Origin of the sequence: Paraburkholderia madseniana, from assembly GCF_009690905.1 — a bacterium.
Lineage (GTDB): Bacteria > Pseudomonadota > Gammaproteobacteria > Burkholderiales > Burkholderiaceae > Paraburkholderia > Paraburkholderia madseniana.
On record NZ_VOSW01000055.1, the window covers coordinates 1 to 55,604 of the forward strand.

Sequence of the window (55,604 nt, forward strand, 5' to 3'; positions counted from 1 at the left end):
CACGCATACCGGTGCCTGCTGCTCGAAACGCTTCATCACCTCGTCAAACATCCCTTCGTACCCGTCGTCCTTGAACAGGTCGCCAGGTTACCAGGTTTGCCGCGCAAAGACCTTGAAAGGGCTGGCCCTAAGAACACAGACAAGAAGCGCCGCGCAGGCAACCAAACAAGCGCCGCGAAGGCAAACCTAAACCGTCAATTCCGGCTAGCAATAGCGCGCCGATCATTAGCAGCTCCAGCTGCCGACGACGAACCAGAATCCGCCGTCTGCGAAGACCCACTCCCCCATACAACGGAGTTGTCGACGGCATACAACCGGCAAGGCGCCGAACTCTGCTTCTGGCAATTAGCAATAGCAACAGACATCGGATTATCACCACCTTCCGCCCACGACCAAGCCCCCGAATCCGACACAGCAAACGCCCGGCTAGGATACTGATGCAAGAAGTTGCGATAACCATTACGTCCGGCTTCATCAACAAACGGAACAGAGTCGACTGCATCAACAGCAGCAAAACCGCTCGCCTTCGGCGCCGAAGGATCTTCGACCCGATACTGCACACCCGTAGGCATCCCAACGCGGGCAAGAAACGCCTCGACAGCAGGCCACCAGATCTGCACACCATCGCGGTCGCCCACGAGCCGATGCGCGTCATTCTTGTAGTTGCCGAAATCCACCATCTTCGCGCTCGCGCCGTGCGCGGCAAACGCGGTATACATGCCGGCCACCAGCGCTGCGGTCCACACCGAATCGTTATCGCCGTACAACCACAGCGACGGCACCTTCGTTTTCTCGCCATACGTGCCAAATGCGCGCGTCAGGTTACCCTGCCAGTCGGCGCACGCGTCCTGCCGCAACCCGCCCGAAAAATTGATCAAGGCCCGCACGCCAGTCGCAGCTTCGGTGCCGTATGCCATCGTCGCGAGACCGCCGTGCGAGGTGCCGGCCACTACGATGTGCGTGGCATCCACGTACGGCTGCTTCGACATGAATTGGATCGTCGCGGCCACGTCGCCGGCCTGGCCGACGCCATTGCGTTCGACGTCGCAACCGTCCTGCTGATACGTGCCGTCCGAATGGCCGAAGCCCTGGCGGTTCGGCGCCACCACCACGTAGCCGCGGCGCACGAATTCGCGCGCGAACGGACGCGGGTCGCTGCGCTCCTGCGTGCGTGGGTCGCCGGGAATCTTGCCGTGGTTGAAAACGATCATCGGAAACGGGCCTGAGCCGTCCGGTTTGTAGATCGTGGTTTCGAGCGTGACGGTGCCAGCAGCGTTGACCGGCACGCGGATGATCTGTTCGTTGAGGCCCGCGGTGGGCAGATAGACGTCGTCGTCGAGTGCGATGCGCGGCACGTGCGCGCGAGTGAGAGGCCCCGCCTGGGTGTCGGCGAGCGGCTCGGCATGCGCGAGTGCGACGGCGCACATTGCCGTTGCAAACGTCACCGCACACTTCGTCAGAACCTTGCTGAACACCATTAACGCACCTGCCTCAAAAACCTGCCCTTAACACCGTGACGTTTTGTCTGTCGAATGCTGTCGTTGACAATTGCCTTTCATCGGCGTTTTCGACAAACAAAAACACACTCGCGTACGTAGTGCGGCAAGCGCACGCACGCTGATCGAGATCGCACGGGATGAACCCAAACGGCCGACGCGACCCCACGCGCCGATGATGAGCGCCACACATGCTGCCCGGAACCGCCGCCGAACCCTTGCTGGTGGGCTATCGGCAGGCGCCAGCGCATTTTGCGGAAGCGGTATGGACCTGTTCTCGCAACGTGGCGTCACAAACCTACGGCCTCATCCTGGCACGACAATTTTGTTTTGTGCAATAAAGGAGAACCCGCGACGGAATAATTGCCGGGTGCGGATCAGGGCGTATTCGCCCGTCAGGAGGCCGAAAAGCGCCTGCCTCGCAGCGCTTGGTTGCACGAAGTAATTTGTCGAAATACGCGCGCTGTGGTGTCGAGCCAACACGAAAAAAAGCCCTCGTTTGAGGGCCATATGTGATGACGGTGTTATTGCGCGCCGCTAAGCGGTGTAAGGCTTTCGAAGGCACGGCTTATTCGTTTACATCACCGTCGACATAGCGCCAGCGTCCGTCCTCACCGCGTACGAAGCGGCTTAGTTCGTGCAACCGGTGGGCGCGGCCACCTACCTTGTATCGTGCGACGAATTCGACGGTCGCATGATCGGCGCTGGTTTCAGCGAAGGACTTGATCTGCAGTCCGAGCCAACGCGGTGCGTCGGGGGCGGCAGGGTCGGCGTCGAGATCCGCGGGGCAGGTGTGCGGCGCCCAGGTCGCGCGCAAATAATCCGTTGCGCCCACAACATACGCGCTGTAACGCGAGCGCATCAGTTCGAGCGCGCGCGGCGCTGTTTCACCGCCATCGATATAGCGGCCACAGCATTGCGCGAAGCGCGGTGGTTTGGCGCCGCTGCGCTGATCGGGCGCGGCGCCGCCGCAGGGGCAGTCGGACGGTCGTTGCATTGACAACAATGGCTTATTCATCAGACTTTCAGGCAAGACCACGGGCGATCAAAATTTTCTGGATGTCGCTGGTGCCTTCGTAGATCTGGCACACGCGCACATCGCGGTAGATGCGTTCGACGGGGAAGTCGCTCAGATAGCCGTAGCCGCCATGAATCTGCAATGCTGCCGAGCAGATGCGCTCGGCGGCTTCGGATGCAAACAGCTTGGCCATCGCGGCTTCGGTCAGGCAAGGCTGCCCGGCGTCTTTCAGCGAAGCCGCGTGCCAGATCAACTGGCGCGCGGCTTCGAGCTGGGTCGCCATATCGGCGAGGCGGAATTGCACGGCCTGGTGCGAAAACAGCGGCTGGCCGAAGCTCTCGCGCTCCTTCGCATACCCCAACGCCGCCTCGAACGCGGCGCGCGCCATGCCGACGCTTTGCGCCGCGATACCGATGCGCCCGCCTTCGAGCCCCGATAGCGCAATCCGATATCCTTCGCCTTCCGCGCCGATCAGGTTGGTGGCCGGCACGCGGCAATCTTCGAAAATAATCTGCGCGGTGTCCGACGAATGCTGACCGAGCTTTTCTTCGACTCGCGCGACGACGTACCCCTTCGTATCGGTGGGCACGATGAACGCGCTGATGCCGCGCTTGCCCGCCGCCTTGTCGGTCACGGCCATCACGATTGCGACGTTGCCGTTCTTGCCGCTCGTGATGAACTGTTTGACGCCGTTCAGCACGTAGCCGTCGCCATCGCGTGTCGCGGTGGTGCGCAGCGCGGAGGCGTCCGAACCCGCTTGCGGTTCGGTCAGGCAAAACGCGCCGAGCATCTCGCCGCGCGCGAGCGGCGTGAGCCAGTCGCGTTTCTGCGCGTCGTTGCCATAGGTCAGCAGAATGCTGCACACCGGACAGTTGTTGACCGAGATCGCGGTCGAGGTGCCGCCGTCGCCCGCAGCGATTTCTTCGAGGATTAGCGCGAGCGCCAGCGCGTCCATGCCGGCGCCGCCGTATGCTTCGGGCACCAGCACGCCATACGCGCCGAGCTCGGCGAGCTGGCGATGCACGTCCTTCGGAAAGGTGCGATCGCGGTCCCATTGCGCCGCATACGGCGTAACGGCTTCGCGGACGAACGTGCGCACCGCGTCGCGGACCATCAGATGATCCTGATCAAGCACCATGGCTCGGTCTCCTCATTAGTCTCCCCACCTGTCTCTTCGCCAATATCTTCACCATTCGAGCGCCGTGCCGTCGTATTGGTAGAAGCGACCGTTGAATGCTTCATGTGCTGCCGCGGCCTGCGCAAGCACTTCACGCATGCCCGTGACGCTGCGCGCCGGATCGATCGCCGCTTGCGCGCCACCCATATCGGTGCGCACCCAGCCAGGATGCAGCGAAATACAGGTTGCGCGCGTGGCGTCCAGTGAAGCGATCTTCAGCGCGTCGTTCAGCGCAGCCTTACTCGCCCGATACAGCCAGCCGGTCGTGCCGCTTGCGTCGCCGATGCTACCCATCTTGCTCGAGATCACCGCGAACACGCCGCCCGCTTCTTCGACGAGCGGCAGCAGGATCGGCATCAACTGCATCGGACCGCGCACGTTGGTATGCATGACCTGGTCGAAGTCTTCCGACGTAATCGTCTCGATGTCCTCGGTGCGTGGCCCGTACACGCCGGACACCAGCACCGCCGCGTCGAGCCGTTCGCGGTCGAGCTTCCAGCCGAGCGCGGCGATTTCTTCGGGTGCGGTGACGTCGAGTGAAAAGGTCTCCGCGCCGAGCGCCTTCAGCGCGTCGAGCGCGGCGCCGTCGCGCGCGGTGGCGAGCACGCGCCAGCCGCTCTTCATGTACTGCCGCACGAACTCCTGGCCGATGCCACGCGACGCACCGACGATCAACACTGTCTTCATCGAATCACCTCAAGCTTGCAAACGCCTGGTAACAGCGCGTCAAACCAGTTCAATGCCCATCGCGGTCGCTTCGCCGCCGCCGATACACAGCGTCGCGACACCGCGCTTCAGACCGCGATTTTTCAACGCCCCGATCAGCGTGACGAGAATCCGCGCGCCCGAAGCGCCGATCGGATGGCCGAGCGCGCAGGCGCCGCCGTTCACGTTGACCTTGTCGTGCGGCAGGTGATGTTCCTTCATCGCAGCCATCGTGACCACCGCGAACGCCTCGTTGACCTCGTAGAGATCCACTTCGTCGGCGCGCCAGCCGTTCTTCTCGAACAGCTTGCGAATCGCACCGACCGGTGCTGTGGTGAACTTCGCCGGTTCCTGAGCGAAGGTGGAGTGGCCGACCACACGAGCAAGCGGTTCGACGCCGAGACGCTTCGCGGTCGATTCACGCATCATCACGAGCGCCGCGGCGCCGTCGGAAATCGACGACGAGTTCGCCGCCGTCACCGTGCCGGTTTTGCTGAACGCGGGCTTGAGCGTCGGAATCTTGTCGAGGTTCGCCTTGAACGGCTGCTCGTCGTGATCGATGGTCACATCGCCCTTGCGGCTTTCCACCTTCACCGGCGCGATTTCCCATGTGAACGAGCCGTCTTCATTCGCGCGCTTCGCACGATTCAGGGACTCGACGGCGAACGCATCCTGCGCTTCACGCGTGAAGTCGAACGAGGCCGCGCATTCCTCGGCGAAGGTGCCCATCAGACGGCCCTTTTCGTAGGCGTCTTCGAGGCCGTCGTAGAACATGTGGTCGATCACCTGGCCGTGGCCCATGCGCATGCCGTTACGTGCCTTGGGCAACAGATACGGCGCGTTCGTCATGCTTTCCATGCCGCCCGCGACGATCACGTCGACCGAGCCCGCGGCCAGCATGTCGTGCGCGAACATCGCCGCGCGCATGCCGGAGCCGCACATCTTGTTGACGGTGGTGCTGCCTGTGCTCAACGGCAAGCCGGCGCCGAGCGCGGCCTGGCGCGCGGGCGCCTGGCCGAGGCCGGCAGGCAGCACGCAACCCATTACCACTTCGTCGATCTGCTCAGGCTTCAACCCGGCGCGTTGCACGGCGGCTTCGATTGCAACCGAGCCCAACTGCGGCGCGGTTAGCGTTGCGAAATCGCCCTGAAATGCCGCCATCGGCGTACGGGCCACACCTACGATTACGATCGGATCAGACTTTGTCTCGCTCATGTTTGTCTCACTCGTGTTTAAGCTGTTTGATCACACCTTCGACGATGGCCGGCACGTCGCCGAGCTGGGCCGCTTCGGCGGCCGCCGCATCGTTGTCCTCCTGGTACGCACCGCCGGCCGATACGGCCGCGATGCAGCGCTTGTAGGTTGCATCGAGCGCCGCGGGGTCGTTAATTGTCATGCCGAGGTCGCGCACCTTGCCGTCATGCACGCCATATACCCAGCCGTGCACCGTGAGTTCCTGGCCACGCGCCCACGCGTCGTTGATGATGGTGGTCCGGCATACGTTCATGACCTGTTCGATCGCATTCAGTTCGACCAGCCGCCGATGGCGCGCTTCGCCCAGCGGCCATTCTTCGATCAGCGCAGCATGCTTGGTGCGCACGTCCTGCACGTGATGCAGCCAGTTATCCGCGAGACCCACGCGCCGGCCGTGCAGCGCCGCGCCGACGCCCGAGCAGCCATAGTGACCCACCACCATGATGTGCTTGACCTTCAGCAGATCGACGGCGAACTGGATCACCGACAGGCAGTTCAGATCCGTATGCACCACCACGTTGGCGATATTTCTGTGCACGAACACTTCACCCGGCGGCAGGCCGATGATCTGGTTGGCCGGCACGCGTGAATCGGAACAGCCGATCCACAGATATTCGGGTGTCTGCTGGTGCGCGAGGCGCGAGAAGTACTCCGGGTCTTCGGACAGCTTGCGGGCCACCCACGCGTCGTTGTTATCGAACAGGTGGGCAAGCGGATTGGCAGCGGGAGAAGCGTTTGTGTTCATGTTGAGTCTGGGCGGTTGCTCGACCGATTGACCGGTCGATGTCGTTGCATAAGGTTCGGACGATGCATTCAACGATGCGGGCAGCGCATAGTGCTTACGCCACGCGCACGGTGCGTTCATCTGCCTGGTTCTCCGGTAGTCCGGACGCCGTATCGGCGAATCGTTCCGGATAGCGGATGCAGAAGCGCACGCTGCTGTCGTACGGGAAAAAGTCGGGCAGTTCGCCTTTCAATAGATGATCCTTGTGCCGTTGCCACAGCGCTGGATCGAAGAAGTCCGCGTGATGCTGCATGAAGGACCGGCGCACGCGTGGATCGCCGAGCAGAAACGTGCCGTATGTCTCCGGGAAAATGTCGTGCGGGCCGACCGAGTACCACGGCTCGCCCGACATTTCGTCTTCCTCGTAACGTGGCGCCGGCACCGCGCGCACGTTGCATTCCGTCAGGTATTCGATTTCATCGTAGTCGTAGAACACGACGCGGCCGTGACGCGTCACGCCGAAGTTCTTGTACAGCATGTCGCCAGGGAAGATGTTCGCCTGCATCAATTCCTTGATCGCGTTGCCGTATTCCTTGATGCCGTGCTCGACGTCCTCGTCGCTGCCGTTTTGCAGGAACAGATTGAGCGGCACCATCCGGCGTTCGATATACATGTGACGAATCACCAGGTTGTCGCCGTCGTATTCGATCAAGGACGGCACTTCCTTTTCGAGTTCGCGCAGCAGCCCTTCATCGAGCCGGGAAATGGGCAGCGCGACGCTCGAATATTCGAGCGTGTCGGCCATGCGGCCCAAACGGTCATGACGCTTAACGAGCTGATACTTTCGCTGGATCTGCTCTCGCGTGGTTTCCTTCGGCGGCGGAAAGTGGTCTTTGATCAGCTTGAATACGTATGGAAACGACGGCAGCGTGAACACCAGCATCACGAGCCCCTTGATGCCGGGCGCGATGATGAACGGATCGCTGGAATGCTTCAGATGGTGCAGCAGATCGCGATAGAACAGATTCTTGCCCTGCTTCTGCAAACCCACCGACGTATAGATTTCCGCCTTCGGTTTGCCCTGCATGATCGTGCCGAGAAATTCGACGTAAGCGGACGGCACTTCCATGTCCACGAGGAAGTACGAATGCGAGAAGCTGAAGATGATCAGCAACTGGTCGCGTTTGAGCAGCACCGTATCGAGTGCGAGTACGCCGGGCTTCACATGGCGCAGCGGCACTGCGAATGGCAGCAACAGATCGCCGTTGATGATCCGTCCAACGATATACGCCGACTTGTTCCGATAGAACAGCGACGAAAGCACGTGAATCTGGAAGTTGGGCGCTTCGTCGAACACGCCGAACGCGTCGTGTATCGCCTGCATGACGCATCCGACGTCGCGCGTCAGGTCTTCGAATGGCGGCTCGAGCTGGAAGTTCGTGACGATGCGCTCGAGCGTCGCGGCAAGACCGTCCTTGCCGGGGTAATACGCACGATAGGTCGGCTTCGCCGCCGGTTCGTCGTTCTCGATGTATTCGGTCGAGATCGCCGGGCGCACGAAAATGAAGTCGTTGTTGAAATACGAACGGTGCAGGATCTTGCAGCACACCGAATTGAAGAACGTCTCCGCGCACTCGGGCTGGCGGTGCGTGGTCAGGAGGCCGATGTAGTGGAGCTTGATCTGCTGCCACACTTCGTCGTCGATATTCTCGGCGTCGTATTCGTCTTCGAGCAGTTCGACGCATTCCTCGACGCGATCGTCATACGAGGTGATGCGCTCGCGCGCCAGCGTTTGCAGGCCATGCCAGTCGGCGGTTTCGAAGAGCGTTTTGGCATGGATCGCGGCGTCACGGAAGATGCGGTAGTGCCGATCGAATCCTTCGAGCATCGTCTGGGCGACGTCAAAGCCGATCTGTGACGACAGCAGTTTGGGAAAGTGATTCATGTCGGCCGTGCATTCGTCCCATGTCATGAAGACACCCGTGATTGTATCGTCCGGGTGCACCCGCGGCGCGTCGCGCCGTTCTCCGCTCAGGCGGACCTGGTCTCGCGTGAACCGCCTTCCAGCAGCGCGCGCGCCTGGGTTTCGTACTGCGCGAGGTCTTCGAGTGTGGCGTTCAGATCTTCCAGTTGACGTTCGAGCACGTCGCGATGGCGCGCCACCGTGGCAAGGAAGGCCTGCAATTGCGGCACGGTGTCGGTCGGCGACTCGTAGACGTCGAGCAGATCGCGGATCTCCGACAGCGTGAAGCCGAGCCGTTTGCCGCGCAGCGTGAGCTTCAGACGGGTTCGGTCGCGGCCCGAATAGACGCGCCGCAAGCCGCTCGATCCCTCACGGCTGGGCGAGAGTAAACCCTGGTCTTCGTAGAAGCGGATCGCCCGCGGCGTGACGTCGAATTCCCGCGCGAGCTCGGTGATCGTGTATTGCGTGTTCATCGGGGCATCCCGTAGCCGGGCAGAAAATCGGATTGAACGATAGAATCGACGTTTACGTTATCGTCAACTTGATCGAAACGCAACTACGGCGCAATACGGCACCGGCATGTCCCGGCCGGGCCGCAACCACGCCGTCCGGCATCGCATACCTCGCCATGCCGGATGGCCGACGGAGGAAGACAACCACAATGAATGCACTCGAACATCAACTCGACTACCCGTTCAAGGACACCTTGCCCGAAGCGGGCCAGACGATGGAAGTCGCGCCCGGCGTGTTCTGGCTGCGCATGCCGCTGCCGTTCGCACTCGACCACATCAATTTGTGGCTGCTACGCGATGAGATCGACGGTCAAGAAGGCTGGACGGTAGTCGACTGCGGTATTACGTCGGACACGATCAAGGAGAACTGGGAGAAAGTGTTCGACTCGGTGCTCGACGGCCTGCCGGTGCTGCGCGTGATCGTCACGCATTGCCATCCGGACCACATTGGCCTCGCGCACTGGATCTGCAGCGGCGGCGACAAGAAGCGCTGGAATGTGCGTTTGTGGATGACGCTCGGCGAATACATGCAAGCCCGTGTAATGGCGGCGGGTGACGGTTCGAATGCGGGCGGCGAGGGCGCAGCGCGCCACTTCGCACGTCACGGCTTGAACGACGAGACGTCGCTCGAGAAACTGCGCAATCGCACGAGCTACTACTCGAGCCTCGTGCCAGCGATTCCTGGGCAGTACCGCCGCCTGCGCGAAGCCGATGGCGTGAAGATCGGTGGCAAAACGTGGCGCGTGGTAACGGGCTTCGGCCATTCGCCGGAACACTGCGCGTTGCATTGCGAAGAGACGGGCACGCTGATCTCCGGCGACATGGTGCTGCCACGTATTTCGACCAACGTCTCGGTGTTCGACATGGAGCCCGAAAGCACGCCGCTCGCGCTGTATCTGGAATCGCTCGGCCGCTACGAGACGATGCCTGAAGACACGCTCGTGCTGCCGTCGCATGGCAAGCCGTTTCGCGGTGTGCGTACGCGTATCAAGCAACTGCGCGAGCATCATGACGCGCGTCTGGCTGAAGTGCGCGAGGCCTGTGCGGAGAAGCCGCAGAGCGCTGCGGATATCGTGCCGCTGATGTTCAAGCGCCAACTCGACATCCATCAGATGACGTTCGCGATGGGCGAGGCGTTGGCGCACTTGCATCTGCTGTGGCTGGCCGGCGAGTTGAAGCGCACGCAGGATGCGGATGGGGTGATCCGGTTTTCGGCGTGATCGCGTCGACAGGTTGATAAGTCGATAAAAAAAGCCCGGTTGCGAAAAGCAACCGGGCTTTTTTTTAAGTGGCGAGGCAGAGTCTTACTGCACCGCTACCGTCCCAAAGTTCTGCCGTCCGAACGGACTCACGTGATAGCCGCTCACGTTCGTACGCGTGATGGCCGCTGCGGTCGGATAACCCAGCGGAATCCACAGTGCCTGATCGTGGATGATCTGCTGCGCCTGTTCATACGCTTTCGCGCGTTTGGCCTGATCGGGCGTGGTCTTGCCGTCCGCAATCAGCTTGTCCAGATCCTGATCGCAGAAGCGCGCGAAATTGATCCCCGACTTCACCGCATTGCAACTGAAGAGCGGTGACAGATAGTTGTCCGGATCGCCGTTATCGCCGGCCCAGCCCATGAACAGCGTGTCATGCTGGCCTTGTTTGGCCTGTTTGATCAGCTCGCCCCATTCGATCACCTTCACATCCGCCTTCACGCCGATCTTGGCGAAGTCGGCTTGCAGCAGTTCGGCGCCGGCCTTCGGGTTCGGGTTCAGCACGCTGCCGTTCGGACGCACCCAGATCGTCGTTTCGAAACCGTTCGGATAGCCCGCGTCCGCGAGTAGTTTCTTCGCCTTCACCGGATCGTACGGCCACGCTTTCACGCCCTTGTCATAGCTCCACGTGTTCGGCGGATACGGATTGACGGCCGGCGTCGCGGTGTTGTCGAAGATCGCTTTCAGATAGGTGGTGCGGTCGAACGCCATGTTCAGGGCCGCGCGCACCTTCTGATTGTCGAGCGGCTTCTTCTGCGTGTTCAGGGCGACGAAGGCTGTCATGAAGGCCGGCGTCTGCACGATGGCGAGCGACTTATCCTCCTTCGCTTCGGCGAGATCCTGCGGCTTCGGCGACAGCGCGATCTGGCATTCGCCGGCCTTCACCTTTTGCGCGCGCACCGTGGCGTCCGGCGTGATCGCGTAGATCAGACGGTCGATCTTCGGTTTCGCGCCCCAGTACGTCGGGTTCACGTCGTAGCGGATCACGGCGTCCTTCGTGTAGCTCTTCAATTCGAACGGACCGGTGCCGATCGGTTTCGCATTCAGGTCGACCTGTTTGCCGGCCTTGAGTAGCTGGTCGGCGTATTCAGCCGAATAGATCGAAGCGAAACCCATCGTCAGGATCGAAACGAAGGTTGCGTCCGGTGCGTTCAGTTCGAACTTGACGGTGTTGTCGTCGACCTTGCTGATCGACTTGATGAGCTTCGGCAAGCCCATCGATTGCGCGTGCGGGAAACCGCTCGCGCCCGCCACCTTGTGCCATGGATTGCTGTCGTTGAGCATGCGGTCGAACGTGAAAACGACGTCGTCGGCATTCAGCGCGCGGGTGGGCTTGAAGTAGTCGGTGGTCTGGAACTGCACGTTCGGGCGCAGATGGAACGTGTAGGTGAGGCCGTCGGCGCTCACGTCCCACTTGTCGGCCAGCGCGGGCACGACTTTCTTCGCGGCCTCGTCGTACGAGACCAGCGAATTGAAGATCACGTCGGCCGACGCATTGGTCGTGACGAGCGAATTGAACTGCACGACATCGAAGCCGTCGGGGCTCGACTCGGTACAGACGGTCAGCGGTTTGGCGAGCACGAGCGCGGGTGCCGTGAACAGTACGGCGGCTGCGAGCAGTTTGAAGCGCATAGGATCTCCCATAACAAGCGCAGTCAGGCAGTGCGTCTGGTTGTGTGGTTATGTTCCGTTGACGGGTGGCGACCGGTCTGGCCGTCGTCTTTATTGTGATACGTTTCCGGCGCTGGCGCATGGTTTGGCTGCTGCGCTACATGCACGTCCTCGCCTTCGCGAAAGCTTATCGAAGGGTGGTTGCGGCGACAACAATTTAATCCGCATATCCATATGGGTTGAGCGTGTTGTCGCTCATGACGCAGCCGCGCGCTGCAACAGATAGCCAATGCCTTCGATGGCGCGCACGCCGTACCACGACACCATCTCCCCATCGATCAGCTCAATGTGCTTGCCGGCCAGACGCGGGTCACGCTTCAGCGCGTCGCAATGTGCTTGTGTGAAGCGATAGGGCTCGCTGGAGAGCAGTATGCGATCGACGTCGGCAAGCCACGGCGCGTGGTCAAAGTCGAGCGCGGGATAACGCGCTGCGCCTGCCGCGCCGCCTTCCGCGTCAGGCAGCGTCTGCCAGTTCACGAGCCTCAGCATCGCGGCGATATAGGTATCGCGTGCCACCGTCATCCATGGCTCGCGCCAGATCAGATACAACACGTTTTGCCTGGGAAACACCTGTGCGGCGGCCTCATGCAGACGTATTTCGAGCGCCTCGTTCAGGCGTTGCGCTTCTTGCTCGCGGTCGAAGATCGCGCCCAGCAACGCGTACAGCGAGAGATTGTCCTGCGGTGTCTGCGGATGGGTCACGACGATATGCGGCACGAACGTGCGCAATTGCTCGACGGTATCGCGCTCGTTTTCGTCGATATTGACGATCAGATGGGTGGGCCGCAATGCACGAATTGCGTCGACATTCACGGCCTTGGTGCCGCCGACCTTGCGCACCTGCCGCACCTTGTCGCGGGGATGCACGCAAAAACCGGTGCGCCCGACAATCTGCCTGTCGAGCCCCAGAGCGAACAGCAATTCGGTGATGCTCGGCACCAGCGAGACGATGCGGGTAGCGGCACCCCGCGTACCGACGCCCCCCATTTCGTGCGCGACGCCGGCTGCATCGACCGCACGAGGCTGCATGACTTACTCGGTGGCGGCGCGCGGTTTGCGCGGCGCGCGTTCGAAGGCGCGGTCGTAGAGCCAGCGCGGCAGCACGTGCAGCAGCATCGCCACGATGCGCATCTGCCATGGGAACACGGCAAACGCGGTTTGACGCTCGACCGCCCCGGCGACCTTCACCGCGAAGCGGTCGGCGTCCATCAGGAACGGCATGGTGTACGGATTGTGCTCGGTCATCGGCGTGCGGATATACCCGGGGGCGATCGTGACCACGCCGACGCCGAGCGGGCGCATTTCGACGCGCAACGCTTCCAGATACTTGAGCGCAGCCGACTTCGACGCGCTGTACGCGCCTGACCCCGGCAAGCCCCGCACACTGGCGACGCTGGCGATCCCGACCAGCGTGCCTTTCTTCGCCGCGACCATCGCGGCGGCGAACGGCTCGAAGGTGGCGACCATGCCGAAATAGTTGATATCCATCACTTCGCGGAACGTGCGCAGATCGCCGTGCCCGGTGACCGCTCCGCGGCTGATGCCGGCATTGGCGATCACGACGTCAGGCAATCCGTGCTGCGCGATGAACTGCGCGGCCGCTTCGGCGAGCGCCTCGGCGTCGCGGACGTCGACGGAATAGGTGGAGATGGAATTCTGCGGATGGGACTGCTGGAAGGCGGCGAGCGCGTCGCCGCGGCGGGCAACCAGGCCGAGAATCGCGCCGCGCCGCGCATATTCGGTGGCAAGCGCGAGGCCGATGCCACTCGAGGCGCCGGTAATGAAAACCTTCAGGGGGGAAATCATTCCGGCGCCTCGGCTTTACATCTTCTTGGCGCGGATCTGCTGCACCAGGTAGTCGAGTACCTGGGTCGTACCCGGCAGGCTGTTGGTCGCAGCCGGACCGGTTTCATACTTGCCCTGCACGGCCAGCGTCGGCACGCCGTCGATCTTGTAGTCTTCCATCAACTTCTTGTCTTTTTGCAGCGCGCTTTGCGTCGAGAACGAGTTGTACGCGTCCATGTACTTCTTCGGATCGACGCCGTTCTTCGCGAGGAACTTGGCTTGGTCTTCCGGCGTCAGCAGGTAGTTCTTGTTGACGTGGATTTCATTGAAGACCTTCGGCGTGAGTTGCGTGGCGAGGCCGAGTGCGTCGAGCGCGTGGTACATCTTCGAGTGCGGAATGAAGTCGTCGCGGAAGGCGACCGGCACGCGCTTGAACACCACGTCCGGACCTTGCTTCTTCACCCACGCTTCGAGGAACGGGTTGAATTCGTTGCAGTGCGGGCAGCCGTACCAGAAGAATTCGGTGACTTCGATCTTGCCGGCCGGCACGTCCGTAGGTTGCGGCGTGGACAGCACGGTGTAGTCCTTGCCGGAAACCGGTGCGGTCGGCGATGCATGCGCCGTGGCGGCAACCAGGCCCAGCGAGAGGAACAGAATGCTCAGCAGTTTTTTCATGTTGTGTTGACCCAAGTAGGCGGTAAAGCGGTGGCGCCACGCAAATGCCCGTCACCGTTTTCAATGTCGGCGTTAGACGCTCTGGTCGTCCGTTGTGTTTGCCGGTTGTGCTTGTGACCCGCACCGCACGCCAATAGTTCGGCGGCGGCGCGTTCCGGCAAATCACCGTTTGTTTATTGTTTGCTTATTGCTTCGTAAAGCGGATCACGGCTGTATCCACGCCCGCGTCGGACAGACGCTGACGGCTCGAATTCATGTCCTCGAACTTCGAAAACGGGCCGATACGCACACGGTAGTACGTCACGCCGCCCGCATCGCGCTGCGTGACCTTCGATTCGAAGCCCTGGAAGGCGAGACGCGCACGCTGCTGCTCGGCATCGGCCGAGGTCTTGTAGGCGCCCACTTGCAGGAAATAGCCCGTGTTCGCGTCACCCGCTGTCGGCGCCGCGCCCGAACCCGGCTTGGCGTTGGCAGCCGTGGTGGGCGACGTACCCTTCGGCGCGGAGCCTGCCGCGGTGGCGGCCGGTGCGCTTGCGCCTTGCGGCTTTTTCACCGGTCCGCTGGCCGTGCCGTTGCCGTTATCCTGCGCGGGCTTTGGTGCGACTGCCGTGCCGTTCGCATTACCGTTCGACGGCGGTACTTCGACGATCTGCGGTTCTTCCAGCATGCCCGACTGCGTTTGCGCGTTGGTCTGGCCCGGCGCGGTGTTTGGCGGCGCCGGCTGCGCGGCTTGCGGCACCGGCTGACCCGGCGTCTTGCCTTGCAGCGGACGGTTCGGGTCGTATTGCTGCGCCTGGCTCGCGCCGGTGTCGGGCGCCGCGGGCGGCGCGACCTTCGAGACGAACGGCGTAGGCGCACGGGTGATATACAGCGCCACCACTACCGCGATCGCGAGACCGACGATCAGGCCCAGCACGATGCCGAGAAAAGTCCCCCCGGTTTGTTTCGATTGCGATTGCTTTGTTGTGCGGCGTGGTTTTGCCATCGTATGAATCACCTGCAAAAAGAATCCTGGAACGGCCGTCGATTATAACGACGGCCGCATGCATGTTGCGCCGGAGGACTTACATCTTGACGGGAGCGGAGACGCCGATCGTCGCGAGACCGTTGGCCAGCACCTGACGTGTGGCCGCAAGCAGCGCGACGCGTGCGTTGCGCTCGGCAGCGTCGTCGACCAGCACGCGTTCGGCTCTGTCATTGTAGAACGAGTGGAATTCCCCGGCGAGGTCGCGCAGATAGAACGCGACCGCGTGCGGCGCGAGTTCGCCGGCGGCGTGCTCCAGCATGTCCGGGAACTCGGCGAGCTTGTTCAGCAGGGCCATGGCGCGTTCGCTGGTGAGCGGCGACACGTCCACCGTGGCCAGCGTGCTTTCGTCCGTGCTGTAGCGCGCCTTGCATTCCGCGATGACCGAGCAGATCCGCGCATGCGCATACTGCACGTAGTGCACCGGATTTTCGTCGTTTTGTTTCAAGGCCAGGTCGATGTCGAACACGAATTCCGTATCCGCCTTGCGCGAAATCAGGAAGAAGCGCACGGCGTCGCGGCCGCGGCGAATCGTCTCTTCGTCGATCAGGTCGACGGCGGCTTCCGAGCCCGGCGTCGCGCCGCCCGACCATTCGATCAGGTCGCGCACGGTCACATAGCTGCCGGCGCGTTTCGAGATTTTCACCTCTTCGCCGTTGCGCATCACCGTGACCATCTTGTGCAGGATGTAGTCGGGATAGCCCTTCGGAATGCCGATGCCGAGACCTTGCAGGCCGGCGCGCACGCGCGCGATCGTGCCGTGGTGGTCCGAGCCCTGAATGTTGATGACCTTGGTGAAGCCGCGTTCCCACTTGGCGACGTGGTAGGCGACGTCCGGCACGAAGTACGTGTAGGTGCCGTCGGTCTTGCGCATCACGCGGTCTTTGTCGTCACCGTCGTCGGTGGTGCGCAGCCACAGCGCGCCTTCCTGTTCGTAGGTTTTGCCGGCGGCGATCAGCGCCGCGACGGTCTTCTCGACCCGGCCTTCCTTGTACAGCGACGACTCGAGGTAGTACTCGTCGAACTTGACGCCGAAGGCCTGCAAGTCCATGTCCTGCTCGCGGCGCAGGTAGGCGACCGCGAAGCGGCGGATCGCTTCGAGGTCGTCGACGTCGGCCGCGCCCGTGACGGGTTCGCCGTCGCTCGCGGCAACCGTGACGCCGTTCAGATAGTCTTTGGCGATGTCGGCGATGTACTCGCCGTTGTACGCCGAGGCCGGCCAGCCTTGGTCGCCTGGGGCGAGGCCGCGGGCGCGGGCCTGGGTCGACAGGGCGAGCGTCTGGATCTGCACGCCGGCGTCGTTGTAATAGAACTCGCGGTGCACGTCCCAGCCTTGCGAGGCCAGCACGCTCGAGAGCGCGTCGCCGAGCGCGGCCTGGCGGCCGTGGCCGACGTGCAGCGGGCCGGTCGGGTTGGCCGAGACGAATTCGATCAGCACATGCTTGCCGGCTTCGCGCTGCGAACGGCCAAAGGCGTCCTTTTCGGCGAACACGGCGGCGATGACCGCCTGCTTGGCGGCGGCCGCGAGGCGCAGGTTGATGAAGCCGGGGCCGGCTACTTCGGCGGCTTCCACGAGACCCTTGGCTTGCGGTTGCGCGAGCAGCGCGTCGACGATCTGTTGCGCCAACTGGCGCGGGTTGGCGCGCAGCGGTTTGGCGAGTTGCATCGCCACATTGCAGGCGACGTCGCCGTGCGCGGCGACCTTGGGACGCTCCAGCGTGATCGTGGGCGACACGAAGGCGGCTTCGCTCGCGCCTTGGGTTGCGTCAGCAACCTGCTTCACCGTGTCGGCGAGCAGTGTTTCGAGGGTATGTTTATGTGCAGGCAGCATGCTTGTTGCGAGTCCAGTGAGGCAATCCGGTGATGCGGAAGAAGCGGCGGCCGCGCGCGAGGCGCAGCCGATTCGTCAGAAGCGTGGAAAGCGGCAATGCACCGGCCGGGACGCGCCGGGCACTTCGGGGCGTCATCAGGCACGTGGCGTGCAACGCGTCTAGCGCGGTGCGCGGCGCGAGACCAGGACGCTTGCTGCAGCGGCCCGGTGCGGCAGCAGGCGGGGTTGCGGCCAACCGGCCCAGCCACGCCACCTTCACTATGCCGCGCGCGGCGCATTGCGGCGCGCTTTTCCGTCCAGACGGATTTTAGCAGGTGCTAATATGTTCAATGAGATGCCCACCAAGGGCCGTGGCCGCCGTGCCTGATCGGCGTGTCAACGTAACGCGCGCCGACGGCCGGCTTACAAGCCGTTCGCGCGTCAATCCAACATAACGAAAAAGGGAACAGTCATGCTGATTACTTTCAAATGTCGCGCCGCGCCGGACGTGATGATGCTAGAAAATCTCGCTCAATACCTGGTCGGCATCGTCGGCAAGCGCCTGGGTGAGCGTGGTGTCATCACCCACGACGAACTGAGCGTCGCGATCACGAAACTTGAATCGGCGATCAGCGTCGACAAACAGGAACGTGCCGAGCACGACGGCCATTTTCACGAAGGCGAAGACGGCCACGAGCATCATGAGATCCCGCCGGGACTCGCCCAGCGCGCGTATCCGTTTCTCGACATGCTGCGCGCCGCGCAGAAGGAAAACGCGGATATCGTCTGGGGTCTCTGATCCCGCGGCGGTCCGCCGGTGGAGGCGTTCGCCGCGTCTCGCGGTGCTGGTCGTGACGTGTCAATGAAAAGAGCCCGCATTCGCGGGCTCTTTGTCTTTCACGGGTCTTGACGGCCCGTCTGCCGAACCTGCTTACTGGCTGGCGGCGTCCGCCGGAGCGGCCATCGGTGCCGACGCACCCTTCTTGGCTTTCTGCTTCTTGGGCTTCTTGACGTGCTTCTCAGTGGGCGGCGAATACGAACTGACCGCGCTGGAGCCGGCCGGAGCGGCGGGCTGGGCCAGCGCCACCGAGGCGCTTGCGGCGAGCGAAACAGCAGTCAATAACAGCGTCAGCTTCTTCATACGATTTTCTCCGTTGACGATTGCAATTTGATAAGCCGACGCGTTTTGGCCGCGTCTGGCGGGGTGATGCCGTTTCAGTCTACAAAGCCGAAAATTGCACTGCCGCAAATATTCAGCCTAGCGCGCCCGATATAGTAGGTTTCCCGCCCCGCATGGCTTACAGCAAAGGCGCCAAGGCTCGCTCAGCGTCTGTTTTCGACAACGACATGCGTTTTGCGTAGTCTTCCAACTGGTCCTGGCCGATCTTGCCGACCGAGAAATAGGTGCTGTCCGGGTGCGCCAGGTAGAAGCCGGAAACGCTGGCCGCCGGCAGCATGGCCAGAGACTCGGTCACGCTCATGCCGATTTCAGTGGCTTGCAGCACGTCGAACATGTCGCGTTTCACGAGGTGGTCCGGGCAGGCCGGATAGCCCGGCGCCGGGCGGATACCGTGGTACTTTTCAGCGATCAGGTCTTCGTTGGAGAGGGTTTCGGCGTTCGCGTAGCCCCACAGGTCGCGCCGCACGCGGGCATGCAGTCCTTCAGCGAAGGCTTCAGCGAAGCGGTCGGCGAGCGCCTTCAGCATGATCGCGCTGTAGTCGTCGAGATCCTTTTCGAACTGCTTTTCCTTCACGTCGACGCCCAGACCCGCCGTGACCGCAAACATGCCGATGTAGTCGGCCACGCCCGAATCCTTCGGCGCGATGAAGTCGGCGAGCGACCGGTTCGGCCGCATCACGCCATCCACCACCGGCCGCACGCTTTGCTGGCGCAGGTTGCGCCACGTGAGCGCCACTTCGGAGCGCGATTCGTCCGTATAGATCTCGATGTCGTCGTCGTTCACCGTGTTGGCCGGCAGCAGCGCGATCACGCCGTTGGCCTGCAGCCAGCGGCCCTGGATCAGGCGCGCGAGCATCGACTTGCCGTCCGAGAACACGCGGCGGGCCGATTCACCGACGATCTCGTCATTCAGGATCGCCGGGTACGGGCCGGCCAGGTCCCAGGTCTGGAAGAACGGACCCCAGTCGATGTAGTTCGCCAGCTCGTTCAGATCGTAGTTCTTGAACACGCGGCGGCCGATGAACTTCGGCTTGACCGGCTGGTAGCTGGCCCAATCGACCTTGGTCTTGTTCGCGCGGGCTTCGGCGAGCGTGACCATGGGCAGGGCTTTCTTGTTGGCGTGCTGATCGCGGATGCGGTCGTAGTCGGCTTTGAGGTCGTCGACGTACTTCGCTGCGCCTTCATCGGACAGCAGGCTCGACGCCACGGAGACCGAGCGCGACGCGTCCGGCACATAAACCACCGGGCCTTCGTAATGCGGTGCGATCTTGACTGCGGTGTGCACGCGCGAGGTGGTTGCGCCGCCGATCAGGAGCGGGATCTTCTTCACGCGGAAGTAGTCGTCGCGCTGCATTTCCGAAGCGACATAGGCCATCTCTTCGAGGCTAGGCGTAATCAGACCGGACAAGCCGATGATGTCCGCGCCTTCGACTTTCGCTTTGGCGAGAATGTCGTTGCACGACACCATCACGCCCATGTTGACCACTTCGAAGTTATTGCACTGAAGCACCACCGAGACGATGTTCTTGCCGATGTCGTGCACGTCGCCCTTGACGGTGGCGATGACGATCTTGCCCTTCGCGCGCACGTCGGCGCCGGCTTCGGCCATCAGCTTCTTTTCTTCTTCGATGTACGGGATCAGATGCGCGACCGCCTGCTTCATCACGCGCGCCGACTTCACGACCTGCGGCAGGAACATCTTGCCCTGGCCGAACAGGTCGCCGACGATGTTCATGCCGTCCATCAGCGGGCCTTCGATCACGTTGATCGGCCGGCCGCCGGCTGCGGCGATCTTTGCGCGGACTTCCTCGGTATCTTCGACGATGAAGTTGGTGATGCCGTGCACCAGCGCATGCGACAGACGCTTCTCGACGGGCTGATTACGCCATTCGAGGTTCTCTTCTTTCTTCGCGGCGCCGGTCTTGAACTTGTCGGCGATTTCCAGCAGACGATCGGTGCCGTCTTCACGGCGGTTCAGCACGACGTCTTCAACACGCTCGCGCAACTCCGGGTCGAGGTCGGCATACACGCCGAGCTGACCCGCGTTGACGATGCCCATGTCCATCCCCGCCTGAATCGCGTGATAGAGGAACACGGTGTGGATCGCCTCGCGCACCGGATCGTTGCCGCGGAACGAGAATGACACGTTCGACACGCCGCCGCTGATCTTCGCGTACGGCAGGTTTTTCTTGATCCAGCGCGTCGCGTTGATGAAGTCGACCGCGTAGTTGTTGTGCTCTTCGATGCCGGTTGCAATCGCGAAGATGTTCGGATCGAAGATGATGTCTTCCGGCGGGAAGCCGACTTCGTTCACGAGAAAATCGTATGAGCGCTTGCAGATCTGCGTCTTGCGTTCGAAGGTATCGGCCTGGCCTTGCTCGTCGAAGGCCATCACGACCGCGGCCGCGCCGTAACGGCGAATCAGGTTCGCATGATGGCGGAACGCTTCTTCGCCTTCCTTCAGCGAGATCGAATTGACGATTGCCTTGCCTTGCACGCACTTCAGGCCCGCTTCGATCACGTCCCACTTCGACGAGTCGATCATGATCGGCACGCGCGCGATGTCCGGTTCCGACGCGATCAGATTCATGAAGCGGACCATCGCCGCTTTCGAATCGAGCATCGCCTCGTCCATGTTGACGTCGATGATCTGCGCGCCGTTTTCGACCTGCTGCCGCGCGACCGCGATCGCGTCGTCGAACTGGTCGTTCAGGATCATTCGCGCGAACGCCTTCGAGCCGGTCACGTTGGTGCGTTCACCGACGTTGATGAAGAGCGTCCCGGACGTGACGTTGAACGGCTCGAGGCCGGAAAGGCGCATGGTGTGATCGGTCATGGCGTAGGTGCGGTTCGGTTGCGTGCGTTTTACGTGCGATTACGTACGATTACGTGCGTCGGGTTCGATAGCGGAAGAGTGGCGGATCAGGATCGAGCCGCCGCACTCAGGCTGCGTCGCGGTATTGCGTCGGCCATTGGCGCGGCTTCACTTCAGCCAGCGCTTTGGCAATCGCCGCAATATGCTCCGGCGTCGTGCCGCAGCAGCCGCCGGCGATGTTCACGAGGCCGGCCTGCGCGAACTCCTTCAGCAATCCCGACGTATCCGCCGGCAATTCGTCAAAGCCCGTGTCGCTCATCGGATTCGGCAAACCGGCGTTCGGATAGCACGACACATAGGTGTCGCACAGTTTCGCCAGTTCGGCGATGTACGGGCGCATCAGCGCCGCGCCCAGCGCGCAGTTCAAACCAAAGGTGAGCGGCTTGGCGTGACGCAGCGAGTTCCAGAAGGCCTCGACGGTTTGTCCCGAGAGAATCCGGCCCGATGCATCAGTGACGGTGCCCGAAATCATGATCGGCAGGCGCTCGCCGGTGTCTTCGAACAGCTCGTCCAGCGCGAACAGTGCAGCCTTGGCATTGAGCGTGTCGAAGATCGTTTCGACGAGGAACAGGTCGCAGCCGCCGTCGAGCAATGCCTTCGCCTGCTGATAGTACGCCGCGCGCAGTTCGTCGAACGTCACGTTGCGTGCGCCCGGATCGTTCACGTCAGGGGAAATGCTTGCTGTTTTCGGCGTCGGTCCGATCGCGCCGGCGACGAAGCGCGGCTTGTCGGGCGTCGAGTATTTGTCGCAGGCGGCGCGCGCCAGCTTCGCCGATTCGAGATTCATCTCGATGGCGAGGTCTTCCATTCCGTAGTCGGCCTGCGCAACCGTGGTCGCACCGAACGTGTTGGTTTCGATGATATCCGCACCCGCCGCGAGGTATTGCTCGTGAATTTCGCCGATGATCTGCGGCTGCGTGATCGACAGCAACTCGTTGTTGCCCTTGATGTCGCGACCGTAGTCCTTGAAGCGCTCGCCACGATAGCGGGCTTCGTCGAGCTTGTAGCGCTGGATCATCGTGCCCATTGCGCCATCAAGAATCAGGATACGTGACTTGAGCAGCGCGGGCAGCGCCGTGCCGCGTGTGTAGGCGGCGTCGGGACGGACTGGCGTGGCGGATTGAGCAGGCTGGTTCATGGCGGACGAGGGCTTGCGCCGGCTTTTTCGGGAAACCTGTCATTGTAGCCGCTGTGGGGCGGTCCCGCCGGACGCGCGCCCGACAGGCGGATGCGCGTGCCGCCCCAACGGTGGCCGGGGCTGTGGCCGCAGCGGAAACAAACAGCGGAAATGACAGTGGAAACTGCAGTGGAAACAAAACGGCCCAGTCAGGTGAAAGCCTGCTGGGCCGTGTTACTTCTGCTGACCGCCTTATAAAGGCCGCCGGCTAAGCCGGTCGGCGCGGTCGATATATGTCGCCAAACCGTTACGTTAAACCCTTCAGTTAGTGAAGAATCACGGGTTGATGCATCAGGCTGTCGAATTGCCCGAGGAATTCGTCTACCTCATCCAGCGACGGTTCCTCTTCGATCAGCTTTTGCACATGCTCGCGGAAACGCGCTGCCATTGCACCGTCAATGTAGATTTCGCGCTGCATGTTCTTGTCGACGATCTCGTAGCCGCCTGATTTCATGGCCAGCGGGCCTTCCTGCGGCGGAAACTCGACGACACAATAGTTGGGGCTGTTATAGATCATTTGCATGGCGACACTCCTTATTTCCGTTGGCTCCTGGCCATTCCTGCGCCATAGGTGGAGCTTGTGGTGTGGAATTCAAGGGGTGGGTCCGGATTGACGCTTGTAAAGTTCCGAACCTACCGGTTAGACCGGCTTTCCAAGAAACGTTTCAAGCAGTGCAGCAAAACGGTGAGATTGCTCGATGGGCGCGAGATGAGCGGCCTCGAGTAGTTCGAACTGGGCGCCTTGGATGGCGTCTGCTATTGCCTGCGTAGCAGCAGGTGGCGTGCCCGTGTCGTGGCGGCCTCCCACGGCCAACGTCGGGCAACGAATTGTTCCCAGCTTACCGCGTAGATCGAAATCGCGCAGGGCTTCGCACGCCATGGCGTAGCCTTCTGGCAACGTATGGCTCAGCACGTCGCGAATCTGCTCGACTGCTTCGGGATGCGCTGCCTGGAAATCGGGCGTCAGCCAGCGGCTCAATGTCGCGGGTACCAGTGATGCCATGCCGTCCGTGCGCACCGCCGCCGCGCGTTGATCCCATATCGCGCGGCCTTCGGGCGGCGTACCGCTCGTGGTGTCGGCGACGGTCAGCGTGTCGACGCGCGACGGGTGGTTCAGCGCGAATTGCTGCGCGATCATGCCGCCCATCGACATGCCGACAAGATGCGTGGTGGGTGCGCCGAGCGCATCGAGCAGCGCGGCGAGATCGCGGGACAGATCGGCGATGCTGAACGGTTCGCTCGATACCGCGGTCTTGCCGTGGCCGCGCAGGTCGTAGCGCAACACGGTGTACTTGTCGCGGAAATAGCCGGCGAGTTGGTCCCAGACAGACAGATCGCCGCCGAGCTGATGAATGAACGTCAGCCACGGGCCGCCGCCCTCATTGCTCAGGACATAGCGCGTCTCGATACCGTTGATTTTCACTTGCATGCGGGCTCCTTGAAGGGGGACGCAGTGGAAAGAGCCGTTTGCGCGCTTCTCCCGCCTTCACTATACCTACGTGGCGGCCGCGCGAACGGTTGCAGTTCATCGTGCGAGTGAGTCGCGTCGCGGAAGTTTCAGCGATCTGTTCGAGACCCTGCTCGGGTTCAGGGTTTTTCGGGCGCGTTACCGGGCCCGGTCGAATCGACCGAGGGGCTGGTTTCGGGCGTTATCACGGGTGCGTTGGCGGGTGATTGGTTTGCCGAATTGTCAGGCGAAGTATTGCCGGTGCTATCGGTGCCGCTAGTGCCGACAGTGCCACTCGTGCCTTCAACGCTGTTGACCGGACTGCCGACGCCGTCCGCATTGAGCTTGCCGCGCCACACCAGTTCGAATTGCGTGCCATTTGGCTCGGTCTGCATGATTCGCGCGGGCAGCCAGCCAAGCGACGGCGCGAGCCAAACGTCGATGCGGCGCAGATCGCCGTCATGGCGAGGCAAGCGTTTGAAGTGGCGCGTCTCGAGGTAGCCCTGTGCGGTGCGGATGGTTTCGTCGCCGATCGTCTCGACTGGCCAGTTCTCGCCGCTGTTGTTATCGATCACGAAGAATTGCCGCGTCACGCCCGGCTTATAGGCGGCCGGGTCGCCGCGCACGAGGCTGGCGAGTTGCATCACCATGCTGAAACGGTCTTGCGCGCCGTCGGGCAGCGGCAGCGTGGCCGGCGTACGCGTGAAGGCGATCTTTTTGTCGGTGCGATTGAAGATCGCCACGTCTTCCGGACGACGGCCGCGCTTTTCGATGTACTGATCCGGCGCGAGGCCGAATGCGTCGATGCGGCCATGGCTCGAATACACGAACGTGCCGACGAACGGCAAGGGCACGGAGACGACCATTTCGTAGCTCTGTGCGTTGCTGGTCCAGTGGATGGTGCCGGGCTGGTTGCGCACGCCGTTGTAGAACGTGTCGTACTGCAGTTCGCCGGACGGCGGAACGGAGAATTTCACGCCCGCGGCAGCTTGAGGCGCGCTCGCAGCGGCGGGGGCGCTGGCCGTGCCGGCGGCGGTTGCGCCCGCATTGGCGGTGGCATCGGGGTGACTCGCTGCAGCCGATGCGCTCGCCGCTGCATCCGATGCGGCCGTGGCCGCGGGTGCCTGTTTTGCCGGTTGCGTCGCCGTCAACACGTGTTCACGCGGCTTGCTCGCGACGGCCTTGTGCGCCGGAGCCGGCGTTGCCGCTTGCTGCGCGTCGGTAGCGGGTTTGCGTTCGATACGCTCGGGTGTCAGCAGTGCAACCTGCACGGGGACATGTTCGTTGTCTGATGGATTCAGCGTCGCGCGGTTGCGCTCGACCCATTGCGCCGCAATCCAGTGCAGGACGGCCACTGCCAGCAGAACCGCAAGCCATCGCCCCACCCGCAAACCGGCGCGCGGCCCGACGGGCGGCGTGCGATCAGAGCGGCGTGTGGCAGAAGGTGAGGACATGGGCGAATCGTCAGCGTGGCGCCGCACTATACCCGAGCTCATACGACAGCTTTTGCGCACATTCGCGCAGCGCCGTATCGATCTCGCCGCCCCAGCGGATATCGAACGCGCCTTCGTGACCGAGCGCGATCAGGCCCAGCGCAAGATCGCCGGTCGAGTCGAAGACCGGCATGCAGAACGCGTGGATGGTGGGCAGCAACATGCCTTCCACACGTGCTGCTTCGTGCTGCCGCACCTCCGCCAGCACCCGCTCGACCTCATCCCGCGTGCGCGGCCCGCCAATGTGCGACGAGCGGCGCGAATCGGCCAGTTCGCGCTCCAGCATCGCGGCGGTCTTGCTCGACGGCAGATAGGCGGCAAACAGCAGGCCGGTGGCGGAACTGAGCAGCGGCATCACGTCGCCGAGCTTGAGCGACGCCTTGGCCGGATGACTCGATTCCATCCAGTGGACCATCGTCGGCCCCTGATTGCCCCACACCGCGATGCCTACCGTCAGATCGAGCCGGTCGCGCAGTTCGGCGAGCGCAATGCGCGCGAGCTTCACGCCGTCGACGCGGGCAAGCCGCGCGAGCCCCAATTGCAACGCGAAGCCGCCCAGCTCGTAGCGGCCCGACAACGGATCCTGCGTCACCACGCCGAGGCGCAGGAAGCTCACCAGATAGCGGTGCGCTTTCGCCGGGCTCATGCCGGCGCGCTGTGCCAGATCGCGCAGCATCATCGCGCGCGGTTCGTGGGTCAGCACCTCGAGCAATCTGAAGCCGACCTCGATCGACTGGATGCCGGAGCGCAGCTTTTCCTCGCCGGTCTCGACGCTTTCGTCGTCGGGTTCGGGCGCGTCGAGTGGTTCCGGCGGTTCAGCGGAGTCGGTGTCGGTATGGATCGCGCCGGAGCGGGCAATTGGAGGCATGAGCGAGGCGCATCGAGCGCGTTCAAAGACAGTGAGAGAGGCGTTAGGCGCAACGGTGCTTGGGCCGCGCCGATTCACCATCGTAGAATAGATTCCCTCTATCGTCACTAACGGTTCACTCCCCTATGAAACTTGCCACGCTGAAGGACGGCACGCGCGACGGTCAACTGATCGTCGTGTCCCGCGACCTGCACACCGCGGCCGTCGCCGACGCGATCGCGCCCACCATGCAGCGCGTGCTCGATGACTGGGCCTTCTACGCGCCGCAATTGCAGGACCTGTACGACGGGCTCAACCAGGGCCGCGCACGCAACACCTTCCCGTTCGACGCCAAAGAATGCATGGCGCCGCTGCCGCGAGCGTTCCAGTGGGCCGACGGTTCGTCGTACGTGAATCATGTGGAGCTGGTGCGCCGCGCGCGTGGCGCGGAAATGCCGCCGGAATTCTGGACCGATCCGCTGATGTACCAGGGCGGCAGCGACGACTTTATCGGCCCGAAAGACGACGTGCTGTGCGCCTCTGAAGAGTTCGGTATCGACTTCGAAGCGGAAGTCGCCGTGATCACCACCGACGTGCCGATGGGCGCCACCCCTGACCAGGCGCTCAGGAGCATACGTCTGGTGACGCTCGTCAACGACGTCTCGCTGCGCAATCTGATCCCCGCCGAACTCGCGAAGGGCTTTGGTTTTTTCCAGAGCAAGCCGGCCACATCGTTCGCGCCGGTCGCGGTGACGCCCGATGAACTCGGCGAGAGCTGGCGCGAAGGGCGCCTGCACCGGCCGATGATCGTCCACTGGAACAACAAGAAGGTCGGCCAGCCCGATGCCGGCACCGACATGGTGTTCCATTTCGGCCAACTGATCTCGCACGCGGCGAAAACGCGCAACCTGCGCGCCGGCGCGATTGTCGGCTCGGGCACGGTGTCGAACAAGGACGCGAAGCGCGGCTATTGCTGTATCGCTGAGAAGCGTTGCCTCGAGACCATCGAGCACGGCGCGCCGCAAACCGAGTTCATGAAGTTCGGCGATACCGTGAAGATCGAGATGTTCGACGAAGCGGGCAAGTCGATTTTCGGTTCGATCGATCAGGGCATCGCGCCGCTGGATTGATGCGCCGGTTTGGTGCGGACCGCGGCATCAGGACCGCGCCGCACGCGCTTCGTCGCTTACGAAAGGGTTTCGCCCGATGTCGCCGTCACGACGCGCCGCTACACTGACTGGCGCGGCGGCGGCCCCGGGATAGCGGCTGTCCGTTGATCGCGAAACCGACGCAAAACAGCACGTGCGCAGGACTTAAGCAGGACACAAGCAGCACATCGGCGCGACATCAAAACGAAAAACCGAGGTGAGGAGACGGCATGCGGCGATTTGAAACCATCGAACGAGGAACCCAAGGCGCTCGTACAGCGAGCGTGCGCGCAACAACATCACGGCGCGGGCTTGCCCGTCTTGCCGCCGCGCTGTGTGCCGCGCTGCCCGCCATCGCCCTCGCGCAGGTGAAGATCGGCCTCGTGCTGTCGCTGACCGGGCCGGCCGCTTCGCTCGGCATTCCCGCGCGCGACACCACCACACTGCTGCCCAAACAGATTGGCGGCCAGAGCGTCGAATACATCGTGCTCGACGACGCGTCCGACACCACGCAGGCCGTCCAGGACACCAAGAAACTGATCTCCGAGAATCACGTCGACGCGATCATCGGCTCGTCGATCACGCCGAATTCGCTCGCGATGATCGACGTGGTTGCCGACGGTGAAACACCCATGATCTCGCTGGCCTCGTCGGCGAAAATTATCGAACCCGTGGATGCGAAACGCCACTGGGTATTCAAGACCCCGCAGACCGACGCGATGATGGCCTCGGCGATTGCCGCGCACGCCAGTACGCACGGCGTCAAAACGATCGCGTTCATCGGCCAGGCCGACGCGCTCGGCGAAACCTTCTACACCGAAGTCGCGAAGTTCGCGCAACTGCATCACATCGACGTGGTGGCGAGCGAGCGCTTCAATCGCACCGATCCGAGCGTGACCGGCCAGGTCCTGAAGATTCTCGCGACCCATCCGGACGCGGTGGTGGTCGGCGCGGCCGGCACGCCCGCCGCGCTGCCGCCGAAGACACTCAGGGAGCGCGGCTACAAAGGGCTGATCTATCACAATCATGGCGTCGGCAATAACGACTTCCTGCGGGTGTGCGGCGCCGACTGCAACGGCACGTTCCTGCCCGCGAGCCCAGTGCTGGTCGCCGCGCAATTGCCGGCGGACCATCCGGCCAAACGTCTCGCGCTCGACTACATCGCGCGCTTCGAGGCCTTGCGCGGACCGGGCAGCGTGTCGGCGTTCGGCTCGTACACGTGGGACGCCGGCATGCTGCTCAGCAACGCGGTGCCGATCGCGCTCAAGGTAGCCGCGCCCGGCACGCCGGAATTTCGCGGTGCGTTGCGCGATGCGCTGGAAGCGACACGTGGTCTTTCGGACACCAACGGCGTGGTCAACATGAGCGCCACGGATCACCTCGGTCTCGATCAACGGGCGCGTGTGATGGTCGAAATCAAGAATGCGAAGTGGGTTTATCAACCGCATTGAAATTTTGCTGGGTTTGCGCGGGTCTTGCGCGGAATATGGCGAATGTGCCCTTAGCTTAGGGCGACGGTTTCAACCGACATACCGATAGACGGATTGCTCATCATGTCTCAGGCACCACACAGTAACGACGCGTTTTACGCGCACTACCACTCGCTGCAATTGCACCGCCATCCGCATGGCGTGCTCGAAGTCGTGATGAGCGGCGAGGGCGCGAACAAGAGCGGCCTTGCCACCGCTAATGCGCGGATGCACTTCGAACTCGCCGAAATCTGGCGCGATATCGATCGGGATCCCGACACGCGTGTCGCGATCATTCGCGGCGAGGGCAAGGGCTTTTCAGCCGGTGGCGACCTGCAACTGGTCGAAGACATGGCGACCGATTTCAACGTCCGCGCACGCGTGTGGCGCGAGGCGCGCGACCTGGTCTACAACGTGATCAATTGCAGCAAGCCGATCGTTTCGGCAATGCACGGTCCGGCGGTCGGCGCGGGGCTCGTAGCCGGGCTGCTCGCAGACATCTCGATCGCGACGAAGTCGGCGCGCATTATCGACGGCCATACGCGTTTGGGCGTGGCCGCCGGTGATCACGCGGCTATCGTCTGGCCGCTTCTGTGCGGCATGGCAAAGGCCAAGTATTACCTGCTGCTGTGCGAGCCGGTGAGCGGAGAGGAGGCCGAGCGGATCGGCCTCGTGTCGCTCGCCGTCGACGAAAACGATCTGCGGCCCAAAGCATTCGAAGTCGCGCAGAAACTGGCCAACGGCTCGCAAACGGCGATTCGTTGGACCAAGTACGCGCTGAACAACTGGCTGCGTTCGGCGGGGCCGGCGTTCGATACGTCGCTGGCGCTGGAATTCATGGGCTTCGCCGGGCCGGATGTGCGCGAAGGCGTGAGCTCGCTGCGCGAGCGGCGCGCGCCGGATTTTGGCGGCGCGGACCCGTGGAGTGGGCAGCCGCGGCACACGCCGGGCGGTGGCGCATCGGGCGGTGGGCGCTCCTGAAGCCGGAGGTCGGCGCATATTGCGCAAAGCCCCGCCGGTCGGCACCTTGAGGTGCAGCGTGAGCGGGACGAACAGCAGCCCAAACTAAGAGCGGTTCGCAGCGCCACGCGCGGTATGATCGAATCAGACGCGCGCGGGACGGCGCTATTTCCTTCCCTTTATGCAGCGAGGCGACAAGCATGACCGATACATCTGGCACCACGCCGCCCTTTCCCGGCTTTCCTGGTTTTCCGCCCGCTGAAATGCTCGAACGCATGTGGGGCATGATGCGTCTCTCGCCGTTTGGCTCGGCGTTTTCGGGCGCGCAGGCTGGCAGCAGCCTGGGGCCGTCGCTGTCGATGATGTCCGACATGATGGCACCGCTCACCAACGTCGAAGAACTCGATAAGCGCATCACCGATATGCGTGCGGTCGAGCAGTGGCTCAAGCTGAATCTGAACATGCTGCAGTCCGCCATTCAGGCGCTCGAAGTGCAACGCGCCACGCTTGCAACGCTGCGTGCGTTTGGTGCGTTCGCGCAGTCGTCGATGGGGCAGCCGGCTTCCGCGGCTGCCGCGCCGAGTCCCTCGCCGACCGGCTGGCCGCACCCGGAAGCCGCTTCGGCTTCTGCCAGTGCAAGCCCATCGGCCGCGCCCGAGCCGGCGCCCGAAGAAGGCGAGGCCGACGTGACACCGCCGTTCGACGCCTCCGCCTGGTGGAATCTGCTTCAATCGCAGTTCAATCAGATCGCCCAGTTTGCGATGACGCAGCCAGGTGCGACGGCCGCCGCGTCAGACGGCTCGGCAACGGACTCGCCAGAAGGCGCGGCGAGCGCTTCGGCATCGGCAGGCGAAGCGGCTGACGCGCCGGAGGGTACCGCAGCGGACGCCGGAGCTGCAGCCAAACGGCCGGCAACGAAACGGGCAACGACGTCGACTTCAACGGCCGCGAAGCGCGCAGGCAGTGCGAGTGCCGCTCCGCGAGCGACGAAAAAGGCTGTTTGACGGCAGGAAAGAAGCGGGTCGGCGCGACCTGTGCGCCGACAGAGTGCAAAGCCCGGCCGACCAGCAGTGCCAACGAAGTGAATTCGCCGCCTGTCATGGTTTTGACCCCGATCGTCGGCCACACTCCGTGAATCGGGTCGTTTATTGAGAGAAGTCAATCAGGCGCGGGAATTGCGTCTGCTACGGCACGGGAACCGTAAAGTCAGCGTGCTATCATTGTGTAAGCTTCATTGGGCTTTTGGGCGTGCGCTGAAAACAACCAATCCGGCCGCCCATGCTCCATTCGCCGCCGGTACCACCGGCGCAGGGCTGGACGGTGCGGATTCATCGCAGACTGGCTCGACCTCAGGCATAGGGTATCCCTCACCCACGGTTGGCCGCGCAGCGCGTAACTTCTGGTTAATAGCGCCGCGCAAACGCCGGACTTCTTTGCTGCCCGGTGCATCTAGGCGGCCGATTACCGCGTAAAATTGAATGCTTGGCCGATAAACGGTGCACAAAACGGTGCGTTTCGTTCGTCATAAGCAAAAGTGCTACACGTAGTAGTTACAGACACAGACAGTATGCGCAGAACAGGGGTGGGACTATGAACACCATGCTTTATCCGGAACTTTATAAATCGCTCGAATCCGTTCGATGGGACATGGAGAAAGACATTCCCTGGGACAAGTTCGATGCATCGCTATTGACCGACGAGCAGGCAGCGACGATCAAGATGAACGCGATCACCGAATGGTCGGCGTTGCCCGCCACGGAAATGTTTCTGCGTGACAACCATCACGACAGCGATTTCTCCGCATTCATGAGCGTGTGGTTCTTCGAAGAACAGAAGCATTCGCTGGTGCTGATGGAATATCTGCGCCGTTTCAAGCCGGAAATGTGTCCGACCGAAGAAGAACTGCACGCCGTGCGCTTCGAATTCGATCCGGCGCCGCCGCTCGAAACGCTGATGCTGCACTTCTGCGGCGAAATCCGCCTGAACCACTGGTATCGCCGTGCTGCCGAATGGCACACCGAGCCCGTCATCAAGGCCATCTACGAAACCATTTCGCGCGACGAAGCGCGTCATGGCGGCGCGTACCTGCGCTACATGAAGAAAGCGATGGTGCAAACCGGCGACATCGCGCGTGCCGCGTTCGCCAAGATCGGCGTCCTGATGGCATCGGCGCGCCGCACGGAAAAGCCGCTGCATCCGACCAACCTGCACGTGAATCAGGCGCTGTTCCCGCGCGACACGATTCAATCGCGTCTGCCGGATCCGGAATGGCTCGAACGCTGGCTCGACGAGCAGATCCGTTTTGACGACGGCTGGGAAAAGAAGGTGGTCGAGCGGATTCTGCACAACCTGTCGATTCTGTTCGAGCGCACGTTCAACACGGCGCAGGAATTGAACCGTTATCGCAAGGAAGTCGTCCTGCGCTTGCAGGCCGATCAGAAATCGGCTGAACAGCCGGCTTGATGGGTTCAGGTTCGCGGTTTTAAAGTTTCAGGAACGGCCCGGCAGGCGTGAGCTTGCTGGGCCGTTTTGCTTCATGCCGTCCGGCGTGTATCGTGGCGGCACTTCTTTTTTCTTTGCGACTCCGTCATGGCCGCCACTTTTGAACGCAAGATTTTTACGCGCGATGCGCTGGTGAAGCTGCGCGCTTCGATGTCCGCGCCGGTTGTATTTACCAATGGTGTGTTCGACATCCTGCATCGCGGGCATGTGACGTATCTGGCCGACGCCAAAGCGCTCGGCGCTTGCCTGATTGTCGGCGTCAATAGCGATGCTTCCGTGCGCATGCTAGGCAAAGGCGATGACCGGCCGATCAATAACGAGGCTGATCGGATGGCTTTGCTGGCGGCGCTGGAGAGCGTCGATTACGTGGTTTGTTTTGGCGAGAAGACGCCCGTGGAGCTGATTTCGGCGCTGCGGCCGGATGTGCTTGTCAAAGGCGGCGACTACGACATGGATGTTTTGCCGGAGTCGGCCATTGTGCGGGGTTGGGGCGGCAAGGCCTTGGCGATTCCGTTCGAGCATGAGCGCTCGACTACCGCGTTATTGAAGAAGGTTCGCGCGCAAGGGTGATCTTTACTGCGGCAGCGCCGATGCCGCGATCGGCGCCGTCGGCGCCGGACCGCCTACCACTGCCTGGTCGGCGGCTTCGGCTGCCGTGACGGGGTGCACCTTCAACCACTCCGCATGGAACTGGCGGTTCAGGTGGTTCGGCTCGCGGCCGCCGGCTGTGGGCGTGGGGCCGAATACGCCGCGCATCGCGACGAATGCCAGCATGTTGGCAAGAAACAAGATGGCGATCAGCCAGCGCAGCATCGTTAGTATTCCCCGTTAATGAGTTCAGCCGCTGTCATCCCGCCGTAATTCGGAAGGCCGCGGCTTAGACGTCGCGTTCCATCGCGCGCTCGGCAGCAATCAGCGCAAGCCCCGACAGCACCAGCGAATCGTGGCGAGTATGCGGCACTTTTAGCGCGCTTGTCACTTCGTCCACTGCGCCGCCGCTTACCACCAGGCGCACCGGCACCTGCCATTCGTCCTGCAAGTCACGCCACATGCGCTCGATCAGGCCGGCTTGCGCCAACGTGCATCCGGCCGACAACGAGCGTGGCGTATCTGTCGCGAAGAACGGGCCGCGGCGCTCGCGATGAGACGGGGCGTCCGCATCGAGCAAGCCGCGCGCTGAGTGGGCGTCGAGTGTCGGCAGTTGCGCTGTGTGCTCGCCTAGCGAGCGCATCATCAAGGTCCAACCCGGCGCAATCAGACCGCCGACAAAGCTGCCGTCCGCACGCAACGCTTCAAGCGTGGTCGCGGTGCCGAACGTCGCAATGAGCAGATTCTCACCGGGAAATGCAGCGTGCGCTCCAATCAGACCCGCCCAGCGATCGCTGCCGAGCGCATGCGGCGTCGTATAGCTATTGGTCACGCCGCATTGTTGAGCGCAGGCGCGGATCGTCGTGCGCGGCAGTTGCGGCCAGTGAGCGTCGAGTAGGGTGGCAATCCGTGCCGCGACGCTTTCGCCCGCCACGTTGGATAACCATGCGCCGCCCGGCGTCGGCAACGTCGACCAGTCAGGCTGGTCAGCGCTGCCGTGCGCGAGCGCGCCGGTCGCGATCTGCGTACCGTCCGGCTGCACCAGCGCCCACTTGACGCGACTATTGCCCGCGTCGATCAACAGATAAGGCGCGCCGCTCGTCATGCCGCACCGTCGGCCAGACGCAGCGAGACGTCACCGGTCGCGACGGTCAGACGCCCGGCCGCCGTGTTGAGCAGCAGTTGTCCGCGTTCGTCGACGCCTGCGGCCACGCCGCGCGCCAGCTCTTTACCTTGTTCCAGCAGCACGACTTCACGGCCTGCGTAGGCGTGCACGGCGTTCCAGCGCGTCTGGAACGGCGCGAAGCCTTCCGCGCCGAAGCGCTGCAGCGCGGGTTCGAGCGCGTTCAGTTCCGCCGCCAGCGTATCGGTGAGGTTTGCATTCGGCAGCGCGCGTTGCAGTGCTGTCGGTGTGGCGCCGCGCGCTTGCGCCGGCACGTCCGCGTTGAGCGCCCCGACCTTGGCGGCGAGCTCGTCCGCGCCCTTCACGTTGGTGCCGATACCGATCACCACGGCGCTCGCGTTGTCCGTGCTCCATGCGGTTTCGATCAGGATGCCGGCCAGCTTGTCGCCTTCGAGCAGCACGTCGTTGGGCCACTTCAGCGCGATTTGCCCAGGGCCTGCGACCGGCAACGAGCGCAGCCCGTCGACCAGCGCCACGCCCACCGCGAGACTCAAGCCCGCCAGTCCTTCGAGCGGGCGCGGCAGCACGCATGCCACCGAAAACAACAATGCATTGCCCGGTTCCGCATACCATGGGCGGCCACGACGGCCGCGGCCCGCGGTTTGCAGATACGCGACCCGCACGATCGGCCGCGGCAGCGCGCCGGCCTTGCGCGGCAATGCCTTGACGCGCGTCATCAGGTCGGCGTTGGTCGAGCCGGTTTCCTCGACGATTTCGATCGGCCAGTCGTGCGCGTGCGGACCGAATAGCGCGACGGCGCGCTCGCGGTCGATGCGCCAGTCGGAAGCCGCAGCGGCTTGGGGTGGGGTCTTGGAGGCGTTCATGTCTCATATTGTAGCCACAGCGAACGCTACGAGTCCGTGAGCACGGTTCAAGCGCCGCGCCTTCGTTACAATGACCCCTAATCCGATAACCAGATTCCAGCGATCCTTGAACTACGACACTCCGCCCGGCCTTGAAGTCGCGGCTGGCAGCCAAGGCAAGATCGTCCGGCTCTCGGGCCAGTGGACGGCGCTCGCGCTCGCACGCGACAAGGCCACCGGTCACGTGATCCCTTTGTTGCGCTCGCTGGTCGGCGCTGAAGGCATCGGCCAGTGGGACCTGTCGCGTATCGACCGGATGGACCACGTCGGCGGTCAGGCACTGTGGCGCGTGTGGGGCCACAAGATGCCCCCGGACACCACGCTCACCGATACGCAACGCGACATTTTCGAGCGCATCGCTCTGCTCGACACGGCGCGCGAAAAGGTCGAGCCGGTGATCAAGTTCGATCCGTTCACCCGGCTCGGCCTCGCGATTTTCTCGTTCTTCGAGCACCTGTACGGCGGATTCGGCATGCTCGGGCAGGTCGTGCTCGATCTTCTCGCGATCGCGCGCAAACCGAAAATCACGCCGTGGACCGAGATCTCGGCGAACGTCTATAACGCCGGCACCAAGGCGTTGCCGATCACCGCGCTGGTCGCGTTCCTGATCGGCATCGTGCTGAGCTATCTGTCGGCGCAGCAACTGCGGCTGTTTGGCGCGAATCAGTACATCGTCAATATTCTTGGGCTGTCGGTGATTCGCGAACTGGGGCCGGTGCTGTCGGCGATTCTGGTGGCGGGCCGTTCGGGCTCGGCGATTACCGCCCAGATCGGCGTGATGCGCGTCACCGAAGAACTCGACGCCATGCGCGTGATGGGCATCCCGCACGGCCTGCGGCTGATTTTGCCGCGCGTGGTCGCGCTCGGCGTCGCCATGCCGCTCCTCGTGATGTGGACTAACATCATCGCGTTGACGGGCGGTGCGCTCGCCGCGAAGATCGTGCTCGGCATCGACATGAGCTACTTCGCGCGCGCCTTGCCGAGCGTGGTGCCGGTCGCGAACTTGTGGATCGGCCTTGGCAAGGGCGTTGCGTTCGGCATGCTGATTGCGATCGTCGGCTGTCACTTCGGCTTCCGTATCAAGGCCAATTCGCAAAGCCTCGGCGAAGGCACGACGACCTCGGTGGTGACCTCGATCACCATCGTGATTCTCGCGGACGCGGTGTTCGCGATCCTCTTCCAGAACGTGGGGCTAGGATGATCGCGCCACTCACCCAGGCCGTACGCGGCCAACCGATGCCCGAGATTGCGGAGCCGGTGATCGAGGTGATCGATATCACCAAGCGCTACGGCCGCAACATCGTGCATCAGCATCTGAATTTCGACGTGCGGCGCGGCGAGATCGTCTCGATCGTCGGCGGATCGGGCTCGGGCAAGACCACGCTGGTGCGGCAGATTCTCGGGCTGGAGCGGCCGTCGTCGGGAACGATCAAGCTGTTTGGTCAGGACATTGCCACCATTTCGCCTGACGATGCGCTGCTTATGCGCAGCCGCTCCGGGATGCTGTTTCAGCGCGGCGCGCTGTTCTCGTCGCTCTCGGTGTTCGACAACGTCGCGCAGCCCTTGCGCGAACTCGGCAAGGTGCCCGAAGACCTGCTGCGCGACATCGTGATGCTCAAGCTCGAAATGGTCGGCCTGCCGTGCAAGCACGCGTCGAAGATGCCGTCGGCGCTTTCGGGCGGGATGATCAAGCGTGTGGGTATTGCGCGCGCCATTGCGCTCGAGCCGGAGTTGCTATTTCTCGACGAACCGACCGCCGGGCTCGATCCGCAGGCGTCCGACGAATTCGTCGAACTGATTTCCGCGTTGCATCGCGCGCTCGGTCTGACGGTGGTGATGGTCACGCACGATCTCGACACGATGATCGCGCTGTCCACCCGCGTCGCCGTGCTGGCGGATCGGAAGGTGCTGGTCGCCGCGCCGGTCGAAGAGGCGGCGGGCGTCGATCATCCGTTTATCCGCGAATATTTCCTCGGCCTGCGCGGGCGTCGTGCGCTGCAGGCGTTGCCGTCGGAACGCCGCGCAAAGTTGCCGCGCGCGGCGCTCGAATCGGCATCGTCCGAATTGCCGCTGTGAACCTGGGAACCTGACAATGGAAAACAAATCACATGCCTTCTGGGCAGGGATCTTCACGGTGGCCTTGCTGGCTGCAATCGCAGTGGCCGGTTTTTTGTTCAACGTCGACCGTTCCGTGCGGGTGCCGTACGATCTGATTGCACGCACCAACGTTACGGGGCTCTATACCGACGCGGCGGTGCGCTATCGCGGGCTCGACGTCGGCAAGGTACAGTCGATCAAATTCGATCGGGATCATCCGGGGCAAATCCTGATTCGCATTCTCGTCGACACGCACGCGCCGATTACGCACTCCACGTTCGGCAGCCTCGGGTTCCAGGGCGTGACGGGTATTGCATTCATCCAGTTGGATGACAGTGGACGCGATCCGACGCCGCTCGCGTCGTCGGCGAAAGCGGTAGCGCAGTTGCCGATGCATCCGGGTTTGCTCGATCAGTTACAGCAACGCGGCGACGTTTTGCTGCGCAAACTCGAAAGAGTCACTGACGACGTCGACAATCTGTTGTCGCCGGAAATGGTTAGCCAGTTGCAGGGCACGGCAGCGAGCCTTCAGAAGGCCGCCGATGGCGTCGCCACGCTGACCCAGCAGATGGCGCCGGCAGCGGGCAAGCTGCCCGCCACGATCAACGCCTTGGATCGCACGCTGGCGTCGACCAATCAGTTGATCACCAGTCTGAACCGCCCGGACGGGCCGTTCGAGACCAACCTGAACAAGGTCGGAACGGCTGCCCAGCAAGCGGGCGACGCGCTGGTGTCGATGGACAGTTCGATGCAGGAGTTGTCGGCGCGCGTCGGTTACGACACACTGCCGCGCGTCAATTCGCTCGCCGAAGACGTGCGCTCCGCGGCCCGTTCCGTGGACCGCGCTGCCGACACGTTCAGCACCAATCCGCGCAGCGTGCTGTTCGGTGCGCCGAGCGCTTCGCCGGGCCCTGGCGAAGCGGGTTTTACGTGGCCCGCTGCCCGAGCCGCCGCGCATGCTGCCCAATGAAATGATTTGCAGGTTTTGAAGAAGGAACATGGTTATGTCACGCTCGATTCACCGATTGTTGTCCTCGAGCGCCGCGCTTGCGATGCTGCTCGCGTTCGGCGTGCTGGCTGCAGGCTGCGCCGGCACCCCTGCGGCGATCTCGGACATCCGCTACGACCTCGGGCCGCCGAGCCCGGCGGCCTCGGCCGGCACGCTGCCGGCGGTGAAGGTGCTCGATGTCAGCGCGCCCGACAACCTCGAATCTGACAAGCTGATTTACCGGCTTAGCTACGCCGACGCGCAGCAGACGGCGTCGTACGCGAACAGCCACTGGACCATGATGCCGTCGCAACTGCTGACCCAGCGTCTGCGCGGTGCGCTCAGTTCGCGTGGCACCGTGCTGACCGGGGCCGACGGCGTGCACGCGCCGGTCCTGAAGGTCGATCTGAGCGAGTTCGAACAGGTCTTCGATAGCCGGTCGGAAAGCCACGCCGCGGTCACCGCGCGCGCCACGTTGACGCAGAACGGCAAGGTGATCGGCCAGCGCACTTTCCTCGCGCGCGCGCCGTCCAGTTCTGCGGACGCAGCCGGCGGCGCGCAGGCGCTCGCCGCAGCCAGCGACGACCTCGTCTCGCAGATCGGCGCATGGCTCGGCGTGCAGGCGCTGGTCGCCGCGCAATGACCGGCATGCAGCGCAAAGAACGGAGCGCTGCATGAGCGTTAAGCCCTGGCAGCGCCGTCCTTCGGCGCTCGCCCGGCAGGCGCTGGGGCTGTACACGGCGCTGATCGTCTACGGGTCGTGGTATCCGTTTTCCGGCTGGCGTTCGCTCGGCCTCGCCCCGTTTGCCTATCTGTCCGATCCCATGCCGCAGTACCTGACGGCGTTCGACGTCGTCACGAACGTGCTCGGCTATATGCCGTTCGGCGCGCTGGTGGTGCTCGCGGTGTATCCGCGTTGGCGCGGCACGCTGGCGGTGGCGTTGGCTTTCGTGCTCGGTGGGTTGCTGTCGGGCGTGATGGAGGCGGTGCAAACCTATCTGCCGACGCGCGTTGCCTCCAATCTCGACCTGGCCGCCAACGCGCTCGGCGCGCTGCTCGGCGCGGCGATCGTGTCGCCGGCCACCGGCGCGTTGCTCGATCGCGGCTTGCTGCGGCGTGTGCGGCTCCTCTGGTTCGAGCGCGACACGGCGGCGCTCGCCTGTCTCGTCGCCTTGTGGCCGTTCGCGACCATGTACCCGGCGCCACGGCTTTTCGGTCTCGGTAACTGGCCGCGCGCGCTGTGGCTGCGTTTCGATTCGACGACGCAGGATGCCTTGCTCGCATGGACACCGCCTGCCTGGCACGTCGGCGCGTGGCCGGCGCTGGTTGCCGCCTGGCTGCCCGACGACGCTTGGGAAGCCGTCATCACCACGCTCAATCTGTTCGCCGCACTGGCTCTCGCCTCGCTGCCGGTGCGCCGCCATGCACCACTCGTGCGCCTGTTGATCGTGTTTATCGTCATGACTTTGTGCGTCAAGGCGGGCGCGACCTTTCTGCAATCGCAATCCGGTCTTGCGTTCGACTGGGCGACGCCCGGCGCGCTGGCAGGGCTCGTGTGCGGTACTGTCACCGCACTGCTGGCGCTGGGCTTGCGGCGCAGGTTGCGCGCGGCGCTCGCGGCCTGCGCGCTGACGATCGCGCTCGTGTTCGTCAATCTGCTGCCGGTCAATCCGTATTTCGATGCCGTACTGGCGGACTGGCGCCAGGGACGGTACCTGCACTTCAATGGTCTCGCGCATTGGATCGCGTGGATCTGGCCGTATGCGGCGCTGGTGTGGCTCGCCTATCTCGTCGAACAGGTGTGGCTCAAGCGGCGCGTGGAGCGCGCATGAAGCAAGGGCGACGCGTGCGTGCGGCCGTGCGTCCGCCGCTCAGCGACCGCCAGCCCCGCTCGCTATAATCTTCTGCACAACAGGCGCGCTGCGGCGCTTCCAGCGCCATTCCCACTCTTACAGTCTCGCCCCTCCGGACATCATGGACTCCTACTACAAGTACCACGTCTTCTTCTGTCTCAACCAGCGCGATCCCGGCGCGGAGCGTCCGAGTTGCGCGAATTGCAATGCGCAGGCGATGCAGGAACACGCGAAAAAGCGCGTGAAGCAACTCGGCCTTGCAGGCCCGGGCCAGGTGCGTATCAACAAGGCCGGCTGTCTCGAGCGTTGTGAGCTCGGCCCGGCGCTCGTCGTGTATCCGGAAGGCGTCTGGTACACGTATGTCGACGAGAGCGACATCGATGAAATCGTCGATTCGCATCTTGTGAACGGCAAGATCGTCGAGCGTCTGAAAATCGATCAATAAGCCTCGCCATGAACGTACATACCAAGAAATATCTGATCGACGGCCCGGTCGGCAAGATCGAAGTCGCGCTGGATCTGCCCGATGAGATGCGTGAGAACGGCGCCGCGCCGCGCGGCATCGCGCTGGTCGCGCACCCGCATCCGCTGTTCGGCGGCACGATGGACAACAAGGTCGCGCAGACGCTCGCGCGCACGCTCGTGCAGTTGAACTACGTGACGTACCGCTCGAATTTCCGCGGTGTCGGCGAAACGCAGGGCGAGCATGACGCCGGTGTCGGTGAGCGCGACGATCTGCGCGCCGTGCTCGATCACATGCGCGCGCAAGCAGGACAGGGCGATCTGCCCCTCGTACTGACGGGTTTTTCGTTCGGCACCTTCGTGCTGTCGCACGTTGCCGCGAAGCTGCGCGAAGAAGGTCAGGCGATCGAGCGAATCGTGTTCGTGGGCACTGCGGCGAGCCGGTGGGAAGTCGCGCCTGTACCGGAAAACACGCTCGTGATTCACGGCGAAATCGACGAGACCGTTCCCATTCAGTCGGTTTTCGACTGGGCGCGGCCGCAGGAATTGCCGGTCGTCGTGATTCCGGGGGCAGAGCATTTTCTGCATCGCAAGCTGCACGTTCTGAAGCGGATCATCGTCGACGCGTGGCGTTAAAGCATGCGTCGCGCGTGTTTTCCGGGGTACAGGTACGTGCAAACGCAAATTAATCGCCGCCCTTTGCTCAAAGATACCAGGATAGCGCGCGTATAATGAGCGCTCTTTTTTGGGCGCAGCATCGCCCACCCGGCAGTTCGCGCGACGCGTAGCTTCTTTCTCGCGCGCAGCGGTGCCGGATGCGAGGCGTGCTGCGCGAACCGATCGCGTCGCCGGAAGTCCAATGGGCGCCGCGCCGTTTTTACGGCCTGACGCTCGCCGACCGGCTCCTCCAATCTGTGCGCCCTGCGCGCGATGTATTTTTCCGCACGAATCGACCCTATGCGTTTCTCCACCTCCGGCCGCACGTCATTCCCGTCAGTTTCTTCTTTCGTTCCCACTACGCTTAGCCGTGCCGTGACCCTCGGCATCGTGCTGCCGGCCACGCTCGTTGCCAGCACGGCGTTCGCGCAGGTGCCGCCGCCCGGGGTGAACGCGCGCTCGTGGGTGCTCGTCGATGCCACCAGCAATCAGGTGCTCGCCTCGGGCAATCCCGACGAACGTGTCGAACCGGCCTCGCTGACCAAGCTGATGACCGCGTACCTCGTCTTCGAAGCACTGCAGACGAAGAAGATCACGATGGACCAGACGGTGATGCCGAGCGAAGCGGTGCGCCGCGTGCGCACCGACGAATCGCGCATGTTCATCGAAGCCAACAAGCCGGTGACCGTGCACGATCTGGTGTACGGCATGATCATCCAGTCGGGTAACGACGCGGCGATCGCGCTGGCCGAACTGGTGGGCGGCAGCGAGGCGCAGTTCGTCAACATGATGAACACCGAAGCGCAGAAACTCGGCATGAAGAACACGCATTTCGCCGACGTGAACGGCATGCCCGACGCGCAGCACTACACCACTGCGGGCGACCTCGCGGTGCTGTCGGCGCGCCTGATTCGTGACTTCCCCGACTACTACAACATCTTCTCGGTCAAGGAATTCACGTACAACAAGATCAAGCAGCCGAACCGCAACCGTCTGCTGTGGATCGACCCGACGGTGGACGGCCTGAAGACCGGTCATACGCAAGCGGCCGGCTACTGCCTGATCGCCAGCGCGAAGCGTCCGCTGCCGGGCACGGCCGACGGCTCGCGCCGTCTCGTCTCGGTGATGATGGGCGAGGTCAAGGAACACGACCGCGTGCAGGACAGCCTGAAGATGCTGAACTACGGCTACACCGCGTACGACACGGTGCGTCTGTACAAGGCGAGCCAGGTGGTAGGCACGCCGCGCGTCTACAAGGGTGCGCAGGACACCGTGCAGATCGGCGTGAAGGGCGATCAGTACATCACCGTGCCGAAGGGCATGGGCGACAAGGTGAAGCCGCAGATCGAACAGATCGATCCGCTGATCGCACCGATCGCGAACGGTCAGCAGGTCGGCACCGCGAAGCTCGTGGCCGACGGGAAGGTGCTGGCGCAATTCCCGATCGTCGCGTTGCAGGCTGTGCCGCAAGCCGGCGTGGTCGGCCGTGTGTGGGGTTCGCTGATGCTGATGTTCAACAAGAAGAAGTAAGAGCCCGATTGCGATGACCGCTGTTTCCGATGTTTCGCTCGACCCGATCGTTTATCTGAACGGCGAGCTGGTGCCCTTGTCCGAAGCGCGCGTGCCGGTTCTCGACCGCGGCTTTATTTTCGGCGACGGCATTTACGAAGTCGCGCCGTTGTATCCGCATGCGAGCGGCCGTACGGCGTTTCGCTTCAGGCATCATCTGGCGCGCCTTGCGCGCTCGCTGGACAAGATCGGCATCGTCAATCCGTTCGACGATGCCGGCTGGCGCGAGCTGATCGACCGCGTGGTCGCGGCTAATGAAGCGGACGCAGGCCTGCGCGCCGATCAGGACGCGATTGCTTACGTTCAGATCACACGGGGCGTCGCCAAGCGCGGTCACGCGTTTCCGGCCGGCATCCGGCCGACCGTGTTCGTAATGGTTACGCCGCTGAACCTGCCGGACGCCGCCCAGCGCGCGCAGGGCGTGCGCTGCGTCACTGCTGAAGACCGCCGCTGGCTCAATTGCGACATCAAATCGGTGTCGCTGCTCGGCAATGTTTTGATGGCGCAGTACGCGGCTGAAAACGACGCGTTTGAGACGATCCAGTTTCGCGATGGCATGCTGACTGAAGGTTCGTCTTCGAATATCTGGATGGTGAAGGACGGCGTGTTGTACGCGCCGCCGCGCAGCCGCAAGATTCTCGAAGGGATTCGCTACAGTCTGATCGAAGAGCTAACGAGCGAATGCGGCATTCGCTTCGAGGCGCGCGAGATCGCCGAAGCTGAGCTGCGTGCCGCCGACGAGATTCTGGTCAGTTCCGCCACCAAGGAAGTGCTGCCGGTTACGCAGCTTGACGGCCAGCCGGTCGGCAACGGCAAGCCGGGCGCGGTGTTTGCGGCCTTGTACGCGGCCTATCAGCGTGCCAAGGCCAAGGAAGCGCAAGAAGCGCAGCAAGGAGTAGAAAGTGAATCCCGCGAAAGAATCATTGCTTGAGTTTCCGTGCGACTTTCCCATCAAGATCATGGGCAAGTCGCATCCCGAGTTCGCCGAGACGATTGTCACGGTGGTTCGGCAGTTCGATAACGAAGTTGATCCCGCTCGCGTGGAAACGCGGCCGTCCAGCGGCGGCAATTACACCGGTTTGACGGTTACCGTGCGCGCGACGAGCCAGGCGCAGCTCGACGATATTTATCGCGCGCTCACTGGCCATCCGATGGTGAAGGTGGTGCTTTAACGCCAGGCTCTGTGCCTACGGATGCCTCTGGATTACGGCGTGACGCGCAATGCATCCGCCGCCAGATCGGCGCTTGCAGCAGAGCCCACCTCACAAGCCTGCTCAAAAAGCTGTTTGAACCGTCCCACTTCTTCGAATACCCAGGCGCGGAACGCCTTGACGCGCGCGGTTTCGAGCATCTGTGGCGGGCAGATGAAGTAGTACTGCCACGGGCTCGGTCCATCCACATCGAATAGCCGCACAAGGCGGCCTGCCGCGATCTCGTGCATCGCCAGCGAACGGCGCGTGAGCGCGACCCCTTGGCCGTCGATGGCCGCCTGCAGCAGGTTCGACGAATCCTGATATAGCACGCCACGCTTCGGCTCAGGCCAGTCGGTGAGGCCGGCGGCATCGAACCACGGGCGCCAGAGTTCGTCGTCCGAGCGCAGGAGCTGAACCTTGGCCAGATCGGCCGGCGTTTGCGGCAGCTTGCCACCGTTGAAATTCGGCGCGCAAGCCGGAAAGAAGATCTCCTCCAGCAGCAACTCCGCGTGCAGCCCCGAATATTTGCCGTAGCCGAAGCGGATCGCCACGTCGACGTCGTCGCGCGCGAAGTCCGTCAGCGCGTTCGTGGACAGCAGTTCGAGGTCCCACTGGGGATGCGCCTCGATAAAGCTGCCGATGCGCGGCGTCACCCAGCGCGCCGCAAACGAGGACAGCATGGACACGACCAGGCGCCGTTCGCGGTCGCCGGCACGGACTTCGCGGGTGGCGTCAGCAAGTCCCATCAACGCGGTGCGCACGCGCGTGGCATAGCGGCGGCCCGTGTCCGTGAGCCGTACGCGCTTGCCGTCGCGGGCGAACAGTGCGATGCCCAATTCTTCCTCCAGCGCGCGAATCTGGTGGCTGACGGCGCCGTGCGTGACGAACAGCTCGTCGGCGGCGCGCGAGAAGCTCTCGTGGCGGGCGGCGGCTTCGAACGCCTTGATGGCGTTCAGCGGGGGTAGTTGCCGGAGGTCCATCGCAATATTTCTCACATAGAGGTGAAAATAGATCGTTTTGCGTAAACCCTTGCTACGCCTAGGATTGTAGTCACGAAACGAATTTTGGCGAGGGCATGATGCGAGAAATTTCCTCTAGTATCGCGTTTGAAATCCGCAATGGCGAAACCATTCCTATGAAGGTAGCACGCAGCACCAAGCTGGTCGTGCACGGCGGCGCGGTGTGGGTCACGCGCAGCGACGATACCGAGGACTACTGGCTGCAGCCCGGCCACACGCTACGGCTGCGGCGCGGTGAGCGCTTGTGGTTGAGCGCCGAGGGCAGCACGCATGCGAAGGTCGCGTTTTCGGTGCCGACACGCTGCGATGAGCGTGCGCTGAACTGGCTCGCGCGGGTCGGCGAACGGCTGGCGGCCCGCATGCGTGGGGGCTGGCGCACGGTGTGAGCGCTGGCGGCGCCGTGACGCGATGGCGGACCGGCGCTGCAGTTGAACGGCGCTCCGGCGCGAAACGAAGCGCGACTCCGGTAAGCGGAGTTCCGGCAGGAAACGAAGCGCCGCCGAGTCCTGAAGTGGGCGCGTCCGGCGGGGATGTCAGGATTTCGGTAAACTGTCGGGATCATGTGCACCACCCCGGTTTCCCCGTCTCCCTTGCCCGCCACGGCGCCGCTTACGCTGCGCTGGCTCGGCAACGAACCTTACGAAGCCAGTTTCGAAGCGATGCGCGCGTTCACCGACGCGCGCACCGCCGATACACCCGACGAGATCTGGCTGGTCGAACACCCCCCCGTCTTCACGCTAGGCCAGGCCGGCGACCCGGCGCATCTGCTGGCCGCCGACAGCGGCATTCCGCTTGTGAAAGTCGACCGGGGCGGGCAGATCACGTATCACGGGCCCGGACAGGTGGTTGCCTACCTGTTGCTGGATCTGCGCCGACGCAAGCTGATGGTGCGTGAGATGGTCACCCGGATCGAGCAGGCCGTGATCGACACCCTCGCGGCGTATAATCTCGCCGGAGAACGCAAGGCGGGCGCCCCCGGTATCTACGTGGCGCCTGGGCCGGACGCCGGGTTGCATGCCGGCGCCAAGATCGCCGCGCTGGGTCTGAAAATCCGGAACGGCTGCAGCTATCACGGCGTGAGCCTGAATGTGAACATGGACTTGCAGCCGTTTCTGGCCATCAACCCATGCGGCTACGCGGGGCTCGAAACAGTCGATATGGCAACGCTGGGCGTTGCCGCCGGCTGGGACGACGTGGCCCGTACCTTTGCAGCACGCCTCACCGCAAACCTCGACGGCAGTCCCGCGGCCGTCGCCCAACCGCAGGCCGGTGCCCTCACCGCCTGACTGGACCGAACGAATGACTGACGTTACCGCGAACCTCGCAGCTTCTCCCGCTCCTGATGCCGTGCCGGCTTCCGCCGCTGCCTACGACGCCACCGCGAAGCAGAAGGCGCAAGCCAAAACCGCCCGTATTCCGATCAAGATCATCCCGATCGAAAAGCTGAAAAAACCGGACTGGATCCGCGTCAAAGCGGCCACCGGTAATTCGCGCTTTTCGGAGATCAAGCAGATTCTGCGCGAGCACAACCTGCACACGGTGTGTGAAGAAGCGAGCTGCCCGAACATCGGCGAATGCTTCGGCAAGGGCACCGCGACGTTCATGATCATGGGTGACAAGTGCACGCGCCGCTGCCCGTTCTGTGACGTTGGCCACGGCCGCCCGGATCCGCTCGATGTGGACGAACCGGGCAATCTGGCGCGCACCATCGCCGCGCTGAAGCTGAAGTACGTGGTGATCACCAGCGTCGACCGTGACGATCTGCGCGACGGTGGCGCTGCTCACTTCGTGGAATGCATCCGTCAGACGCGCGAACTGTCGCCGGAGACACGCATTGAAATTCTGACGCCGGACTTCCGCGGCCGTCTGGATCGCGCGCTCGGCATTCTGAACGCCGCACCGCCTGATGTGATGAACCACAACCTCGAAACGGTACCGCGTCTGTACAAGGAAGCACGTCCCGGTTCGGACTACGCGCATTCGCTGAAGCTGCTGAAGGATTTCAAGGCGCTGCATCCGGACGTCGCGACCAAGTCCGGCTTGATGGTCGGCCTCGGCGAGACCGAAGAGGAAATTTTGCAGGTGATGCGGGATCTGCGCGAGCACGACGTGGACATGCTGACGATCGGCCAGTATCTGCAACCGTCGGAACACCATCTGCCGGTGCGCTCGTATGTGCATCCGGACACGTTCAAGATGTACGAGGAAGAAGCGTACAAGATGGGCTTTACGCACGCCGCTGTGGGCGCGATGGTTCGTTCGAGCTACCACGCCGATCTGCAGGCGCATGGAGCCGGGGTGGTTTGAGCGATTAGACCGAATAGCTGTCTGAAAATAAAGCCCGCACTTGTTGCGGGCTTTGTTCTTTTGGGGAGCACGGAATGAACGATTCAGCAGTTCCTCCCGGCGATCTGCCTGCGTTGCCTAGCGGTAATAACGTGCGAGCAGACTGCAAGTAACAGATATCATTCCGCCGATGATCGTGAAGGGGTAAAGAAAGAGGATGAAGCGATGGCGCAGTGCGCGGTCTTCGATGAGGCGGTCGATCAAATTGGGCATGCTGGATCTCCTTGAGACTAGGATGAAAATTATAGATCAGAGCGCCGAATTTAGTTAGGTTAACGAATAATGAGATGCGGAAAAGGAGACTGCGACGACAACGGTTATGAGCAGCGAAAACCACATCAACCAACCATCACGCTCCTGTTCTCCCGCGTGACGCGCTGGGCGAGCCGCTGCATCGGCCGCACCCAGGCACACTAGTATTGACGCTGCGACGATAAAGAGCACGTGCCAGAGAAGTGCGGCCAAGATGAGCGCTAACCTGCTGCGCGTCGGCGCTTCGCTCAACGCACCACCAATCTCGTAGCATGCGCTGGCACACATCGAAATGACGACCCAGAAAAGCTGGCCATCCTGAATGGATCGCCGCGTAATACCTCGCGCCGCGTGCCGGTAGTAGCGTGAAAAGTTCAATAGGGGAAGTAATGCGATCGGCGCAAAAACAGGCACGCCGACATTGAAAAACAACCAGCTCAAGCGGCTAAGAAAATCGACCATAGGAATGCGAATTGAAGGTAACCCGCTGATCATGCCGCCGCCGCGGCAGTGTGACAATCCGCCGAATGGCCAGCTTTTGCAAAGGCATCCCAATCCGTAACCATTCGCTAGAACCCTTCTACTGGCCACCGCAGCAGTCGCGCCGATCCAACTCAGCGTGAAAAGCAATGCTCGAGCAGCGTCATTAGCAATCGCGGATTAATTAGAACCGCCTGTGGACAAACTCCCTATAGTCGAAAGCCTCCCAGACAACACACACTAAAGGGGTTTCTCGATGAACCGCTTGCTTCGTCCGTTGGCCGCGTTCGCTACGCTGCTGGCGCTGTCCGCGCCGTTTTCTTCCGTTGCACACGCCGACACCAAAGAAGTCGTGATCGCGTATCAGGACATGGTTGTGCCTTGGCGCTATGCGCAGGCCACGGGCGAAGTCGAGAAAGCCACCGGCTACAAGGTCACCTATCGCAAGCTCGGCAGCGGCGCCGACGTGATCCGCGCGCTGGCTTCGGGCTCGGTGCAACTCGGCGAAGCGGGGTCGAGTCCGATTGCCGCCGGGCTGTCGCAGGGCGTCGATATTTCGCTGTTCTGGATTCTCGACAACATCAACGACGCCGAAGCGCTGGTCGCGCGTGACGGTTCCAATGTCACCAGTGTCGCGGGTCTGAAGGGCAGGAAGATTGGCGTGCCGTTCGTGTCGACCTCGCACTTTCATACGCTGGTCGCACTGCAGAACGCCGGCGTGAATCCGTCGGATGTGAAGATCGTCAATCTGCGTCCGCCTGAAGTCGCGGCGGCGTGGGAGCGCGGCGACATCGACGCGACTTACATCTGGGACCCGGTGCTGGCGAAGGTGAAGAAGAACGGCAAGGTGTTGATCACGTCCGGGCAGGTTGCGCAGCAGACCGGCAAGGCGACTTTCGACGGCTTCGTCGTCGACCGCAAGTTCGCCAGCCAGAACGCCGAGTTCGTCGCGCGCTTCGTGAAGGTGCTGGCCGCGACCGATGCGAGCTATCGCGATCACACGTCGGCATGGACCGCGACATCGCCGCAGGTCGAGGCGGTTGCGAAGGAGTCCGGCGCCACCGCACAGGAAGTGCCGGCGAGTCTCGCGCTGTATGCGTTCCCGACGCCGGCCCAGCAGGCGTCGAATGCATGGCTTGGGGGCGGTGCGCAATCCGGCGCGGCTAAATCTCTCGCTGCGACCGCTGCGTTCCTGAAGACACAAGGCACGATTCAGAACGTGCTGGCCGATTACTCGACCGGCGTCGATCCGCAGTTCGTACAGCGTGCGGCACATTAAGTTGTGAGCATGGCTATCCATCAGCATCGTGAGGCACGGCGATGAGCGGTCTTGAGATACGGCGGCTGCACGTCGCCTACGAAGGCGCACGCGGCGCGGTGCCGCACATCGCGCTCGCTGACGTCGATCTGCACATCGAACCGGGCGAGTTCGTCGTCGCGCTGGGTGCGTCCGGCTGCGGCAAGACGACTTTGTTGAACTGCATCGCCGGGTTTATTCAGCCGACCGAAGGCGAGGTGCGTCTGAACGGCGAACCCGTACTTGGACCGGGCGCGGATCGCGGTGTCGTGTTCCAGAAGTACGCGCTGATGCCCTGGCTCGACGTGCTCGACAATGTCGCGCTCGGCTTGCGTTTTCAGCGTGTGCCGAAAGCGCAGCGCGAGCGCATCGCGCAGGAGATGCTGGCGCTGGTTGGGCTCGAGAAGCATGCGCGTTCGCGGGTCTACGCACTGTCGGGCGGCATGCAGCAGCGCGTGGGCATAGCACGCGCGCTGGCAAGCGATCCGCAAGTGCTGCTGATGGACGAACCGATGGGCGCGCTCGACGCGATGACGCGCGAGTCGATGCAGGAACTCGTGCTCGACGTCTGGGGCCGCACACGCAAGACGGTGTTCTTCATCACGCATAGCGTGGAGGAAGCGCTGTTTCTGGCGACGCGCCTCGTCGTGATGACGCCGGGACCCGGCCGTATCGCCGAGAGCTACGACCTGCCATTCGCGCGGCGCTTTCTCGAGACACGCGACGCACGCGCGGTGAAGTCGTCGCCGGATTTCATCGAATGGCGCGAACGGCTGGTGCGCCGTCTGCACGAACGGAGCGAGCGCAACCAGGACCAGGAAGAGGTGCTGTCGTGACGGCTTCACGTGAATCGTTGGGCACCGTGCCCCTGACCCAGACAAGCGAGCCGCCGCGGCGTAAAGCCCGGCCGGTACGCGGCTGGCGTTTGCCGGGTGAAGGCCCGACCGCGGTGCTGAGCGCGGTCTCGGTCACGACGCTCGCGGCGCTATGGTGGCTTGCCACGCATCTGCACTGGCTGCCTCCACTCTTTCTGCCGACGCCCGAGGCGGTTTGGGCCGCGTTTCTGGACGCCTGGCACGGCCGTATTCAAGGTGGCTTGCCACTCTCAGAGCATCTCGCATGGAGTGCGCTGCGCGTGTTCGGTGCGTTCGCGCTGGCCGCGGTCACGGCGGTGCCGGTCGGAATCCTGATGGGCGTAAGTCGGCTTGCACGCGGCTTGCTCGATCCGCCGCTGGAGTTCTACCGACCGTTGCCGCCGCTTGCGTATCTGCCGCTGGTGGTGATCTGGTTTGGTATCGACGAGACGGCGAAGATCGTCGTGATCTATCTCGCCTGTTTCGCACCGATTGCAATGGCGGCGCGTGCCGGTGTGCGCAGTGCGACCATTGAGCAGATTCATGCAGCGTATTCGCTGGGTGGCCGCTTCGCGCAGATCGTGCGCTACGTGGTCCTGCCGGCGGCGTTGCCTGAGATCCTGACCGGCTTGCGGATTGCCATCGGCTTTGGCTGGACCACCCTGGTTGCCGCCGAGATGGTCGCGGCCACAGCGGGTCTCGGTCAGATGGTGCTCAACGCGTCGAGCTTTCTGCGTACCGATGTGGTGGTGATGGGCATCGTGCTGATCGGACTGATTGCGTGGCTGTTCGATCTCGGCATGCGTGCGCTGGAGCGGCGCCTGGTGCCGTGGAAGGGGCGTGTGTAGCCGCAGATCGCGCCAGCCCGCGCAATCTCAAGCAAACAGCTCAATCACCGGCCAGCCGCGTTCCGTGGCAATGGCACGCAGGCGCGGGTCGGGATTGGTCGCGACCGGATGCGTGACGCGCTCGAGCAAAGGCACGTCGTTGATCGAATCGCTATAGAACCAGCTCTGCGGAAAGTCCTGCAGACGGTGGCCGAGCGAAGCCAGCCAGCTCTCGGTGCGTGTGATCTTGCCTTCGCGGAAGGTCGGCACGCCGACGGCGTTTCCGGTAAAGCGCGCCAAAGGATCGCCGCCTTCAGTGCCGAGATCGATCCCCAGCAGATGGTCGAAGCCGAGCGCCTTGCCGATCGGCTTCGTAATGAACACATTGGTGGCGGTGACGATGCAGCACAGGTCGCCCGCTTCAATATGACGTTGCACGAGTTCCCGCGCAGCCGGCAGGATCGCCGGCGCAATCACATCCTTCATGAACTGTGCATGCCATGCGTCGAGCTGCTCGCGCGAGTGGCGAGCGAGCGGCGCCAATGTGTAATTCAGATAGGCGGTCATATCGAGCGTGCCGGCCACGTACTGCCGGTAGTAATCGTCGATTTCTTCCGCGTGCTGCGCAGCGCCGTCTATGCCCAATCCAGCGATGAAGTGGGCCCACGCCTGATCGCTATCGAGCGGCAGCAGCGTGTGGTCCAGGTCGAACAGCGCAAGGTTGCGGCTCATCCAGAGTCCTTGTGATGAAGTGGGCAAACGAAGTGATCGAGTGAATTGCGTTCCGGACGATAAGCCGGCACACAGCAATCCACAGTTCGGCACGAGCGTATATTTAAAAGCACAAAATTACAATAAGGCAAAAATGTGCAACACTACTGTCATAAACGCCCCGGGTGCCGGTTCACGCGGCATGCGGTTCGGGTCATGGCAGCAGGAACGGATGCGCAGTGCCTTATGTTGATTCTCCTTAACCTTCTGGCTGGTGTGGCGCTCCTCGTGTGGGGCTCGCACATCGTACGTACCGGCATCCTGCGCGTGCTCGGCGCCGATCTGCGCAGTGTCCTCGGGCGCAGCACCAGTAGCCGATGGCGTGCCTTTCTTTCGGGCGTCGGCGTCACGAGCCTCGTGCAAAGCAGCAATGCAACGGCGGTGATCGTCACGTCGTTCGCTGCGCAAGGTCTTCTGCCGCTCACCAGCGGCCTCGCCATCATGCTTGGTGCCGACGTCGGCACCGCACTGATGGCGCGCTTGCTCACACTCGATCTGTCATGGCTGTCGCCAATCCTGATTCTGGTCGGCGTGCCGCTCTTTCTGTCGCGCAAACAAATGCGCACGGGCCAGGTCGGCCGTACGCTGATCGGGCTCGGCTTGATCCTGCTGGCGCTGCACCTGATCGTCGAAGCCGCCCAGCCGATGATGCAGGGCGCCGGCGTGCGCGTGATGTTCGGCGCACTGACCGGCGACACCACGCTCGACGCGCTGGTCGGTGCGGCATTTGCGATGCTGTCTTATTCGAGTCTCGCGGCGGTTCTGTTGACAGCAACGCTTGCCTCGTCCGGTGTGATCTCACTGAAGGTGGCGCTGTGTCTCGTGATCGGCGCGAATCTCGGCAGCGGCCTGCTGGCGCTGATGGGCACCCTCGCGCAGAACGCGGCGGCACGGCGTCTGGCCTTGGGCAGTCTGGCGTTCAAGCTGGCCGGCGCGCTGCTGATCCTGCCGTTCGCGCCGTTGCTCGCACGCGGCCTGCCAGTGTTGATCGCGAATCCACGCGAAGCGGTGGTCGGCTTTCACGTGATCTACAACACGCTGCGTTGCTGCGCATGCCTTTCGCTGATCGATCCGGTGGCGCGCATCTGCACCCGGGTGTTGCCGGACCGGCCGCAGCCCAACGGCGAACTGCGGCCGCTGCATCTGGATGCCGCCGCACTTTCTACGCCCACACTCGCACTCGCGAACGCCGCACGCGAGGTGCTGCGTATTGGCGATATCGTGCGCACCATGCTCGATAACGTTGCGGGCCTGATCCATGAAAACAGCCTCGACAAGGCGCGCGAAACGGTCCGGATGGACGACGACGTCGACCAGCTCTACGCCGCGGTCAAAACCTATCTGACGCTGATCTCCCGCGAGCAACTCGACGAAGCCGATAGCCGCCGCTGGACCGACATCATTTCGTTGACGATTAACCTGGAGCATGCGGGCGACATCATCGAGCGGATTGTCGGCGATATCGAGGAAAAGAAGATCGCGCACCGGCTGTCGTTTTCGGAGGAGGGGTTGGGCGAGCTGGACGACCTGCAGGCGCGGCTCGTCAGCAATCTACAGCTTGGCCTGTCGGTGTTTCTGAATAACGATCTGCGTTGCGCAGAGCGGCTGCTGGCGGAGAAGGAGCGTTTTCGCGATCTGGAGCGCGCGTACTCATACAAACATCTGGACCGACTCGCCGGGCAAACCTTGCGCAGCATCGAAACCAGCGCGTTGCATCTGGATCTGATCAGCGACATGAAGCGGCTCAATTCGCTGTTCTGCTCGACGGCCTATCCGGTGCTCGAAGCTGCCGGCGCGCTGCGCGACACGCGCTTGCGCAAGCGCGTGCTCGACACAATGCATGTGAAGGAATAAGCGGCTTGCGCAGCGCTCCCTGAAGCGTTCGTGCGAAGCGCCGAACACATCGGCGCCCTAAGCCAGAACGATCTCTTCCAGCTTCTTTTTCAGCGCTGCAAAGTCGGCGGCTTCGGCCGCCTTCTTGTTGGTGACCAGCACATCGATCCGATCGACCGGACAGTACGAAATCCGGCTGCGCTGACCAATCTTGCTGTAGTCGGCAAGGATCACCACGCGGTCCGCGTTGGCGACCATGGCGCGAGCCACTTCGGTTTCAGCGTGATCGTAGTTGGTGGCGCCGTGCCGGTGATCGATGCCGACCGGCGAGAGCAAGGCCATGTCCGCGCGATAGCGCTGGATGTCGAGTACGGTGGTCGCGCCGGTGGTCGCCATCGCCCGATCGCTGATCGAGCCGCCCAGCAGAATCACTTCGTTGGCCGTTTCCGTTTGATCCACGGCGCCACGCATTTTCAGCGCGACGTCGATGGAATTGGTGACGATCGTCAGGTTCGCCAGTTTCGCCAGCTCTTCAGCGAGCGCCGCGGTGGTGGTGCCCGCGTCGATGAACAGTGTCTGGCCGCTCGCGATCAAACCGGTGGCCGCCTTCGCAATCGCGGTTTTGGCTTTGACACGCATGTGGGCGCGCTCGGCGATCGGCGCCTCGTCAGCGGGTTTGATCGCGCCACCATGTACGCGCTTCAGTTCACCGAGTGCTTCGAGGTCGAGCAGATCGCGCCGCACCGTTTCGCGCGACACCCCGAGGTCCGCCATGATCCGTTCGGTCGACACGCGCTGAAGCGTAGACAGCAACGCGCGAATTCTCTGATGACGGTCTTCCTGCCACATGCATTTTTCCTTGGATGTGAACGCGCGGTCACACGGCTTGTTTTAATGGTGTCATCGTGGACACGGATGTGTGTCCGGACAATGACAAGCGTACTACTTTAGCCGAATTGTGTTGTATTTTTTTGGCAGCTTGCAAGTTTGTGTATTTAACCTTAGCCTTCGCAGATCGAAGCGCGGCGCATATTTCGAACATCAAATGTTCGAAAAGGAATTGAAATGTCCGATTTCGAGCATTTCGCGGCGTTTTTTGGCAATTTGTTAGACACATGTCGTCGCCATAATGGATCTTGGGATCTGCCGTCTGAACCATTCGCTACTGTATACGGTGCTGCCGGGACGCCGCACGGTTCGGCATCCTGACAATAGGATTGCAGAGCTGTAGTGGGGCGTGACGTTGGTCGTGCGGCCAGCTATCGCAGCGTTGCCCATTGGCGCGATACTACGCGCGGGGCTCGTGCATAAAAGGCTGCATGGCGCAGTTGTGGCATGACGGCAGTGGCAGCTTGGAACGTGTCGAGAGCATATTTAACCCGCTCTATCTGGAAGGTAACGAGACGTGGGAAACGGGATTGATCGCACCTTATCCGCAGACTGGCCGTATCCGAGGCTGGTTGCGCATCGCTGCGGCGGCACGTTGGCGCCGGAGAACACGCTGGCCGGTTTCGACGCATGCGTGCGTTACGGCTACCGCATGGTCGAATTCGACGCCAAGCTCTCCGCTGACAACCAGCTCTTTCTGTTGCACGACGATACGCTGGAACGCACGACCAACGGTCATGGCGCCGCTGCTGAACACACGTGGAACCAACTGGCCGCGCTCGACGCCGGCGCCTGGTTCGGCCCGCAGTTCGCCGGTACGCATCTGCCGACGCTCGCCGAAGCCGCCGCACGTTGCGCACGAGATGGCATTGCCGCCAATATCGAAATCAAACCCTGCCCGGGGCGGGACGAGATCACCGGGCGTCTGGTCGCAAGCGGCGCATTGACTTTGTGGCAAGGGCAAACGCCGCCGCTGCTGTCGTCGTTTTCGTTCGAGGCGCTTGCGGCAGCGCGCGATGCGGCGCCCTCGCTGCGACGCGGTATGCTGTTCGAAGAGGTGCCGGCTGACTGGCTGCGCATCGTGCGGGAGTTGGACTGCGTGTCGCTGCATGCGAGCCACCGGTACCTGACCGAGCCGCTGGTCGCCGAGATCAAGGCGGCCGGATTGCGCGTGCTGGCCTACACGGTGAACGACCCCGAGCGCGCGCAGGTGCTTGCGCAATGGGGTGTCGACATGATTTGTACAGATCGCATCGATAGACTGGAACACGACATGTTTTCGGCGCCGGTCAATCCGGACTGAGCATGGCGCGGGTGCGCGAGTGCGAGCTTGCACAGGTGTGCGCCCATAGAGCTAGAAATTAGAAATTTTCCAAACGTAGCAATTTCGGCAGAGGATGGGGATAACTATGA

General features: G+C 62.9%; 55 protein-coding genes and 1 pseudogene (1 of these 56 running past the window's edge). 27 read left to right on the plus strand and 29 right to left on the minus strand.

Annotated elements, in window-relative coordinates; genetic code table 11:
* Positions 1 to 194: 194 nt before the first annotated feature.
* The 8 genes from FSO04_RS26485 to FSO04_RS26525 all read right to left on the minus strand — a co-directional run bounded on the left by FSO04_RS26485 (position 195) and on the right by FSO04_RS26525 (position 8,810).
* The gene (locus FSO04_RS26485; RefSeq protein WP_154564093.1) at positions 195 to 1,478 is read right to left on the minus strand and encodes a dienelactone hydrolase family protein; all 1,284 of its coding nucleotides are present in this window, start codon (positions 1,476 to 1,478) and stop codon (positions 195 to 197) included.
* Positions 1,479 to 2,064: 586 nt separating this feature from the next.
* Positions 2,065 to 2,514, minus strand: a complete 450-nt coding sequence (locus tag FSO04_RS26495; RefSeq protein WP_154564097.1) for a YchJ family protein — start codon at positions 2,512 to 2,514, stop codon at positions 2,065 to 2,067.
* Between the two features lie 7 nt (positions 2,515 to 2,521).
* Entirely contained in the window at positions 2,522 to 3,652 is a 1,131-nt protein-coding gene (locus tag FSO04_RS26500; RefSeq protein WP_154564099.1) for an acyl-CoA dehydrogenase family protein, read from the minus strand.
* Between the two features lie 48 nt (positions 3,653 to 3,700).
* Positions 3,701 to 4,378: an SDR family oxidoreductase gene (locus FSO04_RS26505; RefSeq protein ID WP_154564101.1), complete on the minus strand. Its 678-nt coding sequence runs from the start codon at positions 4,376 to 4,378 to the stop codon at positions 3,701 to 3,703.
* A gap of 39 nt (positions 4,379 to 4,417) precedes the next feature.
* Positions 4,418 to 5,611 carry an acetyl-CoA C-acetyltransferase gene (locus FSO04_RS26510; protein ID WP_154564103.1) on the minus strand — a complete coding sequence of 398 codons (1,194 nt, stop codon included), beginning with the start codon at positions 5,609 to 5,611 and terminating at the stop codon, positions 4,418 to 4,420.
* Between the two features lie 7 nt (positions 5,612 to 5,618).
* The gene (can, locus tag FSO04_RS26515) at positions 5,619 to 6,395 is read right to left on the minus strand and encodes a carbonate dehydratase (protein WP_154564192.1); all 777 of its coding nucleotides are present in this window, start codon (positions 6,393 to 6,395) and stop codon (positions 5,619 to 5,621) included.
* 94 nt (positions 6,396 to 6,489) lie between these two features.
* The gene (aceK, locus tag FSO04_RS26520) at positions 6,490 to 8,319 is read right to left on the minus strand and encodes a bifunctional isocitrate dehydrogenase kinase/phosphatase (RefSeq protein WP_154564194.1); all 1,830 of its coding nucleotides are present in this window, start codon (positions 8,317 to 8,319) and stop codon (positions 6,490 to 6,492) included.
* Between the two features lie 86 nt (positions 8,320 to 8,405).
* A complete protein-coding gene (locus tag FSO04_RS26525) occupies positions 8,406 to 8,810 on the minus strand; it encodes a MerR family transcriptional regulator (RefSeq protein WP_054035656.1) in 405 nt (134 codons plus the stop codon).
* Between the two features lie 188 nt (positions 8,811 to 8,998).
* Between FSO04_RS26525 and FSO04_RS26530 the strand changes: the two genes are divergently transcribed.
* Positions 8,999 to 10,069 (plus strand): MBL fold metallo-hydrolase, encoded by a 1,071-nt coding sequence (locus FSO04_RS26530; protein ID WP_154564105.1) that lies wholly within the window; start codon positions 8,999 to 9,001, stop codon positions 10,067 to 10,069.
* Between the two features lie 84 nt (positions 10,070 to 10,153).
* On the opposite strand, the gene FSO04_RS26535 is transcribed toward FSO04_RS26530, so the two are convergent.
* The 6 genes from FSO04_RS26535 to argS all read right to left on the minus strand — a co-directional run bounded on the left by FSO04_RS26535 (position 10,154) and on the right by argS (position 17,094).
* On the minus strand, positions 10,154 to 11,740 hold the full coding sequence (locus FSO04_RS26535; protein ID WP_154564107.1) for an ABC transporter substrate-binding protein: 1,587 nt from the start codon (positions 11,738 to 11,740) through the stop codon (positions 10,154 to 10,156).
* Positions 11,741 to 11,974: 234 nt separating this feature from the next.
* Positions 11,975 to 12,808, minus strand: a complete 834-nt coding sequence (locus tag FSO04_RS26540; RefSeq protein ID WP_154564109.1) for a helical backbone metal receptor — start codon at positions 12,806 to 12,808, stop codon at positions 11,975 to 11,977.
* A gap of 3 nt (positions 12,809 to 12,811) precedes the next feature.
* Positions 12,812 to 13,585 carry an SDR family oxidoreductase gene (locus FSO04_RS26545; protein WP_154564111.1) on the minus strand — a complete coding sequence of 258 codons (774 nt, stop codon included), beginning with the start codon at positions 13,583 to 13,585 and terminating at the stop codon, positions 12,812 to 12,814.
* 15 nt (positions 13,586 to 13,600) lie between these two features.
* Positions 13,601 to 14,239 (minus strand): thiol:disulfide interchange protein DsbA/DsbL, encoded by a 639-nt coding sequence (locus tag FSO04_RS26550; RefSeq protein WP_154564113.1) that lies wholly within the window; start codon positions 14,237 to 14,239, stop codon positions 13,601 to 13,603.
* Between the two features lie 184 nt (positions 14,240 to 14,423).
* A complete protein-coding gene (locus FSO04_RS26555; RefSeq protein WP_154564115.1) occupies positions 14,424 to 15,242 on the minus strand; it encodes an SPOR domain-containing protein in 819 nt (272 codons plus the stop codon).
* A gap of 61 nt (positions 15,243 to 15,303) precedes the next feature.
* Positions 15,304 to 17,094 (minus strand): arginine--tRNA ligase, encoded by a 1,791-nt coding sequence (gene argS / locus FSO04_RS26560; RefSeq protein WP_154564117.1) that lies wholly within the window; start codon positions 17,092 to 17,094, stop codon positions 15,304 to 15,306.
* 451 nt (positions 17,095 to 17,545) lie between these two features.
* On the opposite strand from argS, the gene FSO04_RS26565 reads away from it, so the two are divergent.
* Complete coding sequence (locus FSO04_RS26565; protein ID WP_054035663.1) at positions 17,546 to 17,872, plus strand: DUF1840 domain-containing protein; 327 nt, start codon at positions 17,546 to 17,548, stop codon at positions 17,870 to 17,872.
* 132 nt (positions 17,873 to 18,004) lie between these two features.
* Here the strand turns inward: FSO04_RS26565 and FSO04_RS26570 are convergent, their stop codons facing one another.
* The 7 genes and pseudogenes from FSO04_RS26570 to FSO04_RS26600 form a co-directional block, all read right to left on the minus strand.
* Entirely contained in the window at positions 18,005 to 18,214 is a 210-nt protein-coding gene (locus FSO04_RS26570; RefSeq protein WP_154564119.1) for an acid-shock protein, read from the minus strand.
* A 157-nt stretch (positions 18,215 to 18,371) separates the two neighbouring features.
* Positions 18,372 to 21,110: pseudogene (gene metH, locus FSO04_RS26575) on the minus strand (methionine synthase); the annotation flags it as partial.
* An 85-nt stretch (positions 21,111 to 21,195) separates the two neighbouring features.
* Positions 21,196 to 22,266, minus strand: coding sequence for a homocysteine S-methyltransferase family protein (locus FSO04_RS26580; RefSeq protein ID WP_154564123.1), 1,071 nt, complete (start codon positions 22,264 to 22,266; stop codon positions 21,196 to 21,198).
* Between the two features lie 304 nt (positions 22,267 to 22,570).
* On the minus strand, positions 22,571 to 22,828 hold the full coding sequence (locus FSO04_RS26585) for a BTH_I0359 family protein (protein WP_007179533.1): 258 nt from the start codon (positions 22,826 to 22,828) through the stop codon (positions 22,571 to 22,573).
* Positions 22,829 to 22,945: 117 nt separating this feature from the next.
* Positions 22,946 to 23,734 carry a 3-oxoadipate enol-lactonase gene (pcaD, locus tag FSO04_RS26590; protein ID WP_154564125.1) on the minus strand — a complete coding sequence of 263 codons (789 nt, stop codon included), beginning with the start codon at positions 23,732 to 23,734 and terminating at the stop codon, positions 22,946 to 22,948.
* A 158-nt stretch (positions 23,735 to 23,892) separates the two neighbouring features.
* Positions 23,893 to 25,206, minus strand: a complete 1,314-nt coding sequence (locus FSO04_RS26595) for a DUF3108 domain-containing protein (RefSeq protein WP_154564130.1) — start codon at positions 25,204 to 25,206, stop codon at positions 23,893 to 23,895.
* Positions 25,207 to 25,216: 10 nt separating this feature from the next.
* Entirely contained in the window at positions 25,217 to 26,113 is an 897-nt protein-coding gene (locus FSO04_RS26600) for an IclR family transcriptional regulator (protein ID WP_154564132.1), read from the minus strand.
* A gap of 125 nt (positions 26,114 to 26,238) precedes the next feature.
* Here FSO04_RS26600 and FSO04_RS26605 point away from each other — a divergent pair, with 125 nt between their 5' ends.
* From FSO04_RS26605 to rfaE2, 6 genes are all read left to right on the plus strand, one after another.
* A complete protein-coding gene (locus tag FSO04_RS26605; protein ID WP_154564134.1) occupies positions 26,239 to 27,222 on the plus strand; it encodes a fumarylacetoacetate hydrolase family protein in 984 nt (327 codons plus the stop codon).
* Between the two features lie 248 nt (positions 27,223 to 27,470).
* Positions 27,471 to 28,691: an ABC transporter substrate-binding protein gene (locus FSO04_RS26610; RefSeq protein ID WP_154564136.1), complete on the plus strand. Its 1,221-nt coding sequence runs from the start codon at positions 27,471 to 27,473 to the stop codon at positions 28,689 to 28,691.
* A gap of 102 nt (positions 28,692 to 28,793) precedes the next feature.
* The gene (locus FSO04_RS26615) at positions 28,794 to 29,690 is read left to right on the plus strand and encodes an enoyl-CoA hydratase/isomerase family protein (protein WP_154564138.1); all 897 of its coding nucleotides are present in this window, start codon (positions 28,794 to 28,796) and stop codon (positions 29,688 to 29,690) included.
* 179 nt (positions 29,691 to 29,869) lie between these two features.
* The gene (locus tag FSO04_RS26620) at positions 29,870 to 30,673 is read left to right on the plus strand and encodes a PhaM family polyhydroxyalkanoate granule multifunctional regulatory protein (protein WP_154564140.1); all 804 of its coding nucleotides are present in this window, start codon (positions 29,870 to 29,872) and stop codon (positions 30,671 to 30,673) included.
* A 586-nt stretch (positions 30,674 to 31,259) separates the two neighbouring features.
* On the plus strand, positions 31,260 to 32,132 hold the full coding sequence (locus tag FSO04_RS26625) for a ferritin family protein (protein ID WP_054035670.1): 873 nt from the start codon (positions 31,260 to 31,262) through the stop codon (positions 32,130 to 32,132).
* Positions 32,133 to 32,258: 126 nt separating this feature from the next.
* Positions 32,259 to 32,741 (plus strand): D-glycero-beta-D-manno-heptose 1-phosphate adenylyltransferase, encoded by a 483-nt coding sequence (rfaE2, locus tag FSO04_RS26630; protein WP_054035671.1) that lies wholly within the window; start codon positions 32,259 to 32,261, stop codon positions 32,739 to 32,741.
* A gap of 3 nt (positions 32,742 to 32,744) precedes the next feature.
* Here the strand turns inward: rfaE2 and FSO04_RS26635 are convergent, their stop codons facing one another.
* The 3 genes from FSO04_RS26635 to FSO04_RS26645 form a co-directional block, all read right to left on the minus strand.
* Positions 32,745 to 32,984, minus strand: coding sequence for a hypothetical protein (locus FSO04_RS26635; RefSeq protein ID WP_154564142.1), 240 nt, complete (start codon positions 32,982 to 32,984; stop codon positions 32,745 to 32,747).
* 64 nt (positions 32,985 to 33,048) lie between these two features.
* Complete coding sequence (locus tag FSO04_RS26640; RefSeq protein ID WP_154564144.1) at positions 33,049 to 33,864, minus strand: type III pantothenate kinase; 816 nt, start codon at positions 33,862 to 33,864, stop codon at positions 33,049 to 33,051.
* A complete protein-coding gene (locus FSO04_RS26645) occupies positions 33,861 to 34,766 on the minus strand; it encodes a biotin--[acetyl-CoA-carboxylase] ligase (protein ID WP_154564146.1) in 906 nt (301 codons plus the stop codon). The genes FSO04_RS26640 and FSO04_RS26645 overlap by 4 nt, the downstream gene beginning before the upstream one ends.
* 106 nt (positions 34,767 to 34,872) lie before the next feature.
* Here FSO04_RS26645 and FSO04_RS26650 point away from each other — a divergent pair, with 106 nt between their 5' ends.
* From FSO04_RS26650 to FSO04_RS26695, 10 genes are all read left to right on the plus strand, one after another.
* Positions 34,873 to 36,006 (plus strand): MlaE family ABC transporter permease, encoded by a 1,134-nt coding sequence (locus FSO04_RS26650; protein WP_154564148.1) that lies wholly within the window; start codon positions 34,873 to 34,875, stop codon positions 36,004 to 36,006.
* A complete protein-coding gene (locus tag FSO04_RS26655) occupies positions 36,003 to 36,881 on the plus strand; it encodes an ABC transporter ATP-binding protein (RefSeq protein WP_154564150.1) in 879 nt (292 codons plus the stop codon). Before FSO04_RS26650 ends, FSO04_RS26655 begins: the two co-directional genes overlap by 4 nt.
* Positions 36,882 to 36,897: 16 nt before the next feature.
* Positions 36,898 to 37,872: an MlaD family protein gene (locus FSO04_RS26660; RefSeq protein ID WP_154564152.1), complete on the plus strand. Its 975-nt coding sequence runs from the start codon at positions 36,898 to 36,900 to the stop codon at positions 37,870 to 37,872.
* Between the two features lie 34 nt (positions 37,873 to 37,906).
* The gene (locus FSO04_RS26665; RefSeq protein WP_154564154.1) at positions 37,907 to 38,533 is read left to right on the plus strand and encodes an ABC-type transport auxiliary lipoprotein family protein; all 627 of its coding nucleotides are present in this window, start codon (positions 37,907 to 37,909) and stop codon (positions 38,531 to 38,533) included.
* Between the two features lie 31 nt (positions 38,534 to 38,564).
* Entirely contained in the window at positions 38,565 to 39,722 is a 1,158-nt protein-coding gene (locus tag FSO04_RS26670; RefSeq protein ID WP_154564156.1) for a VanZ family protein, read from the plus strand.
* 142 nt (positions 39,723 to 39,864) lie between these two features.
* Positions 39,865 to 40,188, plus strand: a complete 324-nt coding sequence (locus FSO04_RS26675; protein WP_097391070.1) for a (2Fe-2S) ferredoxin domain-containing protein — start codon at positions 39,865 to 39,867, stop codon at positions 40,186 to 40,188.
* 8 nt (positions 40,189 to 40,196) lie between these two features.
* Positions 40,197 to 40,841, plus strand: coding sequence for an alpha/beta hydrolase (locus tag FSO04_RS26680; protein WP_154564158.1), 645 nt, complete (start codon positions 40,197 to 40,199; stop codon positions 40,839 to 40,841).
* 321 nt (positions 40,842 to 41,162) lie between these two features.
* Positions 41,163 to 42,392, plus strand: coding sequence for a D-alanyl-D-alanine carboxypeptidase family protein (locus FSO04_RS26685; RefSeq protein ID WP_154564160.1), 1,230 nt, complete (start codon positions 41,163 to 41,165; stop codon positions 42,390 to 42,392).
* 13 nt (positions 42,393 to 42,405) lie between these two features.
* Positions 42,406 to 43,362, plus strand: coding sequence for a D-amino acid aminotransferase (locus FSO04_RS26690; protein WP_154564162.1), 957 nt, complete (start codon positions 42,406 to 42,408; stop codon positions 43,360 to 43,362).
* Positions 43,334 to 43,603 (plus strand): DUF493 family protein, encoded by a 270-nt coding sequence (locus FSO04_RS26695; protein ID WP_054035680.1) that lies wholly within the window; start codon positions 43,334 to 43,336, stop codon positions 43,601 to 43,603. The genes FSO04_RS26690 and FSO04_RS26695 overlap by 29 nt, the downstream gene beginning before the upstream one ends.
* 32 nt (positions 43,604 to 43,635) lie before the next feature.
* Here FSO04_RS26695 and FSO04_RS26700 read toward each other — a convergent pair whose 3' ends face one another.
* The gene (locus tag FSO04_RS26700; RefSeq protein ID WP_154564164.1) at positions 43,636 to 44,604 is read right to left on the minus strand and encodes a transcriptional regulator GcvA; all 969 of its coding nucleotides are present in this window, start codon (positions 44,602 to 44,604) and stop codon (positions 43,636 to 43,638) included.
* A 98-nt stretch (positions 44,605 to 44,702) separates the two neighbouring features.
* On the opposite strand from FSO04_RS26700, the gene FSO04_RS26705 reads away from it, so the two are divergent.
* The 3 genes from FSO04_RS26705 (at position 44,703) to lipA (ending at position 46,950) form a co-directional block, all read left to right on the plus strand.
* Entirely contained in the window at positions 44,703 to 45,029 is a 327-nt protein-coding gene (locus FSO04_RS26705; protein ID WP_054035681.1) for a DUF2917 domain-containing protein, read from the plus strand.
* 174 nt (positions 45,030 to 45,203) lie between these two features.
* Positions 45,204 to 45,929 carry a lipoyl(octanoyl) transferase LipB gene (gene lipB, locus FSO04_RS26710; RefSeq protein ID WP_154564166.1) on the plus strand — a complete coding sequence of 242 codons (726 nt, stop codon included), beginning with the start codon at positions 45,204 to 45,206 and terminating at the stop codon, positions 45,927 to 45,929.
* Positions 45,930 to 45,942: 13 nt separating this feature from the next.
* Entirely contained in the window at positions 45,943 to 46,950 is a 1,008-nt protein-coding gene (lipA, locus tag FSO04_RS26715; RefSeq protein ID WP_154564168.1) for a lipoyl synthase, read from the plus strand.
* 117 nt (positions 46,951 to 47,067) lie between these two features.
* On the opposite strand, the gene FSO04_RS48360 is transcribed toward lipA, so the two are convergent.
* Positions 47,068 to 47,202, minus strand: a complete 135-nt coding sequence (locus FSO04_RS48360; protein WP_266211018.1) for a hypothetical protein — start codon at positions 47,200 to 47,202, stop codon at positions 47,068 to 47,070.
* Between the two features lie 54 nt (positions 47,203 to 47,256).
* Positions 47,257 to 47,736 (minus strand): hypothetical protein, encoded by a 480-nt coding sequence (locus FSO04_RS26720; protein WP_233464990.1) that lies wholly within the window; start codon positions 47,734 to 47,736, stop codon positions 47,257 to 47,259.
* A gap of 241 nt (positions 47,737 to 47,977) precedes the next feature.
* On the opposite strand from FSO04_RS26720, the gene tauA reads away from it, so the two are divergent.
* The 3 genes from tauA to FSO04_RS26735 are packed head-to-tail and all read left to right on the plus strand — an operon-like array spanning position 47,978 to position 50,720.
* Positions 47,978 to 49,000 carry a taurine ABC transporter substrate-binding protein gene (gene tauA / locus FSO04_RS26725; protein ID WP_154564170.1) on the plus strand — a complete coding sequence of 341 codons (1,023 nt, stop codon included), beginning with the start codon at positions 47,978 to 47,980 and terminating at the stop codon, positions 48,998 to 49,000.
* 41 nt (positions 49,001 to 49,041) lie between these two features.
* The gene (locus tag FSO04_RS26730) at positions 49,042 to 49,854 is read left to right on the plus strand and encodes a taurine ABC transporter ATP-binding protein (protein WP_154564172.1); all 813 of its coding nucleotides are present in this window, start codon (positions 49,042 to 49,044) and stop codon (positions 49,852 to 49,854) included.
* On the plus strand, positions 49,851 to 50,720 hold the full coding sequence (locus FSO04_RS26735) for an ABC transporter permease subunit (RefSeq protein WP_168435854.1): 870 nt from the start codon (positions 49,851 to 49,853) through the stop codon (positions 50,718 to 50,720). The genes FSO04_RS26730 and FSO04_RS26735 overlap by 4 nt, the downstream gene beginning before the upstream one ends.
* A gap of 27 nt (positions 50,721 to 50,747) precedes the next feature.
* On the opposite strand, the gene FSO04_RS26740 is transcribed toward FSO04_RS26735, so the two are convergent.
* Positions 50,748 to 51,431, minus strand: a complete 684-nt coding sequence (locus FSO04_RS26740; protein WP_154564174.1) for a histidinol-phosphatase — start codon at positions 51,429 to 51,431, stop codon at positions 50,748 to 50,750.
* A 225-nt stretch (positions 51,432 to 51,656) separates the two neighbouring features.
* Here FSO04_RS26740 and FSO04_RS26745 point away from each other — a divergent pair, with 225 nt between their 5' ends.
* Positions 51,657 to 53,324, plus strand: a complete 1,668-nt coding sequence (locus FSO04_RS26745) for a Na/Pi cotransporter family protein (protein WP_154564176.1) — start codon at positions 51,657 to 51,659, stop codon at positions 53,322 to 53,324.
* A gap of 57 nt (positions 53,325 to 53,381) precedes the next feature.
* Here FSO04_RS26745 and FSO04_RS26750 read toward each other — a convergent pair whose 3' ends face one another.
* Entirely contained in the window at positions 53,382 to 54,152 is a 771-nt protein-coding gene (locus tag FSO04_RS26750) for a DeoR/GlpR family DNA-binding transcription regulator (RefSeq protein ID WP_154564178.1), read from the minus strand.
* A 556-nt stretch (positions 54,153 to 54,708) separates the two neighbouring features.
* On the opposite strand from FSO04_RS26750, the gene ugpQ reads away from it, so the two are divergent.
* Both ugpQ and FSO04_RS26760 read left to right on the plus strand, forming a co-directional pair.
* Positions 54,709 to 55,494, plus strand: coding sequence for a glycerophosphodiester phosphodiesterase (ugpQ, locus tag FSO04_RS26755; protein ID WP_168435855.1), 786 nt, complete (start codon positions 54,709 to 54,711; stop codon positions 55,492 to 55,494).
* A gap of 106 nt (positions 55,495 to 55,600) precedes the next feature.
* Positions 55,601 to 55,604 carry the 5' portion of an ABC transporter substrate-binding protein gene (locus FSO04_RS26760; RefSeq protein WP_154564180.1) on the plus strand. 1,109 nt of this gene lie beyond the right edge of the window, so 4 of the gene's 1,113 nt are visible here — the first part of the coding sequence; the start codon lies at positions 55,601 to 55,603; its stop codon lies off the right edge, out of view.

What these genes read in the sequence shown, in the direction of transcription:
- FSO04_RS26485 (WP_154564093.1), bottom strand. Translation starts at nt 1,478, where the DNA reads ATGGTGTTCAGCAAGGTTCTGACGAAGTGTGCGGTGACGTTTGCAACG.
- FSO04_RS26495 (WP_154564097.1), bottom strand. Translation starts at nt 2,514, where the DNA reads ATGAATAAGCCATTGTTGTCAATGCAACGACCGTCCGACTGCCCCTGC.
- FSO04_RS26500 (WP_154564099.1), bottom strand. Translation starts at nt 3,652, where the DNA reads ATGGTGCTTGATCAGGATCATCTGATGGTCCGCGACGCGGTGCGCACG.
- FSO04_RS26505 (WP_154564101.1), bottom strand. Translation starts at nt 4,378, where the DNA reads ATGAAGACAGTGTTGATCGTCGGTGCGTCGCGTGGCATCGGCCAGGAG.
- FSO04_RS26510 (WP_154564103.1), bottom strand. Translation starts at nt 5,611, where the DNA reads ATGAGCGAGACAAAGTCTGATCCGATCGTAATCGTAGGTGTGGCCCGT.
- can (WP_154564192.1), bottom strand. Translation starts at nt 6,395, where the DNA reads ATGAACACAAACGCTTCTCCCGCTGCCAATCCGCTTGCCCACCTGTTC.
- aceK (WP_154564194.1), bottom strand. Translation starts at nt 8,319, where the DNA reads ATGAATCACTTTCCCAAACTGCTGTCGTCACAGATCGGCTTTGACGTC.
- FSO04_RS26525 (WP_054035656.1), bottom strand. Translation starts at nt 8,810, where the DNA reads ATGAACACGCAATACACGATCACCGAGCTCGCGCGGGAATTCGACGTC.
- FSO04_RS26530 (WP_154564105.1), top strand. Translation starts at nt 8,999, where the DNA reads ATGAATGCACTCGAACATCAACTCGACTACCCGTTCAAGGACACCTTG.
- FSO04_RS26535 (WP_154564107.1), bottom strand. Translation starts at nt 11,740, where the DNA reads ATGCGCTTCAAACTGCTCGCAGCCGCCGTACTGTTCACGGCACCCGCG.
- FSO04_RS26540 (WP_154564109.1), bottom strand. Translation starts at nt 12,808, where the DNA reads ATGCAGCCTCGTGCGGTCGATGCAGCCGGCGTCGCGCACGAAATGGGG.
- FSO04_RS26545 (WP_154564111.1), bottom strand. Translation starts at nt 13,585, where the DNA reads ATGATTTCCCCCCTGAAGGTTTTCATTACCGGCGCCTCGAGTGGCATC.
- FSO04_RS26550 (WP_154564113.1), bottom strand. Translation starts at nt 14,239, where the DNA reads ATGAAAAAACTGCTGAGCATTCTGTTCCTCTCGCTGGGCCTGGTTGCC.
- argS (WP_154564117.1), bottom strand. Translation starts at nt 17,094, where the DNA reads ATGCTGCCTGCACATAAACATACCCTCGAAACACTGCTCGCCGACACG.
- FSO04_RS26565 (WP_054035663.1), top strand. Translation starts at nt 17,546, where the DNA reads ATGCTGATTACTTTCAAATGTCGCGCCGCGCCGGACGTGATGATGCTA.
- FSO04_RS26570 (WP_154564119.1), bottom strand. Translation starts at nt 18,214, where the DNA reads ATGAAGAAGCTGACGCTGTTATTGACTGCTGTTTCGCTCGCCGCAAGC.
- FSO04_RS26580 (WP_154564123.1), bottom strand. Translation starts at nt 22,266, where the DNA reads ATGAACCAGCCTGCTCAATCCGCCACGCCAGTCCGTCCCGACGCCGCC.
- FSO04_RS26585 (WP_007179533.1), bottom strand. Translation starts at nt 22,828, where the DNA reads ATGCAAATGATCTATAACAGCCCCAACTATTGTGTCGTCGAGTTTCCG.
- pcaD (WP_154564125.1), bottom strand. Translation starts at nt 23,734, where the DNA reads ATGCAAGTGAAAATCAACGGTATCGAGACGCGCTATGTCCTGAGCAAT.
- FSO04_RS26595 (WP_154564130.1), bottom strand. Translation starts at nt 25,206, where the DNA reads ATGTCCTCACCTTCTGCCACACGCCGCTCTGATCGCACGCCGCCCGTC.
- FSO04_RS26600 (WP_154564132.1), bottom strand. Translation starts at nt 26,113, where the DNA reads ATGCCTCCAATTGCCCGCTCCGGCGCGATCCATACCGACACCGACTCC.
- FSO04_RS26605 (WP_154564134.1), top strand. Translation starts at nt 26,239, where the DNA reads ATGAAACTTGCCACGCTGAAGGACGGCACGCGCGACGGTCAACTGATC.
- FSO04_RS26610 (WP_154564136.1), top strand. Translation starts at nt 27,471, where the DNA reads ATGCGGCGATTTGAAACCATCGAACGAGGAACCCAAGGCGCTCGTACA.
- FSO04_RS26615 (WP_154564138.1), top strand. Translation starts at nt 28,794, where the DNA reads ATGTCTCAGGCACCACACAGTAACGACGCGTTTTACGCGCACTACCAC.
- FSO04_RS26620 (WP_154564140.1), top strand. Translation starts at nt 29,870, where the DNA reads ATGACCGATACATCTGGCACCACGCCGCCCTTTCCCGGCTTTCCTGGT.
- FSO04_RS26625 (WP_054035670.1), top strand. Translation starts at nt 31,260, where the DNA reads ATGAACACCATGCTTTATCCGGAACTTTATAAATCGCTCGAATCCGTT.
- rfaE2 (WP_054035671.1), top strand. Translation starts at nt 32,259, where the DNA reads ATGGCCGCCACTTTTGAACGCAAGATTTTTACGCGCGATGCGCTGGTG.
- FSO04_RS26635 (WP_154564142.1), bottom strand. Translation starts at nt 32,984, where the DNA reads ATGCTGCGCTGGCTGATCGCCATCTTGTTTCTTGCCAACATGCTGGCA.
- FSO04_RS26640 (WP_154564144.1), bottom strand. Translation starts at nt 33,864, where the DNA reads ATGACGAGCGGCGCGCCTTATCTGTTGATCGACGCGGGCAATAGTCGC.
- FSO04_RS26645 (WP_154564146.1), bottom strand. Translation starts at nt 34,766, where the DNA reads ATGAACGCCTCCAAGACCCCACCCCAAGCCGCTGCGGCTTCCGACTGG.
- FSO04_RS26655 (WP_154564150.1), top strand. Translation starts at nt 36,003, where the DNA reads ATGATCGCGCCACTCACCCAGGCCGTACGCGGCCAACCGATGCCCGAG.
- FSO04_RS26660 (WP_154564152.1), top strand. Translation starts at nt 36,898, where the DNA reads ATGGAAAACAAATCACATGCCTTCTGGGCAGGGATCTTCACGGTGGCC.
- FSO04_RS26665 (WP_154564154.1), top strand. Translation starts at nt 37,907, where the DNA reads ATGTCACGCTCGATTCACCGATTGTTGTCCTCGAGCGCCGCGCTTGCG.
- FSO04_RS26670 (WP_154564156.1), top strand. Translation starts at nt 38,565, where the DNA reads ATGAGCGTTAAGCCCTGGCAGCGCCGTCCTTCGGCGCTCGCCCGGCAG.
- FSO04_RS26675 (WP_097391070.1), top strand. Translation starts at nt 39,865, where the DNA reads ATGGACTCCTACTACAAGTACCACGTCTTCTTCTGTCTCAACCAGCGC.
- FSO04_RS26680 (WP_154564158.1), top strand. Translation starts at nt 40,197, where the DNA reads ATGAACGTACATACCAAGAAATATCTGATCGACGGCCCGGTCGGCAAG.
- FSO04_RS26685 (WP_154564160.1), top strand. Translation starts at nt 41,163, where the DNA reads ATGCGTTTCTCCACCTCCGGCCGCACGTCATTCCCGTCAGTTTCTTCT.
- FSO04_RS26690 (WP_154564162.1), top strand. Translation starts at nt 42,406, where the DNA reads ATGACCGCTGTTTCCGATGTTTCGCTCGACCCGATCGTTTATCTGAAC.
- FSO04_RS26700 (WP_154564164.1), bottom strand. Translation starts at nt 44,604, where the DNA reads ATGGACCTCCGGCAACTACCCCCGCTGAACGCCATCAAGGCGTTCGAA.
- FSO04_RS26705 (WP_054035681.1), top strand. Translation starts at nt 44,703, where the DNA reads ATGCGAGAAATTTCCTCTAGTATCGCGTTTGAAATCCGCAATGGCGAA.
- lipB (WP_154564166.1), top strand. Translation starts at nt 45,204, where the DNA reads ATGTGCACCACCCCGGTTTCCCCGTCTCCCTTGCCCGCCACGGCGCCG.
- lipA (WP_154564168.1), top strand. Translation starts at nt 45,943, where the DNA reads ATGACTGACGTTACCGCGAACCTCGCAGCTTCTCCCGCTCCTGATGCC.
- FSO04_RS48360 (WP_266211018.1), bottom strand. Translation starts at nt 47,202, where the DNA reads ATGCCCAATTTGATCGACCGCCTCATCGAAGACCGCGCACTGCGCCAT.
- FSO04_RS26720 (WP_233464990.1), bottom strand. Translation starts at nt 47,736, where the DNA reads ATGATCAGCGGGTTACCTTCAATTCGCATTCCTATGGTCGATTTTCTT.
- tauA (WP_154564170.1), top strand. Translation starts at nt 47,978, where the DNA reads ATGAACCGCTTGCTTCGTCCGTTGGCCGCGTTCGCTACGCTGCTGGCG.
- FSO04_RS26730 (WP_154564172.1), top strand. Translation starts at nt 49,042, where the DNA reads ATGAGCGGTCTTGAGATACGGCGGCTGCACGTCGCCTACGAAGGCGCA.
- FSO04_RS26740 (WP_154564174.1), bottom strand. Translation starts at nt 51,431, where the DNA reads ATGAGCCGCAACCTTGCGCTGTTCGACCTGGACCACACGCTGCTGCCG.
- FSO04_RS26745 (WP_154564176.1), top strand. Translation starts at nt 51,657, where the DNA reads ATGTTGATTCTCCTTAACCTTCTGGCTGGTGTGGCGCTCCTCGTGTGG.
- FSO04_RS26750 (WP_154564178.1), bottom strand. Translation starts at nt 54,152, where the DNA reads ATGTGGCAGGAAGACCGTCATCAGAGAATTCGCGCGTTGCTGTCTACG.